This window comes from Ruegeria sp. AL3 (genome assembly GCF_056536065.1).
Genome location: NZ_JBQFJG010000001.1, coordinates 3077252 through 3132972, shown reverse-complemented (window position 1 = coordinate 3132972; position 55721 = coordinate 3077252). Strand labels below are relative to the sequence as shown.

Here is a 55721-nt window from a genome sequence, read left to right as displayed (position 1 = left end):
TTGCCAATGGCGGGCGTCTGCACCAGATCACGCGTCATATGTTGGGCCTTTTCGCAGGTCGTCCCGGAGCCCGCGCATGGCGGCGCGCCTTGTCGGAAGGGGCTGTGCAGGATGGGGCCGGACCCGAGGTGATGCTGCGGGCGCTGGATCATGTGGCGCCCATGGCAGAAGTTTAAGCGGCAGGGGGAACTATGCCCGAGACGATGTTGCTGGCCCAGATGCTGGGCCTTTTGCTTGCGATCGGAGCGCTGGCCGGCGTGCTTGCCGGATTGCTGGGGGTCGGCGGTGGAATCGTCTTGGTGCCTGCCTTTTTCTATGCGTTTCAAACTCTTGGCTATGGCGGCCCGCAGTTGATGCAGCTGTGTCTGGCCACGTCGCTGGCCACGATCATCGTGACATCGGTCCGATCCGTTCTGGCGCACAATAAAAAGGGTGCGGTGGATTGGGGTATTCTGCGCGGTTGGGGGCCGGGGATCGTCGTCGGTGCGATCATCGGAGTTCTGGTTGCCTCGGCCCTGCGGACCGAAGCCTTGCAGGCGCTGTTCGGCATATTGGGAATGGTGATCGGGGCCTATCTGGGGCTGGGTCGTTCGGAATGGCGGCTGGGTGATGTCATGCCCGGTGGAATAAAGCGGGCCATCCTGTCTCCTGCGGTCGGGTTTCTTTCGGTTCTGATGGGAATCGGCGGCGGCAGTTTTGGTGTGCCGCTGATGAGCCTCTACAACACGCCGATCCATCGTGCCGTCGCAACCGCCGCAGGGTTTGGTGTGATTATCGCCGTGCCCTCGGTCATCGGGTTTTTGTTTCTGGATATCGCACCGGAACACCGGCCTCCGCTGACCATTGGGGCGGTCAATCTGGTGGCCTTCGGTATCGTCGTGGCAATGACGATGATCACCGCGCCCTGGGGGGTGAAGCTGGCCCATGCGATGGATCCGAAACCCTTGAAGCGCGTATTCGCAGTGTTCCTTACGCTGGTGGCGCTCAATATGCTGCGCAAGGCGGTGGGTTTGTGAAGGATTTTGGCGCCAGGGGGTGGGTGAAATTCCCGTATGATCCAGTGCTTGCGGCCTGGGTTGGACATGCGCTGCCTGCCGCACGGGCCGCGGTATCGGACCCGGCCCATGCTGACTGGCTGGATTGTGACGGGACGTGGTTCATCGGTGTTGACGCGTTGCCCAATGACGCGCAGGGCAGGGTTGGCCAATCGGGGCCTTTGGCCGGAACCGCCATGTCATTCATTGCAGGGCGTTACGGGCAGTTGCCACTTCACAAAGGCCAAGTCTCGGTCACGCATCCTGGGTATCCACGCCCGCGTCGGGGGGAAAACGAAGCCGCCGCACGGTATCGCAGAAATCGGGACGCGGCCCATGTGGACGGTTTGCGCCCGATGGGGCCGGATCGTCGCCGCCGGGTGGATGAACCGCATGCGTGGGTTTTGGGCATACCGCTGACCGAGGCCAGCCCGGATGCGTCGCCCATGGTGTTGTGGGAAGGCAGCCATCATATCCTGGGTGCGGCTTTCAGGCGCGCCCTTGCGGGGACGCCACAAGAGCGCCTGCATGAAGTCGATGTTACGGATATCTACCAATCCGTCCGTCGCGAGGTTTTCGAAACCTGCCCGCGAATCGAATTGCCTGCAAAACCGGGCGAGGCTTACGTGCTGCACCGCCACTGCCTGCACGGGGTTGCCCCCTGGGCGGAAACGGCAAGCGCAGGGCCGGATGGACGGATGATCGCCTATTTCCGCCCGGAATGCGTCGGGGGTGTGGCGGAATGGATCGAATCCACTTAACCTCCTGTCATTGTTTGGCTTTGGAGGTTTTGACCGATGATTACGGTCCATACGAATTCTGATGGTGCGTTGATAGAAGTGGAGTTGTCGGGGCAAGTCACCAGCGCCGACTATGCCGATGTCCTGGTTCCTGCAATCGAAGCAGCGCTGACCGAACATGATTCCGTTCGGCTTTTGGCCATCGTGCAGCCCGAGTTCAAGGGGTATGATTTGGGCGCGGCCTGGTCCGACACCAAGCTGGGGCTCAGCCACTGGCGGGGGTTTGACCGGATCGCGGTTGTTGCCGATCAGGGCTGGGTGCAAACCAGCATCCGATTGGCCGCCCCGATCCTGCCATGCCCCGTTCAGGTCTTTGAACTGGCCGAGCTTGAGGCCGCCCGGCGCTGGATGCGCGAGTCGCTGGGATCCATTCACGTGACCGATCTTGAGGGCCCATGTGTGCAGATCAGCCTTTTGGGAAAACTGGACCCCGAGGAGTACAAGCAAGCCGAACGCGACCTGGACGCTTTGTTGAATGATCGATCCGGATTTCGGTTGCTGATCGACCTGCGGGAATTCGACGGCTGGCAGGGGTTGTCCGCTCTTGCAGCACATTTCCGTCTGGCCAGCCGCCACATTGGACAACTGGATCGCGCGGCCATCGTCGGGGACAAAAGCTGGCAGCACATGGCACAACGTGTCGCCAGTCATGTATTGGGCACACGGACTCAGTTCTTTCCGTCCGAGGAAATCGAAAACGCCAAAATCTGGCTGGCTGCCGGGTAAGGATCTGCTCTGCGTGCCAACCTGCATCTTGTGATCTTGCTGCCAACAGGCGGCTTGCGTGCTTTGTTCTCTGGTCAGAACAAAGCACCCTTGAGCGCGAATTGACCAAATCTGATTGGCTTATTTCGCGGAACGACACGCATCACATGTCTTGAAACCGGTCTTGATACCGTGCCGGTCAAGAATTGTGACGCAAGGGAACTGGTGGGTTTTTCCGTGGAATTTCTGACCTTAAGGTCAACACGGACCAAAAACCGTGTGTTTTCCCCCTAAATTTGACCGGAAATACCCTTACCTACGCCGTGTCGCTGCGGGCCTCCACTCACGTTGAACAGATGCGTTCATGAGCTGGCCCCTTTTAGGAGCTCGAACTCGGCCCGCGGCGGCACAGTTATTGGAAGCGGGAAGTTTGCGATGACACTTAGGTTATTGATGGAAAGATTTGCGGCACGCAAGACGCCAGTATTCAAGGCGGACAAGACCGGCACGAAGCGTGTCCGACGTGCAGCGAAAAAATACGGGACTGCAAAAACAAGCAGATCCGAAATCGCAGCTCTGTTCGAGTCAGAGCTGCGCGGGCAAGACACAAACAGGTCGGCCCGCGACGAATCCAATGACCACAGGGATACGTCCCCAAAGCAGGCTGGCTGACTTCAGGAACCGTTTATGCGCGCTGCACGCCCGCCTCGGCGTTTGCTGAGGCGCGGCTTTCTGGTTGGTAGATCTTCCATGATTTCGGCGCGTTCGCTGCTGTCCATCTTGGACCAACGGGTGATTTCGTCAATCGTGCGATAGCAGCCGGTACAGATGCGTTCAGTCGGGTGAACGACACAGATCTGGACACAAGGGCTTTCGACCTCATTCCTTTTCCAAACCATATTCGTCATCACTGGTCTCCGACCCGTTACAAAAAGCGGAGCCTGTCCAGCGCCCCTTGCAAAATATAGCTGGCCGCAACGTGATCAATAACCTGTCCGCGACGTTTTCGTGTCGTATCCGCCTCAAGTAGTGCTTTTTCTGCCGCAACGGTACTGAGCCGTTCGTCCCAAAACCCGATGGGCAGATCGGTCAGGCGGGACAAATTGCGCGCAAATGCCCGCGTTGACTGGCATCTTGGCCCTTCGCTGCCATCCATGTTCTTGGGCAGGCCCAGCAAGATGCCCCCGATCTCGCGATCGGTGACAATTTCGATCAGGCGCGCGGAATCGAGCGTGAATTTCTTGCGCCGTACCGTTTCCAGCGGGCTGGCGACACCGCGCATCCGGTCGGACACGGCGACGCCGATTGTCTTTTCCCCAAGGTCCAGCCCCATCAGGGCACTCATCGGTTGCAAGGCTGCTGCAAATTCTTCGATAGCGTCATGGATCATTGAGCGATCCCGGCTTGAAGGGCCGCCGCATCGATGATCTGCAACGCCTCTGAATCGCCGGCAAAGACTTCCATGGCCTCATCGCGAATATCGATGGCGCGCTGACCCTGGCCAAGAACGCCCAAGGCCGCGATCAGGCGGGCCCATTCCTCGGGGGATCCGCCCTCTGCCGCCAGCCGATCAGACAGCTGGTCCACCATGCCCTGAATCATCTGCTGCCGCTCTTCGGGGCTCAGCTCTGCGGCGGCGGCCATGTCTTCCTGGCTGGGGCCGGGTGCGGTGCTCAAATCCGGTGCATTGAAAACGCCGGCCCTAAAGGCCAGTTCATCGATCTGAGCCCGAATTGCTTCGGCCCAGGGCGCACCTGCGGGGGAATCCTGCAACGTTTCGACCCACATGCGATAGGCAAGGTCCGGCCGCCCGATCTGGGCAAGCATCTGCCCCCAATAATAGCGCGCCGGGCCGTGACGGGGGTCACGGTTCAGCGCTTCGATCAGCGCCTGTTCCGCTTCGGGTGAGACATACCCACCTGCGGCCAGAATCATCATTTCAGCCAGGTCCGCATAAGTATCAGCCGTGGCGCTGTCTTCGGACAGCTCGATCACCTTTTGCTGCGCGGTGTACCCATCCTTGAAGTTGCCCGCATTCGTCTCGTGTTGCGCCAGCAACATCTGACCCTGCAAATCGTCCGGCCGGCTCGCAACGGTTTCCCGCAACTGCTTCAGCAGGTTGGCATAGCTTTCTTCCAGCTGCGCAGGTCGAGGTGGGGTCGCCAGTTCTTCCGCGGCGCTTTGGGATGGCCGGTTGGCGCGCACTTCCTTGGCCAGTTCAAGCCGTGCGGTCAGCGGCATGTCAGGCAAACCCACGGCCCCGGTGCGATGATACATCGCCAACGCTCCACCGATCAGAAGCAACGAGATTGCCAGGATCGACAACACCGAAACCGCACGAGATGGCCCGGCGCCGGCACCCTCTTTCTTCATTTGATCATCTGCGGCCAGAATGCGACGGGAAATTTCCGTGCGCACCCGTTCGGCGTCGGCCTCGCCAATGACCCCGCGCGCCAGATCCCGGTCCACACCGGCCAACTGTTCGCGATAAACCCGCAGATCGTATGCCGCCGCGGGTTCATCCCCACGGCGTTTGCGCAGCAGGGTAAAGCTGAGAAAAGCTGCGATCAGCAGCGCGACAAGAAAAATCAGAACCCAGAACGTCATGGTCCCTCCGAGGATGCTGCCCTGACTTAGACCTGTGAGGCGTCCGACAAAAGGGACAAATGGCCGCGAATGAGCGACATGTCGCAATAGTGCGATATTGCGGCGTTGCACGGCAGGGTTAAAATGCCGTCACACGGCATATCTGCGCCCAATCACCGAACCGGATGGATTCGCACATGAAACACTATTCAGCCTTTGCTGTGGCGCGGGAAGCTCTGCGCTATCACACCGGATGGGAGCGCGCCTGGCGCTCACCCGAACCCAAGAAGCGCTATGACGTCATCATCGTTGGTGCTGGCGGTCATGGTCTGGCGACCGCGTATTACCTTGGCAAGAACTATGGCATCCAGAATGTCGCGGTTATCGAAAAAGGCTGGCTGGGCGGCGGCAATACCGGTCGCAACACGACGATCATCCGTTCGAACTATCTGCAAGACCCGTCGGCGGCGATCTACGAGAAAGCGCGCAGCCTCTACGAGGACCTGAGCCAAGAACTGAACTACAACATCATGTTCAGCCCGCGCGGTGTCATCATGCTGGCGCAGACCCAGCACGAGATCCGCGGCTATCAGCGTACGGCCCATGCCAACGCTTTGCAGGGCGTGAAAACCGAATGGATTACGCCTGAGCGTGTCAAGCAACTGGTGCCAATCATCAATCTGGATGGCCCCCGGTATCCGGTTCTGGGCGGCCTTTGGCAGGAACGCGGGGGCACTGCGCGCCATGATGCGGTGGCGTGGGGCTATGCGCGTGCCTGTTCGGCGATGGGGATGGATATCATCCAGCAATGCGAAGTCACCGGTGTGCGCTCGGACAACGGGCGCGTTGTCGGGGTCGATACCACCAAGGGTGCCATTGATTGTGACAAGCTGGGCATCGTCGTAGCGGGCCATTCGGGTCAGTTGGCCGAGATGGCGGGCTTCCGCCTGCCGCTGGAAGCCGTCGCGTTGCAGGCGCTGGTGTCCGAGCCCATCAAACCCTGCATGGATGTGGTCGTGATGGCGAACACAGTCCACGGCTACATGTCGCAATCCGACAAGGGCGAAATGGTGATCGGCGGGGGAACCGACGGGTTCAACAACTTCACGCAGCGCGGGTCTTTCCATCATATCGAGGAAACGGTGCGGGCGCTGGTCGAAACCTTCCCGATGATTTCGCGCCTGAAAATGCTGCGCCAGTGGGGCGGGATCGTGGACATGACCGGTGACCGCTCGCCCATCCTGTCGAAAACACCGTTGCAGGGCTGCTTTATCAATGGCGGCTGGGGCACCGGTGGTTTCAAGGCGATTCCGGGCTCGGGCTGGGGGATGGCGCAGTTGATGGCGACGGGCCATTCACCGCTGACCGAAGCCTTCTCGATGGACCGCTTCAAAGAAGGCCGCTTCATAGACGAAAGCGTGGCCGCCGGGGTGGCGCACTAGGGAGATTCCCGAAGGTGCCAGAAAACAGAATTCGGGTCGGCCCCCGCGCTGACCGACCGCCAAAAGGATGACAACATGCTAATCCTGAACTGCCCCTATTGCGGCGTAGACGCCGAAGAATCCGAACTGGCCGCCGGTGGCGAAGCGCATCTGAAGCGTTTCGGCCCGGGCTCGTCCGATGACGAATTCCACGACTATCTGTTCATGCGTGAAAACCCGAAAGGTGTTCATTTCGAGCGCTGGCGGCACGCCAATGGTTGCGGCAAGTGGTTCCACGCCGCGCGCTGCACGCAGACACTCGAAGTGTTCGGAACCTACACGGCTCAGACCTCCGAACCGCCGCAAGACATCAAGGATGCCATCACTGCCAAACGGCCCGGCTGGACGTGGAGAGAGTTCTCCTGATGCTTCATCTTTTCAATAATACTCCCGCCGGAGGCTTTGACGCCTCCACATGCGAAAGGTCCGCACAATGAGCACCCGTCTCGCAAAACAAGGCCGGCTGATTGACCGGTCGAAAAAGGTCACATTCACCTTCAACGGAACCTCGATGCAGGGCTATGAGGGGGATACGCTTGCCTCGGCCCTGTTGGCCAATGACCAGATGATGGTTGGCCGGTCGTTCAAATACCACCGTCCCCGCGGCGTTGTCGCCAGCGGTGCGGAAGAGCCGAACGCGCTTGTCGGCCTGGGGCAGGGCAACCGGTTCGAGCCGAACCAGCGCGCCACGACGACCGAGGTGTTCAACGGCTTGACCGCGATTTCACAGAACCATTGGCCAAGCCTTGAATATGATATCGGTGCGGTGAACACGGCCTTTGCCCGGTTTCTGCCGGCCGGCTTCTACTACAAGACGTTCATCCACCCCAAACCCTTCTGGAAACACGTCTACGAACCGTTCATCCGGCAGTCGGCGGGATTGGGCAAGGCGCCCGACAAAGACAACCGGGATGCCGACACTTATGAACATTTCTACGCCTTTACCGATGTTCTGGTGATCGGCGGCGGTGTGGCTGGTTTGCAGGCAGCCAAGGCGGCGGCACAATCCGGTGCCAGGGTTCTGCTGATCGAGCAGACCGCGCATTGGGGAGGTCGCGCGCCGGTTGACGGCGGCACCGTGGATGGTGAGCCTGTGGATAAGTTCGTGGAACAATTGGTTTCCGAACTCGAAACAATGGACAACGTCATCATGCGCACGCGCTGCATGGGAGCGGGTGTTTATGACCATGGTTATGTGCTGGGATACGAACGTCTGACGGACCACACGCCGGGCGTGCAGGGCCCGCGCCATCGTTTGTGGCGCATTCGCGCCAAGCAAATTGTAACGGCAACGGGTGCAATTGAAAGACCATTGTCCTTTGCTGGCAACGATGTTCCGGGTGTGATGCTGGCATCGGCCATGCGCGACTATGTCGTGAACTGGGGGGTTACCCCGGGCGAACGTGTCATCGTCGCCACCAACAATGACGACGCCTATCGTACCGCGATTATCCTGAAACAGGCAGGTGTGGATGTTTTGCGCATTGTTGACGCCCGGGCAACGGCCGGACCTTTGGCGGAAGAAGCCCGCCAGTTGGGTATCCGCGTCGATCCGGGCAAAGCCATTGCCAAGGTCAAAGGCGGCAAGCGCGTCAAAAAGGTAGCCATCTGCAATCAAGAGGGCGTCGGCGGCGCGCGTGAAGAGGTTGAGGCGGATGCAGTCGCCATGTCCGGCGGCTGGTCTCCGGTCGTGCACATGTGGTCCCATTGCGGGGGCAAGCTGATCTGGGATGAGGCGAACGCGCATTTCCGGCCGGATCCCGAGCGTCCGCCGCTGGGGGTGGACGGCAAAGGGTTCGTTGTTGCTGCTGGCGCGTCCAACGGCCCTCTGGCGTTGCAGGATGTTCTGACAGACGCCCATGCGGCCGGTAAGGCGGCCGCCAAGGCGGCTGGCTTCAAGCCCAAGAACACCAAGGCGCCCGCAGGGGACACAACCGCCGAAGCGCCGATGGAAGCGGTCTGGCTGATGCCGGCAAATGCAGAAGTCCAATTGCGTATGAAATCCTGGCTGGATTTCCAGAACGACGTCAAGGTTTCAGACGTCCAACTGGCCGCGCGCGAAGGGTATGAAAGCGTCGAACACACCAAGCGCTATACCACGTTGGGCATGGCGACCGATCAGGGTAAGTTGAGCAACATCAACGGATTGGCGATCCTTGCTGATGCTCTGGAATCCGAAATTCCCAAGGTTGGGACAACCACTTTCCGCCCGCCCTATACGCCCATCTCGATGGGTGCGATCGGTGGTGAGGCACGGGGTGAGGTCTTTCAGCCGATCCGTCGGACACCGATGCACAACTGGCACGACAGGAACGGCGCCGATTGGGAGCCGGTCGGCCACTGGCGCCGGACCTATGCCTATGTCCGCCCCGGCGAATCCGTGCATGACGCGGTGAATCGCGAGGTGAAAAACACCCGCGAGAACCTCGGCCTGCTGGATGCATCGACGCTGGGCAAGTTGATCGTCAAAGGCCCGGATGCCGGCAAGTTTCTGGACATGTTGTACACCAACATGATGTCCACGCTGAAGGTCGGCAAATGCCGCTATGGCCTGATGTGTTCGGAAAACGGCTTTCTGATCGACGACGGCGTTGTCGCCCGCATCGATGAAGACACCTGGCTGTGCCACACCACCACCGGCGGGGCCGAGCGTATCCATGGTCACATGGAAGAATGGCTTCAGACCGAATGGTGGGACTGGAAAGTCTATGTCGCCAACGTGACCGAGCAATACGCGCAGGTCGCCGTGGTCGGCCCCAATGCCCGCAAGGTGCTTGAAAAGCTGGGCGGCATGGATGTCAGCAAAGAGGCGCTGCCCTTCATGGAATGGCGCGATGGCAAGATCGGAGGCTTCGATTGCCGGGCCTACCGCATTTCGTTCTCAGGCGAGCTGTCTTATGAAATCGCCGTTCCGGCCAGCCAGGGGCAGGCGTTCTGGGATGCCTTGATGGAAGCAGGCAAAGAGTTCGGCGTGATGCCTTACGGAACCGAATGTCTGCACATCCTGCGGGCCGAGAAGGGCTTTATCATGATCGGGGACGAGACCGACGGCACCGTGATCCCGCAGGATCTGGGGCTGCACTGGGCACTGTCCAAGAAGAAAGAGGATTATCTGGGCAAACGCGCCCATTCGCGGACCCACATGGCGGATCCCGAGCGCTGGAAACTGGTCGGTCTCGAGACTGTGGACGGATCGGTTCTGCCGGATGGTGCTTACGCGGTGGGCGATGGCGTCAATGCCAACGGTCAGCGCAACATGATCGGCCGTGTGACGTCGACATATTACTCGGCCAATCTGGGCAAAGGGATCGCCATGGGGCTGATCAAACACGGCCCCGACCGCATGGGCGAGATCGTCGAGTTCCCGGGCACGGACGGCAAAACCTACAAAGCCAAGATCGTGGACCCGATCTTTTATGACAAGGACGGGGAGAAGCAGAATGTCTGAACCCATCAGCGCATTGAACCACGCCAGCTATGACGGCATCGCCAAGGTCCAGGAATGCGGCCTGCAAGGCATGATAACCCTGCGCGGCGACCTGTCCGACAAGGTGCTGGCCAAGGCTGTCAATGATGCAACCGGTCAGAACGTGCCGGGTCAGCGCGAGGTGCTTGTGACCGGCGATACCGGCGTGGCTTGGATGTCGACCGACGAGTTGCTGGTTCTGGTGCCTTATGCCGAGGTCGAAGCCAAACTGGCCGACATGGTCGGTGCCCTGAGCGGCACCCATGCTTTGGCGGTCAATGTCTCGGATGCCCGCGCCGTCTTCAGCGTCTCTGGTGCCAGCGCAAGAGAGGTGCTGGGCAAGGTCGCGCCCGTCGATCTGTCGGCGGATGCATTCCAGCCCGGCCAGATTCGCCGCACGCGTCTGGCGCAGGTGGCTGGTGCTTTTTGGATGGATGATGAACAGACCTTCCGCGTGGTCTGCTTCCGTTCCGCTGCGGATTACGTGTTCAAACTGCTCAAGGTGGCAGCACAGCCCGGCAGTGAGGTCGGGGTCTACTGAACAAAAAAAGCCCCGGTTCCACCGGGGCTTTTTCTTACTTGACTGTCGAACAGGTCCCGACCCCAAAAGGCTTGTTCGCGAAGTTTCCCTGAACAAATGCCATGCGGACAGCGACTGTGTTGTCGGATGGTTTCAGGTTCGCTTGATATCGAACACGGACATTGCCGCCGGCAGCCATTTTTTGATCGAGGTTCCAGATAATACGATACCCCTTGGCGCCGCGGTTTTTGAATTTTGCCTTGGCCCAATCCTGGTACGACGTGGCGGCCATCGCCGAAGTTGCGGCGGGGTCAATCTGGAAAGCATACTCTGGCGCGATCCAGCCATGGGCGTCCTGTTTGGTCATTTTGCAATGATAGGTAACTGTTTCGGCGGCAGCGGTTTGTGCAAGCACCGCGGCGGCGACAATCAGGAAAAGTCTTTTCATTTTATCCGGTTGGCTGTGATTTCTTATGTAGGCACTCAAAGCGATACATCTCACAGATGCAAGCAGGACTTCGCGTAAGCGAAGAAAAAACCGGCTGACGTTCTACCCTTGCAAGAGAACGGTGTGAAAACGGCTCAGACCGTCTTTGGTCAGCAAGTCCGAAACCTTCAGGGGGTGCGCTTTGTCGTCCGACAGTCCCGAATAAAACCCCAGCTCATCCATCAAAGCGCTGACACGTTCGTGCCTCTCGTTTTCCGGCAGCAGAGGTGCGTGAAGAGACAGAAGTAGGGCGGGGCGGTGTTCCCTCAGCCACGCGGACAAAGTGGGTGCGACAATGAATTCCGCCCCTTCGATGTCCATCTTGACCAGCGACACCTTCGACAAATCGTTCGCCGCTTCGAACTGGTCCCAGGCGATCGTCAACGCATCAGACCCATGCGCCCCGTCGTGCAGAAGGGAACTGGTGGAATCCCCGGGTTCACCGCGTACAGAGGCCATGCGAGCCAAGCCAAACCGATCTGACAGGGCGACCCCGAAGGCCGAGACGTTCTGAATGCCGTTCAGATCAAGGTTCCATGCCAGGTGCCGGAACGCGGTCGGGTCAGGCTCAAAACACCAGACATGGCGGGCCCGTCGAGCACCGTAAAGCACTGTCGGGCCAATCCACGCCCCGATGTCCAGATAGTCGCCTTGCGGGGACAGGAACCGGTCAAGAACTGCAAATGTTTCAGGTTCCCACGCGCCCGCAGTGGCCTTGCGCCAGAACTTCGAATGATACGGGTCCAGACGAAAGCGCTCGCCGTTCAGATTGCCCGCATAATATCCGCGGGCGCGATAGAACATCTTGCGCACCTGTGTCAGCATCGCCTGCCTCCGGGTTTTCTTGTCTCGGCCCTTGACCTGCGGCGGTTGCCAAAGCATTTAACCTTGGGAACCGCAACTTACATTTAAACAGGGGGCCGACATGGCTTTTGAACTTCCTGATCTTCCTTATGCACATGACGCGCTGGCAGCCAAGGGTATGTCCGCGGAAACGTTGGAATATCACCACGACCTGCACCACAAGGCCTATGTCGACAACGGCAACAAGCTGATCGCCGGCACCGAGTGGGACGGCAAGTCGCTGGAAGAGATCATCGTTGGCACTTACGACGCAAACGCCGTGGCACAAAACGGCATCTTCAACAACATCAGCCAGTTGTGGAACCACAACCAGTTCTGGGAGATGATGGGGCCGGGCGAGTCCAAGATGCCGGGCGAGCTGGAAAAGGCTCTGACAGAAAGCTTTGGTTCGGTTGACGAATTCAAATCGCAGTTCAGCGCTGCCGGTGCCGGTCAGTTCGGTTCGGGCTGGGCGTGGCTGGTCAAGAATGCCGATGGCTCGCTGGCCGTCACCAAAACCGAGAACGGTGTTAACCCGCTCTGTTTTGGTCAGACCGCGCTGCTGGGTTGCGATGTTTGGGAGCACTCCTACTACATCGATTTCCGCAACAAGCGCCCGGCTTACCTGTCGAACTTCCTCGACAATCTGGTGAACTGGGAAAACGTCGCATCACGGATGTAACGTATTGAACCGACGTCGGTTCATAAAGGGCCTGCTGGCGGTGACGCTGGCAGGCCTTGTTTCGGCCGCCTACGGGTTCGTCATTGAACCCGCAGTGCGGTTGCGCGTGCGCAAATGGCGCATTCAGCGGGACGACTGGACAGCGCCGCCGCTCAGAATCGCCGTACTGTCCGATTTGCATGTGGGCGAGCCCTATGTCGGCCTGAACCGCGTAAAGCAGGTGGTCCGCCGAACCAATGCGCTGGCTCCGGACGTGATCCTGCTGTTGGGTGATTTCTTTGCAAGCCACAAAGGTGTGTCTGACACGGTCAAGATGCAGGACCTGGCACCCGTGCTTGCCGGGCTTGAGGCGAAGAATGGTGTCTTTGCCGTGCTGGGCAATCACGACTGGTGGGATGACAGGACGGCACAGCGGCGCGGATCCGGGCCCAATCGCTATGCCAAGATCCTGGAACAGAATGGCATTTCGGTGTTGTCCAATGCTGCCATCAAACTCGAGGCCCCGGGCATCTGGCTGGCCGGGCTTGAGGATCAGCTGGCGATCTGGCGCAAAGGCAAACCACAGGGATTGGACGATCTGGCGGGTACTCTGGCGCAGATCACCGATGACGCTCCGGTTGTGATGATGGCGCATGAGCCCGATGTGTTTCCCACTGTGCCCGGGCGGGTGGCCTTGACCCTTTCAGGGCACACACATGGTGGCCAAGTGCGCCTGTTCGGCTGGTCGCCCGTGGTGCCATCGAAATTCGGCAATCGCTATGCCTATGGCCATGTACGCGAAAATGGGCGCGATCTGGTCGTTTCGGGCGGTATCGGCTGTTCGATCCTGCCGGTTCGTCTGGGCGTGACGCCCGAAATCACCGTTGTCGAGATGTCCGCCTAAAGGGTTGATGACCAGCCGGTGAAAACCCGCCGATACGTGTCCTTTCTGCGTGACGGTATCTTGTTTGCTGTTTTCCAGTACACATCTCTGTAGGGTAGAGGGAGAAACTGCATATCAATTCAAACAATGATCGGGCTGCGCACTGTTCGTGCGTCAACGAACCCGCATGTCCAGCAGGTCGAGGGATACCCAGAACACAACCTAATCAGGAGATCGCAATGGTCGCACTTACACAGGGAACTTGGGTTATTGTTGCAGATGGAGAGAAAGCGCTGGTGATGGAGAATATCACCGATGCCGACGATCCCAATTTTGTCGTCGTCGCTGTCGAAGAACAAGACGGCCCGACCGGAAAACCGACGGACCGCGCAGGTCGTCGCAACGACGGCGGACCAAAACAGAAATCGGCAATTGAAGAACCCACGTGGAAGGCGCACGCAAAATCTCTGTTCGTGCAGGATCTGGCGAACCTGTTGAATCGCAAGGGGCTGAAAGGCGCCTATGATCGGCTGGTTCTGGTGGCCAGCCCCCATGTTCTGGGTCTGTTGCGGCGTCGGTTACATAGCGAGGTGCTGGGAAAGGTCGTGGCCGAGGTCAACAAGACCCTGACCAATCATCCTTTGCACAAGGTCGAGCAGGTGGTGCGCCTCAGTCTGCAACCCAAAGCCAGACTTGCCTGATGAATACGGCGGGCGGTTCAACCGCCCGCACGGTTTCCCATCCTCAGGTCAGCTTGTCCCGCAGGGCGATCATGGCTGTATCGGCGTCTTCGACCCAGGTGATGAAATCCGCCAAAGACGTGTCGGCAAAGCCTTGCCCGATCACCTGATCCAACAATGTGTGCAACGCGTCCCAATAGCCGTTCACATTGACCACGACGATCGGCTTGTCATGCAGGCCAAGCTGGCGCCATGTCAGCGCTTCGAACAGCTCGTCCAGCGACCCCGGACCGCCCGGCAGGACAACGACGGCGTCGGCGTTCATGATCATGACTTTCTTGCGCTCGTGCATTGTCTCGGTGATCACGAATTGGGTCAGATCCGTCTTTCCGACCTCGCGCTTGACCAGATGCACCGGAATGACGCCGAAGGTTTCACCTCCGGCATTTTGCGCGGCGCGGGCCACTTCACCCATCAAACCGACATCTCCGGCTCCGTAAACCAGCCGCCAGCCTTCCTGCGCCAGCAGGCTACCAAACTGCCGTGCGGTTTCAGAATAAGCCTTCTCGGCTCCATTGCGTGACCCGCAGTACACACAGACTGATTTCTGAGACATCAAAGGGGGGCTCCGGGGTTGTGTCAGGGGTTTTGACCCGTGATAGCGGGATTGATAGATTGGCTCAACTGTCCGTCGGAAAGCTTTTCAACGCATAGCTTTTGCCCGGCGGAGTGAAAGGAAAATAATGGACGCCAAATCGGGAAACGGAAGCTCGGGCAATTTCATCTGGGGGGTGATTGCGGGTCTTGTTGCGATATTGGGCGCGGGTGGATTGTATCTGTCCGGCGTCTTCACCAAAACGCCCGAGCCGAGCGCCCCGCAGGAAACCGCCTCTGCCGTAGCCCCGGAACCTGTAGGGCAGGATGCGCAGGTTTCGGAACCGGAAGTGGCTGAACAGGCGGCTCCCGCGGATGAAGGGCCCACGACCGAGCCTGCCGAGGACACTAGTGAAACGGCTGACGCCTCTGACGCGGACACCGCCGTTGCCAAGACGGAAGATATCGCGCCCCAGCCAGCGGCCCCTCCGGCCCTGGATCAGATTTTTGTTGAGCCAGATGGCACGGCGCTGTTGTCCGGCGATGCCGAGCCCGGCAGCCGGATCGAGGTGCTGCTGAACGGCGAAACCCTGCACAGCTTTACCGTGGACGGCAGCGGCCAGTTTGCCGAATTTGTTTCGATCCCGTTCAGCGACGCGGCTCAGGGGTTGGTCCTGCAAAGCAAGGATGGCGAACGGATCACACAGTCCGACGACTATCTGATTGCGGCATTGCCAAAGCCGGTCGAAGAAGCGCCTGTAACTGAAGAATCGCCAGCATCCGATCCGGACACGACGGCCGACGCCGAAGACGGCACGATCGCGACAGCCGATGCAGACGTTGAGCCCGAAACGGCGACCGAAGTTCCAGCGCCAGAAACTGATGTGACCGGAACCGAAACCACCGTGCCGGAGGCCGAGGAAACGCAAACCGCCGACTCGCCGCCGCAGACACCCGAACCGGATCAGCAGATTGCAGTGCTGCGGTCCGGCGAAGAAGGGGTTGAACTGGTGCAGCCGCCTGTGGTGCGGGACACGCCCCCGGATCAGATTGCACTGGATACCATCGGTTACTCTGATACCGGCAATGTCCAGCTGACGGGGCGTGCGCAGGACGGTGCAGCTGTTCGACTGTACCTGAACAATCGCCTGATCGCCGATCTCGACCCGAACGAGGATGGATCCTGGCGCAGCGATCTGGAGGGGATTGATCCGGGTGTCTACACGCTGCGCGTGGACGCGGTGAATACGGACGGGACGGTGCTCAGCCGGGTCGAAACCCCGTTCAAGCGAGAGCCGGTTGAAGTACTGGATGCCGCAGTCGCGGCCAGTCAGGCCAACGCGCAGGGCGAAGCAGCTGCCATCCGTTCGGTTACGGTTCAACGGGGCGACACGCTGTGGGCCATCTCGCGCGACCGGTTTGGCGACGGGGTCCTGTATGTACGGCTGTTCGAGGCCAATCGCGACCTGATCCGCGATCCGGATCTGATCTATCCGGGGCAGGTCTTCACCATACCTGAATAAGCATCGCCTTTGGCCCAAGCGGGCCGGGGTCAATCTCTGACCGCAGTTAAGGTACGTGATGAGACGAACACCTACTACGACCCCGGACGATACGGTGCCGCGTGACGAGCGAAGCTCGGGCTGGCGCACGATCCGCAAAGTGGCACCCTATCTTTGGCCACAGGATGAACCATGGGTAAAGCGCCGCGTGGTGATTGCCATGGTCATGCTGGTTCTGGCCAAGCTGATCGCGGTCTATACGCCAATCCTTTACAAAGGTGCCGTTGACGCGCTGGCAGGTGAGGGCGTGCCGCCGGTGGCGCTGGGCGCGGTCGGGCTGACGGTCGCCTATGGCGTGGCGCGGATGCTGACCGTGGGATTCCAACAACTGAGGGATGCGGCCTTTGCGCCCGTAGGCCAAAGGGCTCTGCGGGCGTTGGCGCTTGAGACCTTTCGGCACATTCACAACCTCTCGATGCGTTACCACGTGTCCCGCCGTACCGGAGGGCTGAGCCGCATCATCGAACGGGGTGTCAAGGGCGTCGAGTTCCTGTTGCGCTTTCTGCTGTTCTCGATCGGGCCGCTGATCCTGGAACTGCTGCTGGTGGCGATCATCCTGATGTGGCTGTTCGATGTCTGGTATCTGGTGGTCGTCGCCGTCACAATCGGTCTGTATATCTGGTTCACATTTGCCGTGACCGAATGGCGGGTGAAGCTTCGGCGCGAGATGAACGATCAGGACACCGAAGCCAATCAGCGCGCCATCGACAGCCTGCTGAATTTTGAAACTGTCAAGTATTTCAATGCCGAAGCGCGCGAAGCTGAGCGATATGATGTGTCGATGAAAGCCTATGCCGGGGCGGCGCTGAAAACGGCATATTCGCTGGCATTTCTGAATTTTGGCCAGTCATTCCTGATCACTTGTGGTTTGATCGGTGTGATGGTTCTGGCTGCCATCGGGGTTCAGAGCGGAAACCTTACAGTGGGCGATTTCGTCATGGTCAACGCTTACATGATCCAGATCACCGTACCGCTGAACTTTCTGGGGACGGTCTACCGGGAAATCCGGCAATCGTTGGTCGATATGGGCCAGATGTTCGATCTGCTTGAACAGCCCGCCGAAGTCACCGACAAACCCTGTGCGCCCAACCTCAAGGTGAATGGCGGCGAAGTCGCGCTGGACGACGTGCATTTCGGCTATGACCCTGAAAGGGAGATCCTCAAGGGTGTTTCGTTGACCGTTCCTGCCGGGCAGACCGTGGCCATCGTGGGGGCAACCGGGTCTGGCAAATCAACCATCGGGCGGCTGCTGTTCCGGTTCTACGATGTGACCAAAGGATCCTTGAAGATCGATGGACAGGATGTGCGGGATGTGACGCAGTCCAGCCTGCACGCGGCCATCGGCGTTGTGCCGCAGGACACGGTATTGTTCAACGACAGCATCCGGTACAACATTGCCTATGGCCGTGACGACGCCACCCCGGAGGAGGTCGAGGCCGCGGCCCGAGCTGCGCAAATTCACGATTTCATCACCTCGCTGCCCGAAGGTTATGACACTATGGTCGGTGAACGGGGGCTCAAACTGTCAGGTGGTGAAAAACAAAGAGTCGGCATCGCGCGGACTTTGCTCAAGAACCCGCCGATCCTGTTGCTGGACGAGGCGACCTCGGCCCTGGACACAGATATCGAGCAGGACATCAAGGATGCGCTGGCGCGCGCAGGAGAGGGTCGTACGGTTATCACCATTGCCCATCGCCTCAGCACCATTGCCGAAGCGGACCGGATCGTGGTTCTGGAAGCGGGCGAGGTCATTGAACAGGGCACGCATGACGAGTTGCTGGCGCGGTCGGGGCGGTATGCCCAATTGTGGAACCGGCAGCAATCGGACGGGGAAGCGGCCTGAAGATCCAAACATTGAGCGAAACAGGGTAGAATACAAAAAACCAGAAGGGTGCCTGTCATGATGAAGCGATTGAAGTCACGACTATCGTCTATTGCGATCGCGATTAGTCTGCCGGTCATTGTGGCGGCCGATCCCATCGTGGGTGTCTGGAAGACTGAACCTGATCGCAAGAACCTGATTTCGCACATCAAAATCACGGCGTGTGGGGATAAGTTCTGCGGTCGGATCCTTTCGGCCTATGACTCTTCAGGCAAGGAAGTCCAAACACCGAGTATCGGTAAGAAACTGTTCTGGGACGTGGCCGGTGAAGGCGGAGGAAAATACGGCGGCGGCGAATTCTGGGTCCCGTTGATCAACGTGGATGCGGTGCCACAGATGACGTTGCAGGGGGACAAGCTGCTGGTCAAAGGATGCGAACATGCGATTTGCGCGCATCAGACGTGGTCCCGGTTGTGATGATGGCCAAATGAATAAGGACCGGGAGTTCCGGTCCTTTTCGTTTATTCAGCAGCTTTCAGCGGCGGGCCAGAGGGGCGACCAGACTGATCTGATCGACTGTCCTGTTCTGATCCTTCAAAACGCGAGTCGTCCTCCCACACAATTTCTGTGGCCTGCATCTGCCGGGCAGAGCGCCCTATCGCCATGTCCTGCGCGATCTGGCTGGACCGGCCTGCCGTTACACGGGCCAGAACTCGGCTGAGCCAGATCGCATAGGTTGTCACCCAGACCCGCAAGGCCAGAAGCGATGGGGTGACGATCAGCGTCAGAACAGTTGCAATGCCCAGGCCAAAGACCACCGCTGTGGCCAGCTGTTTCCACCACAGTGCGGTGGGGCTGTCGATGGAATAGCCGCCATTGATGAAGTCCAGCGACAGGCCGAACATCATCGGCGTCAGACCGGCCATCGTTGTCAGCGTGGTCAGCAGAACCGGGCGGATACGGGATTCCGCGGTGCGGATGATCGCCTCGATTCTCGGCATATAGCTGCTGTATTCCTGATAGGTGTCGATCAGAACGATATTGTTGTTCACCACGATACCGGCCAGGGCCACGATGCCGGTCCCGGTCATGATGATCGAGAAGGGCTGTTCCATCACGATCATGCCGATCAGAACCCCGGTGGTGGACAGAACAACCGCCAGCAGCACGAGAACTGAATTGTAGAACGAGTTGAACTGCGCCAGCAGGATCACGAACATAAGCCCCAGGGCGCCCATGAACGCGTTCACCAGGAAGGCGCCGGATTCTTCCTGCTCTTCCTGATCACCAGTCCATTCCCAGCTGATCGCGTTGGCGAACGGGCCGGTTTCCAGCCATTCCGTCAGCACCGCAATACGCTCGTTCGGGTTGATCAGCGCAAACTGAGCATCCCCGTCTTCGATTGCGCTGCGCAGCTGGTCGACACTTTCTGCGCCGGTCAGTTGAACCAGTTCATATGACTTTCCACCCGTACCATTCAGAACGGTGCCGGTCGGTGTGTAGCCTTCCGTCACTTCACGCATGACGGCCAGCCGCACCTGTTTTCCATCGGGGCCTTCGGTCACAACCTTGCTCAGCCCCGGTTCGACATCCGCTTTGACGTCGTAGTATCGCTGCTGGTCGACGCGGTTGATCTCGGCCAGCTTGGCCACGGGTTTGCGCGTTACGAAGTTCGACAAGGGCACCAAACCGTCCGGGGTACGGACCTTGAGTGTATCCAGTGTCGACAAAACGCGGTCTTCTTCGGGCAGGCGAACGCGAATTTCGATCTCTTCGTCATTGCTGTCCGGGCGCATCTCGCCCAGCAATATGCCGCGCGTGACCAACTGGACCATGGCGCCGACGGTTGCCACGTCGGCTCCGAACCGACCGGCCTTGGCGACATCCACGTCAATCTGCCAGTCGATGCCGGGCAGAGGCAGGGTATCTTCGGTCTTGATCAGGCCCGGCGTGGTGTCGAAAACCTCGCGGGCGGTGATCGCTGCCGAGGTCAGGTCTTCCCACCCGTCACCCTTGATGCGCAGATGCACAGGCTTGGCCGAAGCAGGGCCTTGCTCCAACGGCAAAATCTCGACGATGATGCCGGGGATCGTTGCAAGTTGGGTATTCAGCTCATCAATCACGAAGTCGCCATCATATTCGGGCGCCACGAAGTGCCGTTCGAACAGGCCCCACAGGGCCGATTCCGAAACGTTGGGGCGGTCTTCCCAAGGGATGATTTCGAACTGAACCCGGCCCACTGTATCGGCCGGCGCCTGAGCGCCACCGTTATTCTGGTTCAGGCCACCTTCGCCCGCAAAGGCAAAGACGTTGATGACCGCAGGGTGAGTTCCGATGATCTCTTCGGCGGCAAGAACCATCGCGTCTTTTTCCGCCAGGGAAAGGTTCCCGCGGGCACGCACATATGCGGTGGCCTGTTCAGGTTCGCTTTCCACGAAGAATTCAACCCCGCGGGATTCCTGAGGAAACCAGACGAAGGCCACGAAATACACCGCCGTGAAAACCGTCAGCAGGGAAACGATCGGCATGATCGGATTGCCGACAAGGAACCGAACGACGTGGCCAAAAAACGTGTGTTCGTCCGCTGTATGAACGTGGTCCTCTTCGGCGCGTTCCATTTTGGCCGCGCTCAGGGTTACGGACCCGGCAAACGCCCCGAACAGGAACAGCAGCGCCCCGGCGATCGAGCCACCGGGCAGCAGGTAGTTGGGGTTCAGAACCTGCATCGCACCCAGAAAGATCATGTACAGCGACGGCGGCACCATCAGCACCCGGACCCACCATGGCGTGCGCGCCCGCAACCAGGTCGAAGACCGATCGAAGAGGCGGCTCAGGCGGCCGGACACACCGCCCATGACCGGCAGATAGATCAGCGCCACGATCAGCGACGCCGACAGAACGAAGATCAGCGTGACCGGCAGCATTCCCATGAACTCACCGGGAATACCGGGCCAGAACAACATGGGCAGGAACGCACACAGCGTCGTCGCGGTCGAGGACACGATGGGCCAGAACATGCGCTGGGCGGCCTCGACATAGGCGTGCATCGGGCCCACGCCTTCCTTGATGCGTTTGTCTGCGTATTCCACCACGACGATGGCGCCATCCACCAGCATCCCCACCGCCAGGATGAGGCCGAACATCACGATGTTCGAGATGCTGACACCCATGACCGCCAGAAACGCAAAACACAGCAGGAACGAGGTCGGGATCGCAAAACCGACCAGCAGGGCGGCCCGCGTACCCAACGAGGCAAGAACCACGATCATCACCAGCGCAATCGCGGTCAATACCGAGCCTTCAAGCTGGCTGACCATCGAGCCGACGATGCGGCTCTGGTCGTTCGATGTACCCAGATCAACCGCCGCCTGAAGCTCGGGCGGCCACTTGGTCTTTGCATGCGCAATGGTTTCCTTCACCTGCGCGACGGTGTCGATCAGGTTATAGCCCTTGCGCTTGACCACCTGCAACGCGACGGTCGGTTCACCGTTGAAACGGGCCGTCCCTTCGCGGTCTTCGAAAGTGTAGTTGATCTGTGCCAGTTCCCCCAAGGTGACGACCCGATCACCGTTGACCTTGATGGGCAGGCCGTAAACATCCTGTGCGGTTTTGAACGACGACGGTATCTTGACCGAGAAGGTGCCCTGCGCGGTTTCAACTTCACCGGCTGCAATCAACTGGTTGTTGTTCCGTACCACGTTGATCAGCTCGTCCGCCGTCACGTTGTAGGCTTCAAGCCGCAGCGGGTCGATCACGACCTCCAGCATCTCGTCGCGATTGCCTGCGATACCGGCTTCGAGAACGGAATCCAGAGCCTCAAGATCGTCCTGTAGATCCTTGGCGACACGGGCCATCGTGCGTTCGGGAACGGGACCGGTCAGGTTCACGATGACGATCGGGAATTCGGAAAAGTTGATCTCGGTCAGGGAATATTGTTCTGCGCCTTCGGGAAAGTCCGCCTGAGCTGTGTTCATCGCGTCACGCACATCGGCCATGATCGCGGTCTTGTCCCAACCGAAGTCAAATTCCAGCGCGACCCCCGCATAGTTTTCGGCAGCGGTCGATGTCATTTCCTTGAGCCCGTCGAGATCCGCCAGTTCGGTCTCCATCGGCTTGATCAGCAGGTTTTCGGAATCCTCTGCGGAAATCCCGGGAAACTGCACGGATACAAACAGGGCAGGGATTTCGATATCCGGCTCGCCTTCTTTCGGAAGCGAGACATAGGCAAATCCGCCGATAACCAGCGAAATCGCGATAAATGCCAACACCATGCGGGCTCGATCAGCGGCCCATGCGACAACACCGGTCATTGTGACGCTTCCCGATAAGTCGGCGCTACGGTCACACCGCGTGTCACGAACTCTTGTCCGACAATGATTATGTCGGCTGTTTCGGGGAGACCGTCGACCCAGACACCCTCGGCCGTGTCACGCAGAATGCGGACAGGCAGGAAATCCACCACATTGCCGGTGCCGACAGTACGCACCCCCAATTGACCCTCGTTGCTTAGGGTCAGGGCGGATTGCGGCAGCAGATGTGCCTTTGTGCCTTCGGCTGCGATGCTGATGGTCGCGGTCTGACCGTCGCGAATGGTCAGATCCGGGTTCGGAACCGTGATTTCAACTTCGAACGTGCGCGTTGTTTCATCAGCCGACCGGCTGAGGAACGTGACGCGGCCGCCAAGCTGCCGACCGGTGACCAGCGTTGCCGATGCCTCGGACCCCACCTGAACACGGTTGACTTCGGTTTCCGGCACGAACCCGACCAGTTTGATCGGATCAAGCTGAATCACGGTTGCGCACAGCGATCCGGGCTGCATCAGGCTGCCCAATTCTGCGGTGTCGCTTTCCAGCAGGCCCTTGAACGGGGCTTTGATGGTCAGGCGTCCGACCTCTCGCTGCGCGGCTTCAACTGCGGCTGCGGCTGCTTCGATTCCGGCCCGGGTCGCCTCCAGCTCGGCTTCGGCGGATTTTACACCTGCTTTGGCAGCGCTCATCGCAGCCTCGCTGGAAATTCGGCGGGTTTCCGAAGCAAACCCGGTTTCCGCCAGTTTGCGCGAAGCCGTCAGATTGATTTCGGCCTCGGCCACACGGGCATGCGCCTCTTGCAAGCGGGCTTCAGCCTCGGGAATGCGGCTTTCGGCTTCGAGTTTTCCGGCCAGCGCCTCGGCCAGTTGCGCCGGGCGCGTGCCGGGGTCGAGTTCACACAGAACATCCCCGGCCTCGACAAAGGCACCTTTGCGCTTGGGTTCCGAGATGACCGTGGATGTAGTTTCAGACAAAACCTCGACCTGCCGGTTCGCCTTGGTTTGTCCTCGCAGCAGAACCGCACTGTCAATTTCGCGCGCCTGCGAACGCAGGGCGACCACGCCAACGGCATCAATATCGGTCTCGTCGGATTCGACGGCTTCGGTCTGTACCGCTTCTTCCGCTTCGCCACGTCCGGCGAAAGCAAACAAAGAGTCGCGCTCAAAAACAAGAAAATACAACGCAACAATAACCAGAAGGGCGTTGATGAAAGAAATCAAACGCATTCAGTGTTTCTCCTAGAATTCGGTGCCAACAAAAGCGGGGCCGTCTTGGTATGAAATGGGGCGTCGGCTGTGTAATTTCTACACTAAACTGAATAGTTCGGTTTAGTTTTTTTCGCAAGTGAGAAGCCAAGCGGTGAAAATGCGCAAAATCGGACCCTTGGCTTGGCGTTGGTGCCGGGGTATGACATGGCGCACTTATGCAAGACACACAGCCCAGGGGGCAGGAATGAGCGACACCGACAGTTTCATTGATGAGGTCACGGAAGAGGTACGCCGTGATCGGATGTATCTGCTGCTGCGCCGCTGGGGTTGGGTTGGTGTGGCGGCGGTCGCGCTGATTGTCGGCGGGGCGGCGTTCAATGAATACCGCAAATCCCGCGATACGGCGCAGGCGCAGGATCTGGGTGACTCGATTCTGGCGGCTCTGTCGGAAAACGATTCTGATGCACGGGCGGCCGGTTTGCGGGAAACCGAGGCGCAGTCGCCGGGCGGGAATGCTGTTCTGAACATGCTGCTGTCTGCGTCTCAGCTTGAAGCGGGATCGCGCGAAGAGGCGGTCAACAGTCTGAACGCGGTTGCCGTGCAGGGGGATTTGCCCGAGATCTATCGCGCGATCGCAAGCTTCAAGGCGCTGTTGTTGCAAAGCGACACCTTGCCCGCCGCTGACCGTCGACAGCAGTTCGAAGCGCTGGCGGCGCCGGGTGCGCCCCTTCGACTGCTGGCCGAGGAGCAACTGGCCCTGATCGACGTGTCCGAGGGCAATGTCGATGCGGCACTGGACCGCTTGCAGGCGCTGCGTCAGGACGCCGAGGTCGGTATTGATCTGCAACAACGTGCGGCCCAACTGATAGTTGCATTGGGCGGCGAACCCGAGCCATTGGTGGCACAGCAGGGCTGACCAGGCGGGACAAAAGACTTAATGACAGGCGAGTTCGGAACATCATGGTAACAAGACTAATTTCCCGCGCGGGATTGCCGGTTGCGGCACTGGCTTTGACCGCATTGACCGCCTGTGAACCCCCTGAAGCGATCTTGCCCGGAGAACGTGAAGACATCCGTCCGGCGTCTGATCTGGAAACAGTGGAAAAGAGCGGCTCTCAGCCCATCAGCCTGCCAGCTCAAAAAGCGAATGCCAGCTGGCCGCAAAGCCCGGGGACGGCTGCTTACCGAACCACGAACGCAGCACTGCGTGGCACGCCACAGCGGGTCTGGTCTGTGTCGATCGGGCAGGGCGACTCGCGCAAGCAACGTATCACCGCCGAACCGGTGGTTGCGGGCGGGTTGATCTATACACTGGATGCGGGGGCGACGGTGTCAGCGGTCACGCCGCAGGGTCAGTTGGCCTGGGATACCGATCTGGTTCCGCCAAGCGACGGTGATGCAGACGCCACCGGTGGCGGCCTGGCCTATTCGAACGGCGTTCTCTACGTGTCGTCCGGGTTCGGGCGACTGACCGCATTGGATGCAAAAACGGGCGCCGTGCGGTGGCAGAAGCGATTGGACGCAACCGGAAGCGGCTCTCCGATGGTAAATGACGGGTTGTTGTACCTTGTCGCGGGGGACGAAACCGGGTGGACCATCAACACCAAGGACGGGCGTATCGCCTGGCAAATCGAAGGCACGCCCAGCGTCGGTAACGTTCTGGGCGCACCGGCACCGGTGATTGCCTCGGACCTGGCAGTGTTTGCATTCGGGTCCGGCGATGTTGCGGCCACCTTCCGCCGTGGGGGCATCCGTCGCTGGAATGCGTCGGTCGCAGGCGGGCGGCGGGGACGGGCCGCCGCGCAGATCGTTGACGTGACCGGCAGTCCGATGGTTGTCGGAAACACAATCTATATCGGCAACCATTCTGGCCGGACCGTTGCCTTTGACGCCGCCACCGGTGAACGCCGCTGGACCGCCGATGAAGGTGCGGTTGATACGGTCTGGCCCGCAGGCAACAGCATCTTCCTGATCAGTGACCGCAGTCAGCTGGTGCGCTTGAATGCGGCCGATGGCTCGGTCATCTGGGCGCAGGATCTGCCAAGCTTTGTCAAGGACAAGCGAGGCCGCCGTGGTCCGATCTTTGCACATTACGGTCCGATCCTGGCCGGAGGCCGTATTGTGATTGCGTCCAATGACGGGTATCTGCGCTTCTTCAATCCGGTTAACGGGGCACTGGTTCACCAGGTCGAAGTTCCCGGAGGTGCAACTACGGCTCCGGTTGTTGCCGGGCAAACGCTGTATGTCGTTTCCTCCAAGGGAGATCTACACGCTTTCCGTTGACGGCAAGATGCGCTAAAGGGCGCTTCTTGAGTCTTGAAAGTTGAGTATCATGTCGCTGACCCTCGCCATCGTGGGGCGCCCGAATGTGGGCAAATCCACCCTGTTCAACCGCCTTGTGGGCAAACGTCTGGCCCTGGTCGACGACCAGCCCGGCGTGACGCGCGACCTGCGCGAAGGCGAAGGGCGTCTGGGCGATCTGCGCTTTACCGTGATTGATACGGCGGGTCTTGAGGACGCGACGGATGACAGCCTTCAGGGGCGGATGCGCCGTCTGACGGAACGTGCCGTGGACATGGCTGATGTCTGCCTGTTCATGATCGACGCGCGCGTGGGTGTGACACCAACGGATGAAATGTTCGCGGAGATCCTGCGCAAACGGTCCAAGCACGTGATCCTTGCGGCCAACAAGGCCGAAGGCAATGCTGCGGATGCGGGTGTTCTGGAAGCTTACAACCTTGGTCTGGGTGAACCGGTCCGCTTGTCGGGCGAACATGGTGAAGGGATGACGGACCTCTATGCGCAGCTGATGCCTCTGGCAGACGCGGCAGAGGAAAAACAAGTCGAGGAAGCCCCGCAAACGGACATTGAACTGGACGAAGACGGTGAGGGCGAGACGCCGCTGATCACCGCAGCCAAGCCCTTGCAGGTTGCGGTGGTGGGGCGTCCGAATGCGGGCAAATCCACCTTGATCAACAAGATCATCGGCGAAGACCGTCTGTTGACCGGGCCAGAGGCCGGGATCACGCGTGACGCAATCAGCTTGCGAATCGACTGGGCTGACCCAGACGGCCAAAGCACGCCGATGCGGATCTTTGACACCGCAGGGATGCGCAAGAAAGCAAAAGTACAGGAAAAGCTGGAAAAGCTTTCCGTGTCCGACGGCCTGCGCGCGGTAAAATTTGCCGAGGTCGTCGTTGTGTTGCTGGACGCCGCGATCCCGTTTGAACAGCAAGATCTGCGGATTGCCGATTTGGCCGAGCGTGAAGGCCGGGCCGTTGTCGTCGCCGTCAACAAATGGGACATCGAAGACAACAAGCAGGAAAAGCTGCGCGAGTTGAAAGAGTCGTTTGACCGGCTGCTGCCGCAACTTCGCGGCGCGCCGCTGATCACGGTTTCCGCCAAGACGGGCCGGGGACTGGAGCGTTTGCGCGACGCGATCCTGCGCGCCCATGACGTCTGGAACCGCCGGGTGCCGACTGCCGCTCTGAACCGCTGGCTGACGGCTATGCTGGAACAACACCCGCCGCCAGCCCCACAGGGACGCCGGATCAAACTGCGCTACATGACGCAGGCCAAGACCCGACCTCCGGGGTTTGTGGTGATGTGTTCGCATCCCGACAAAATGCCTGAAAGCTATACCCGTTACTTGGTGAACGGTTTACGGCAGGATTTCGACATGCCCGGAACACCGATCCGCCTGACGCTGCGCGGGCAGGGGGACAAGAACCCCTACAAGGGTCGGCGCAAGAAAAACGCGGGCGCATTGGCCAAGCATCTGAAGGGGCGCGGGTAAACTACGCACCAGAATCAGGGCTTTGATGACACAGGCGGACTGACTCAATCGTGCCCAAGTACGAATGCGCGGTTCGCTTCTGCGGCATTGGCGATACCCTCTGACGTCCCATTGCCCTGTTCAATGGCCGTCGCCAGTTCGGTCGCGGCTGAACCTGTCGTAAAGATCGATGCAATTCGCGTCCGACCTCCGAAAAGACCTTTGGAAGCGTCGGCATTGTCATAGGTCAGGTCAAATGTCGAAACCAAACTGACCGCCTCATCATTGGGTCGTTTGTTTTGATCGCGCGATATGGGCGGAACCAGCGTTGTCACGCGGCGCTGTACACCTGCATTGACCTCGACGGGCAGCGCCTTGGCGGGATCAGAGCGCAAGGCGATGTTCACGCCGCTGCGTTCCCCATAGACCAAACTGCGATCCTGAATCGAGGTGCAGCCGACAAGGCCAAAGCCCCCGATTGCCAGGAGGATGATCCAAGAAAGTCTTGGGTTGTCAGCCATTGCCATTTCCTCCGGTCGATTGGTTGTCATTGCCCTGTTCATTGCCGGTGTCCTTGTCTTTTCCCTCTTTGTCTTCACCGCAGGTGACCAGTCTCGCGGCACCATCGGTTCGGTTTTTTGTTCCAAGCGTCTTTGCAAGTTTGTTTGCGGCGTCTCCGGTGGAAATGACGTCTGAGTATCGGGTCAAGAAAATGCTCTTGGTTTCCATCCGTGTGCAGCCGAATACGGCCATAGCCTCGCGATCTGTGCGCGATGTGCCGTCGGGACCGACCTTGCCTGGTTCAATCACGGGAACCACGGCAGCGAAATCTCTGTCATAACCGATCACAACCTGGCCTTGCTGCCGATTGGCGCTGACGGCGGCATTGATACCGACAACTGTATCATGCGCGACATAAAGCGTATCGCCACATCCCCAAACACTGCTTAACCCAAACAAAATAAATAATTTTTTCACGTCCCCGTCTCCTTCGTGCACAGAGTGTCATCCTGTTGATCAACGCTGGTTGCCGACAGGTCAGTCAGATCCAGATGCAGGCTGCGGGAGATTTCGGCGCCCTGTGGCACATCCACCAGAACAGCGGCCTGATGGCGGCCAAGGGTCAGGCCGCTCCATCTGCGGCCAAGGGCGATCTCCAGCCCTGTCGTGTCTGTCACGGATGCTGCAAGAGTTTGGTTTTTGATCAGTGCCTGACGGTCTGTCAGCCTTGCCGGGCCATCTTCGCAATTTCCGGCAAACACCAGAACCTCGTGATAGATGCCCAAGCTGAAGATTGCCGTGCCGCGCATCGTAGCAACATGCAGCCCGCGACCGCGCAGCTAGTGCACAATTGCATTGCCAGTCACGATGGCGGCTGAAGATGAGGTGCCGAAACCGTTATAAGAGCACCCAGCAAGCGAGGCGCAGAACAATGGCGCCAATGGCAATATATTTCTCGAATAAGTCAATCAACATGCCTTAAAATACTGCTTCTTACTCTGACTGGAAGTTTCCCAAGCGTCAACTCAAAGGGAGGTTTTCGAATACTGCTGAAGCGTTCCGCGACATTGCGGGGCTGTTTTCCCGGGCGCTTCCCACTTGCCAGGGCGCGTTATTCGGCGCTGGTGATCGTCACGCAAGCGCGTAACTGCGCCAATTTTCAGCGTTTTCGCTCTGAGGGCGTGACAGCCCCTGTTCTGCGCGCTAGCATTCACGTGTGTGCATCTGTCAGCACATGCATTGCCTGCACGCGGTCAAGCCGCGCCTGGATTTTTAACAGATTAAAACAGGGCCATCGTGGGGAGCGGACTGGATGGATCTGAGGGAATACACAAGACACTACGCAGTTCAGGACAACAGATTGGCTGCACTGAGCTATTTTGGCACGTTCGCGGTGTATTTCGCATCGCTGTCTCTGGCGATCGTGTTCGTGGACCGCTGGTACATCATGATCCCGGCCGGGATCGTCTTCGCCTTTTCGGCGGTACGCCTTTATGTGCTGCAACATGATTGCGGGCACCATTCGCTGTTTGAAACGCGAATGCAGAACGAATGGGCAGGGCATGGTCTTTCGCCATTCACCTTTGCACCGTTCGAGGTGATGAAACAGAACCACAATCTGCACCACGCTGGGATCGGAAACCTCGAGCATCGTGAGACCGGTGAAATTCACACGATGACATTGCGGGAATGGCAGGACGCGGACTGGAAAACCCGTTTGTTTTACAGGTTGTATCGAAACCCTTTCATCCTGGTGCCGGTCGGTGCGCTGTTCACATATTTCATTCGCTATCGCTGGCCCAAGAACACTGTTCGTTTCGGTGTCGCAGGCGTCTTGCTGCACAATGCATCGATCATCGTATTTTTGGGCCTGTTGTACCTGGTGGCGGGCATGACCGGTATTCTGGTCTGGCTGGTGTTTTCGTTTCTGGGCGGAATGCTGGGTGTGTTTCTCGTGTATCTGCAACACAATTTTGAAGATACCTATTGGGATCGCCGTCCTGACCTGAACCCGCAGACCGCAGCGTTGCATGGATCTTCCGCACTGGATTTCGGATGGTGGTTCGATACCGCCGTCGCCTGTATCACGTTACATGACATCCACCATTACAACGCGCGTATCCCATCGTATCGGTTGCGGGCCTGCCACTATAATCTGCCGCCTGAATTCACGCCTCGTCGGATCAAGTTCCCCGAGGCTGTAGCGGCATTGAACCTCAAGCTTTGGGATGAGGATGCGAAACGCCTCGTGCCATTCCCGAAAAATGACCGAACCGCTGGGTTGGCGCATAGCTGATCCATTTGTTCCGAGAAGGCAAGTGCTGAACTTGCGGATATGCATATCCAGTGTATATGCGATGAGGCAGGGCGATGGAGAAAGGACCTTTGGATGACTGTAGTGACCGACGTAAAAGGTGTGGGAGAGGCGCTGAAAAAAGCCCTTGCAGCCAATGGCTTTAAGACCGCAGAAGCGATAGCGAAGGCGTCACCCGCAGATCTGGTCAAGGTTCCTCGGGTCGGTGAGAGCCGCGCCGCCCTATTGATCGAAGCCGCAAAAGCGGCAATAGCCGCAACGCTTGCCGCCGGTAAGTCTGGCGCGCGCAAGGCGCCGGCACGAAAGCCAGCGGCACGGAAACCAGCAACCGCAAAACCAGCCGCCCGAAAGCCGGCGACACGAAAAGCCGCCCCGCGCAAGACCGTGGCCGCTGTAGCGGCAGAAAAACGGGCGGAAGAAGCTGCACGCAAAGCGGCAGAAGAACAAGCGGCGGCCGAAAAAGCCGAAGCCGCAGCCAAGAAAAAGGCCAAGGCCAAGGCGAAAGCTGAAAAAGCCGCCAAGAAACGCAAAGAAATGGAAGCCGCGTTTTCCAAGGCCAAGGATAAGGTGAAAGCAAAGTCCAAGAAGGACAAAAAATCGAAAAAGGACGAAAAGAAAAAAGACGCCAAGAAGGGCAAAAAAGACGCCGAGAAAGGCAAGAAAAAAAGTGACAAGAAGAAAGATAGCAAGAAGGACAAGAAAAAGGCGAAGAAGTAAATTCCTTCGCCCCGTCTTGCATTGTGAACCGGCGCCTCATGGTGCCGGTTTCGTTTTTCAGGCTAGTGTGCCGTCCAGTTGCAGGGTCAGTTTGCCGCCCAGATAGGGGCTCAGGACTTCGGGCAGGGTCACGGTGCCGTCCGCGTTCTGGCCATTTTCCAGCACGGCAATCAGGCAACGCCCAACAGCCAAACCCGAACCGTTCAGCGTATGGACGTATTCCGGCTTGCCGCCACCTTCGGGGCGGAACCTAGAGTTCATGCGGCGGGCCTGGAAATCACCGCATGTCGAAACCGAGCTGATCTCGCGATAGGTGTCCTGACCGGGTAACCAGGCCTCGATATCATAGGTGCGGCGGGCGCCAAAGCCCATGTCACCGGTACACAGGATGACAGTGCGGTAAGGAATGCCCAGCTTTTCCAGAATGCCCTCGGCGCAGCGCAGCATGCGCTTTTGTTCTTCATCCGATTTGTCCGGATGCGTGATCGAAACCATCTCGACCTTTTCGAACTGGTGCTGCCGCAACATCCCGCGGGTGTCTTTGCCCGCGGATCCGGCCTCGGACCGGAAGCACAGGGAATGCGCGGTGTAGCGTCGGGGCAGATAGCTTTCCTCGATCAAACTGTCGTTGACGATATTGGTCAGCGACACTTCGGAGGTCGGGATAAGCCACCAGCCTTCGCGGGTCTGATAGCTGTCTTCGCCAAATTTCGGCAATTGGCCGGTGCCCTGCATCATCTCGGACAGAACCAGAACCGGGCCATTCACCTCGGTCAGCCCGTTTTCGGTGATATGCGTATCCAGCATGAACTGCGCCAAAGCGCGATGAATACGGGCGACGCCACCGGACAGCAGCACAAATCGCGAACCCGAGAGTTTGGCTGCGGTTTCGAAATCCATGCCTTGCTGAACGGCTTCGATCTCGAAGTGTTCCTTGGGCGCAAAATCCAGCTCAAGCGGTGTGCCCCAGCGGCTGATCTCGACATTGTCGTTTTCATCCACGCCATCCGGCACATCCTCGGCGGGCAGATTTGCGATCCGGATCAACTGATCCGTCAGCAGGGCATCCAGATCCTTGGCCTCGGTCTGCATCCGCGCGATTTCGGCTTTTTTCTCGGCAACCAGCGCGCGCAGGCGTTCGAATTCGGCTTCGTCGCCTCGAGCTTTGGCAGCCCCGACTTCCTTGGACGCCTTGTTCTGTTCGGCTTGCGCTGTTTCGGCCGCCAGAATCTTGGCGCGGCGGCTTTCGTCCAGCCTGAGCACATCTGACGACACCGGCGCGTCCCCACGGCGCGCTAAAGCGGCGTCGAAAGCGGCAGGGTTTTCGCGAATGGCGCGGATGTCGTGCATGTCTCAGATCCTTGAATGCGTGAATCACTGAAACCGCTTATGCACCATCTGTGGGGCAGGGTGTAGCGCCGGTTACGACTTATCCGCTTCCTCGTGCGATTCATGTGCCAGATGTCCATCCCATTCATCCGCCGGGATTTTTGGTTCTGGCGGATCAGCCATGTAAGATGGCGTCATGATCTGCACTTTGTTCTCGTTGAAAACGGCGACAATGTTGCGATGCAGGTCCGAGCGGATTTTGGGAATGATGCTGCCGCGGGTGGTGTAACCGTTGATCTGATAATTGATGGCGTAGTCGGCCAGCGCCGTCCACAGTACGAAAGGTTCAGGTTTGGCCTTGATGCCCTTGGTGCGGTTGGCCGCCTCGATCAGCATTGCTTCGACCTTTTCGGGCGGTTCTTCATATCCGATGCCAACCGTCGTGTGCAGCAGCAACCCACTGCCATCGGTTTTCTTCGAGAAATTCACAACGTCCGAATTCATCAATTGAGCGTTCGGGATCGAAATCAGCTCGTTCTTGATGGATTTCAGATGCGTCTCCATCAGTTTGATCTGAACCACGTCGCCGATATGGTCCCCGATCTGAATGCGGTCGCCAATTGACGTGGAGCGGCGATAGATCACGAAAAGCCCCGCCAGCATGTTGGACACGACCGAGTTGGCACCCAGCGACAGCATGGCGCCGACCAGAATGGTCAGACCCTGGAAGGCGGCCGAATCCGAACCGGGAATGTAGGGAACGGCAAAGACGAGCGCGATCAGAATCACGATAACCCGAGCGATGTTGAACGTCGGATTGACCCAGTGTTTTTCAAAATCGCCCATTTCGAACGAACCGGCTTCGACCGCGTCGAAGAACACGCGCATGCCCTTGATTATGTACAACGTGACCCATGCGATCAGGCTGAGCATAATCAGGTTTGGGATATAGCTGAGTATTCCCTTGAATATCAGCAGTACCGGTTCTGTCAGATAGGTCAGCAGCAGTTGCGCGAAATAGCGTGTTTCCGCAAAGGCCAGTAGAACGAAGGACAGGTAGTAGTAGAAGCCGAGAAAGAAGATGACCAACAGGGCAAAATTCAGCCCGTATCGGATCAGGGCGGCGATTGCTTCGGCCTGAACGCTTTTGGCCGTCGCCGTTTCGACATCCTTCAAATAACGCTTTACTAGTTTCAGAGTGCGCCGCCTGATCCGCCGGTGAAGCCAAAGGATAACCAGCACGAAGACGACAAAGCCTAAGGTCCATCCAGCGGCCTCAATCGCTCCGGATACCCGGGCTTGATCTGTACGGTTGGAGCGGTAGGCAAGGATGGCCTCTTCGATGGCCTGACCATGCAGTAAGCCGAGGACGTCCAGCTCCATCTGATCCAGTTCGGCGTCTGCAAGCGTCACGATCGATACGATTTCACCGTCGGCGCGAATGCGTATGCCTAGGTCGGTTTCTTCAAAGGTGATGTCGACGGTGGGGCTTTCAGAGGCTTCGGCCACCTCAATAATCTTGTTCTGCACGCTTTCGGCACGTTCCGGCGCGGGCAGAGCGCTGGAGCCGCGCAGGAAGAACAACATGTCGCCGTCCACGATGACGGGCGCCTTGAAACTTTCGGTTTCTTCCGCCTCGGGTTCGGAGGCTTCGGCAGGCAATTCCTGGGCCTTCACCGGCGCGGCCAGACACAGGATCAAGCTCAGCAAGGACAGCAAAAGCGTCAACGATTGGAATGGTTTGTATCTAGCTCTCATTGCCCCCCCTGATGTTCGACTATAGCCAATTTGAAATACCTGCATAGGACATATCTGCAACGATTTACCGGTTCGTGTGGCACCTTTCTCAGGTTGCGGCCGATCACATGACCACCTTTGCTTGCAAACACGCATTTCAAAGCATAGGTTCCGGCAAAATTTGCGGAACGGTGCCGCAAGATCTGAACAAAGGAATATCCCATGGAAGGTGGCGCAATCGCCCAGTTTCTCCCGCTTATCCTGATCTTTGCGATCATGTATTTCCTGCTGATCCGTCCGCAGCAGAAGAAAATGAAGGAACATCAGGCCATGGTGGATGCCGTGCGCCGGGGGGATCAGGTTGTCACCCAGGGCGGGCTGATCGGCAAAGTGTCGAAGGTCAAGGAAGGCGATAACGAGATCGAAGTCGAGATCGCCGAAGGTGTCAAAGTGCGTGTGGTCAAATCGACCATCGCCCAGGTTCTGAACAAAACCGAACCCGCGAAATAACACCACCTTACAAATCCTTGAAAAGGCAGGGTAATGCTGCACATTGATACCTGGAAGCGGGTTCTGATCTGGCTGGTCTGCGTGACTGGCCTGATCATGGCCCTGCCAAATGCGTTTTACACACGGGTCGAGCAATCAAACGACGCCAAAGCCGCGATCGAGCTGGGCGTGGATACGCCCGAGTTGCAGGTCGAGGCGGGGCAATGGCCGAACTGGCTGCCCTCGTCGCTGGTCAATCTGGGCCTTGACCTGCGCGGCGGTGCACATCTGTTGGCCGAAGTTCAGGTGCAGGACGTCTACGAATCCCGGATGGAGGCGATGTGGCCAGATATCCGTGACGCCCTGCGCGATGAGCGCTCGACCGTCGGGACGGTCCGCCGTCAGGAATCGGCCCCAGATGAGATTCGCGTGCGCATCAGCCAGCCTGAGGGCATGGCGCGGGCACTGGAGGTCGTGCGCGGTCTTGCCCGTCAAGTGCAGACCCTGACCGGTGTCGGGGCAACGGATATCGAGGCACGTGCCGAAGGCGACACGATTGTCGTTCAGTTGTCCGAGGCAGAAAAACTGGCCTCAGACGACCGCACAGTGCGTCAATCGTTGGAAATCATCCGCCGCCGGATCGACGAAGTGGGCACCCGAGAGCCGACCATTCAGCGTCAGGGTGCCGATCGTATCCTGATTCAGGTGCCTGGCATCGGCAGCGCGGGTGAGTTGAAAGAGATCATCGGCACGACGGCGCAACTGACCTTTAACCCGGTCGCCGGACGCGGCACCAATCCGGATGCCGTTGCAGGCATCGGCGAAGAAATTGTGCCGTCGATTGACGAAAGCGGTGTTTACTACACCATTGAATCCGCTCCGGTCGTTACCGGAGAGGAACTGGTCGATGCGCAGCCCGCATTCGACCAAAACGGTCGCCCTGCGGTCAATTTCCGGTTCAACACGTCTGGTGCGCGCAAATTCGGGGATTATACCCGCGACAATATCGGAGCCCCCTTTGCCATCGTTCTGGACGACGAGGTAATTTCGGCCCCCGTGATCCAAAGTCATATTCCGGGCGGTTCAGGCATCATCACCGGCAACTTTACGGTTGAGGAAAGCACCAATCTGGCCGTCCTGCTGCGAGCGGGCGCACTGCCTGCCGGCCTGGAATTCCTCGAAGAACGTACCATCGGACCCGAGTTGGGGCAGGACAGTATCGACGCGGGCAAAGTCGCCACAATCGTGGCCTTTGTGGCAGTACTGGTTTTCATGGCGCTCAGCTATGGTCTGTTCGGGATCTTCGCCAACATCGCGCTGATCATCAATGTGGGCCTGTTGTTCGGTCTGCTGTCCATGATCGGAGCAACCCTGACCCTGCCGGGTATCGCGGGGATCGTATTGACAGTCGGTATGGCGGTGGACGCCAACGTGCTGATTTTTGAACGTATCCGCGAGGAACTGAAATCCGCCAAAGGTCCGGCGCGCGCAATCGAACTGGGCTATGAAAAGGCGCTGTCTGCCATTCTGGATGCGAACGTGACCACATTCATCACCGCCGTGATCCTGTTTGCCATGGGCAGTGGCCCGGTGCGCGGCTTTGCAATCACTCTGGGCCTCGGCATTCTGACCTCGGTCTTCACCGCGATCTTCGTGACGCGCCTGATGGTCGTGATGTGGTTCGAACGCCGCCGTCCGAAAACGATCGAGGTTTGACATGAGACTGAAACTCGTACCCCAGAACACCTCGTTCGATTTCTTCAACCGCTGGAAGGTCTGGTTGGGCATTTCCGGCCTGATGATGGTGATTGCCTTCACCTCGTTCATGCTGCAAGGGCTGAATTTCGGTATTGATTTCCGGGGTGGCACGACGATCCGGACGCAAAGCGCGGTCGAGATCGATGTGGGCACATACCGAGATGCCATCGCCCCGCTGGAACTGGGCGATGTGACCATCACCGAGATTTTCGATCCAACCTTTGCGGATGACGAAAACGTTGCGATGATCCGCATCCAGGCGCAGGAAGATGCCGAGGCTGTCGAAGCAGCGACCATCACCGCCGTCGAGGACGCGTTGCAGCAGGTAATACCTGATATTCAGTTCGTCTCCGTAGAATCCGTCGGCCCCAAGGTCTCGGGCGAGTTGATCCAGACCGCCGTCATCGCGGTGGCTTTGGCGATTGGCGCGGTGCTTGTCTATATCTGGCTACGGTTCGAATGGCAGTTTGCGCTGGGTGCCGTGGCGGCACTGGTTCACGATGTGATCCTGACCATCGGCATCTTCTCGGAACTGCAAATCCGGTTTGATCTGGCCATTATCGCGGCCCTTCTGACCATCGTCGGTTATTCGCTGAACGATACCGTGGTCGTTTTCGACCGGGTGCGAGAGAATCTGCGGAAGTACAAAAAGAAAGACCTCAAAGAGGTGCTGAACATTTCGATCAACGAGACGCTCAGCCGGACGGTGATGACCTCGGTCACGACGTTGCTGGCGTTGATCTCACTTTATGTTCTGGGCGGCGATGTGATCCGCGGCTTCGTGTTCGCGATGATCTGGGGCGTGATCGTGGGCACTTATTCATCGGTCTTCGTCGCTTCGACCATCCTGTTGTGGCTGGGGGTCAAGCGCGACTGGTCCAAGCCGTCGAACACGGCGGGCAACCAGTTTGCCAATATTGATGCCTGAGGCGTTGCAACAGGCCTTGTCCCTGCCGGGGCTGGGTTGGTTGGTTCTTACCATCGGAGCCGCGGGACTTGTCCGCGGCTTCACTGGTTTTGGCACCGCGATGATCTTTGTTCCGGTGGCCACTCAATTTCTGCCGATTGCCGATGTCGTCTTTCTGATGGCAGCCACCGGGATCGTATCGACCTTTGCGCTGGCGCCGCAGGCATGGCGTGAATGCGACAAGACCGAAATCAGCACTTTGGGCGTTGCAGCGGCATTGACCGTGCCGCTTGGCCTTTGGGTCATGGCACAGGCCGACACGGTCGTTCTGCGCTGGATTGCCTGCGGTATCACCGGCGTGACCCTGTTGGCGATCGTCACTGGCTGGCGCTGGCAGGGGCGGCTGGGTGTACCCGGACGGCTGGCCATCGGAGGCAGCGCAGGCGTGATCGGCGGCATGACCGGACTGACCGGCCCGGTCGTTATCGTATTCTATCTGGCCAGCTCTTCAGACGTACGCAAGATTCGTGCCAACACGATCATCTTTCTGGCTTTGCTGGACGTGGCCATCGTCTTCAGCATCCTGATCGGAGGCGCTGCGGATCTGTCGATCCTTTGGATTGTCCTGCTGCTGGGCTTGCCCTATCTGACCACGACACTGATCGGCAAGGCTCTGTTCGATCCAAAGCTCGAACGGATCTATCGCGCTGCGGCTTATTCGGTCATTCTGATAGCAGTCGTGTCCGGCTTGCCGATCCTGGATTGAAGGAGGGAAGAAATGCGCCTGAACCAAGTTACGTTTTCAGATGCCAAACCGGTTGATGGCTATGGCCCCGGTTTTTTTCGCATTGGCGGTGATGTGTTCGAAGGCGCCGTTCTGACGGGCCCCGCAGGACCTGCCACCTGGGGCGGTTACGAAGATGCGCAGCCACTTCTGGAGCTGGCCGATGGAATTGACGTTCTGCTTGTCGGTACGGGCAAAGACATGGCCCACATTCCCCAGTCTTTGCGCACCCAGCTGGAGAGTGCCGGTGTCGGCGTCGAAATCATGAATTCTCCGGCTGCGTGCCGCACCTACAATGTCTTGCTCTCTGAAGGTCGCCGAATAGCGCTTGCTCTGATCCCGGTCTGACGGGATCCCTTCATCTGGCTGAAAATATCCCGGGGTGTGTGAGAGGCTGGCCCCTCACTCGGACCTCTCTGCTCAAAGCTCCCACAACCGAACTGCGGCAAATCCCACCTTTTGCCTTTGATGACATTCCGATAAGCGGGTCTCATGACTCTGATTGTAACCGACCTGTCGATCACCCGTGGTGGCATTCCCGTCCTGGAGCATCTCAGCTTTCAGCTGCCTCCTGGCAAAGCGCTGATTCTGCGTGGGCCGAACGGGATCGGTAAAACGACCCTTCTTCGCACATTGGCCGGGTTGCAGCCGCCGCTGAAGGGTCAGATCCAGGGCGCGGAAGACCAGATTGCATATGCGTCCCATTCGGACGGGCTGAAACCGACGCTGACTGTATCCGAGAACCTGACGTTCTGGGCTTCTGTCTTTGGCACCAACGGCATCCAGACGGCGCTGGACGCGTTCCAGTTGAACGAGCTGGCGGATCGCCATGCAGGGAACCTGTCGGCAGGTCAGAAACGGCGGCTGGGGCTGGCACGCATGCTGGTCACCGGGCGGCCGATCTGGATGCTGGACGAGCCGACCGTTTCTCTGGACAGAAATGCGGTGCAGATGTTCGCCGATGCAGTCCGCGCGCATCTGGGGCAGGGTGGGTCAGCCCTGATCGCGACCCATATCGACCTTGGCCTCGATGGTGAGGTTCTGGACGTCGGCCCGAACAAGGCCAAACCCAAACCCATTGACGATTTCGACGGAGGTTTCCTGTGATCGCCCTTCTGCTGCGCGACCTGAAACTGGCCTTCCGAGCGGGTGGCGGGTTTGGTTTGGGATTGGCCTTTTTCCTGATCGTGACCGTGATGGTGCCGTTTGCAGTGGGGCCACAATCGTCACTGCTGACCACCATCGCGCCGGGTGTGCTCTGGCTGGGGGCGTTGCTGGCCTGCCTGCTGTCTCTTGACCGTCTTCTGGCGCTGGACTGGGAGGACGGATCGCTGGACCTGCTGGCCACGGCGCCGCTGCCGCTGGAATCAGTCGTGACCATTAAGGCGCTGGCCCACTGGCTGACCACAGGCCTGCCTTTGGTTCTGGCCGCACCTTTTCTGGGGGTCCTGCTGAACCTGCCTGCGCAGGGGTTCTTCTGGCTTGTCATCTCGCTGCTGATCGGCACCCCGGCCATGAGCGTGATCGGAACATTCGGTGCTGCCCTGACCGTCGGTCTCAAGCGCGGCGGGTTGCTGTTGTCGCTCTTGGTGCTGCCGCTTTACGTCCCCACCCTGATTTTCGGGGCCGAGGTCGCCCGGCGTGGGGCAACGGGGATGGACGTGCAGACGTCTTTGTTGATGCTGGCGGGGATCACGGCGGCCACCATCGCGTTGTTGCCCTTTGCCAGCGCGGCTGTGTTACGTATCAATCTGCGGTGAACCGCCCCAACTTTGACTGATGTCAATTGAGAATACCCCCAACTCGGACTAGATAGGGCCCATGTCGATAGCAGCCAAAGCCAATGCCCTCTGGGAATACGCCAACCCGCGCAAGTTTCTTGCGACCAGTGAACGTGTCCTGCCGTTTTTCTGGATCGTCTCGATCTTCTGCATCGTCGTCGGGCTGGTCTGGGGGTTCTTCTTCACGCCGGACGACTATAAACAAGGGTCGACGGTCAAGATCATCTATCTGCACGTCCCGGCGGCACTGATGGCGATCAATTGCTGGCTGATGATGTTGGCAACTTCTCTGGTCTGGCTGGTTCGACGTCATCATGTCAGCGCGCTGGCGGCACGGGCGGCTGCGCCGATCGGGATCGTGATGACCTTGATTGCGTTGCTGACCGGGGCGATCTGGGGACAGCCCATGTGGGGCACCTGGTGGGCGTGGGATCCGCGTCTGACGTCGTTTCTGATCCTGTTCCTGTTCTATCTTGGCTATGTCGCATTGTGGGAAGCCATCGAGGATCCGGACACTGCGGCGGACCTGACCTCGGTTCTGTGTCTGGTCGGATCCGTGTTCGCGCTGCTCAGCCGATATGCGGTCAACTTCTGGAACCAGGGCTTGCATCAGGGCGCATCGGTCATGCGCGCGGCAGCCGTGACCGGGGCCGATACGGAAGAGAAAGTCAGCAATATCTACTTCTATCCGCTGTTGCTGTGCATCATCGGATTTGTACTGCTGTTCATCGCTTTGGTGCTGTACCGCACCGGAACTGAAATCCGCGCGCGGCGCATCAAGGCGTTGCAGGCGCGGGAAAGGGTGGGCGGATGATCCCCGATCTTGGAAAATATGCTGACGCGGTTTTGTCGTCTTATGCCGTGTCCATCATACTGCTGGTGGCATTGATCGTGTTCAGCGTAATGCGAGGGCGAAAGGTACGCACTGAAATGGAAAAGATCGAACAAAGGATTTCGCGAAATGGCTAAGATATCGCCCCTGATGATCGCGCCGCCTTTGATTTTTGGCGCTTTCGCCGTGTTGGCCGGGATCGGTATGTTCCGTGAAGACCCCAACGCGTTGCCCTCTGCCCGCGAAGGCCAACCGGCTCCGCCCGTGGTTCTGAGCGAGTTCCCGGAAAAGAAGCTGTTTGATGATGCCACGCTGCGGGATGGAGAGGTCAAGCTGGTAAACTACTGGGCCAGCTGGTGCGCGCCATGCCGTGCCGAGCATCCCAATCTGGAGGCTCTGGCCGCCGAAGGCATCCCGGTCTATGGCGTCAACTACAAAGACCAGTTGGACAACGCCCAAGCCTTTTTGACCGAGCTTGGCGATCCCTACGCCGCGATTGGACGTGATGAGAAAGGTCGCATGGCATTGGATTGGGGCCTTTACGGCGTTCCCGAAACCTATGTGGTTGATGGCGACGGCACGATCATTTTGCGCTTTGCCGGCCCGATTACGCAGCGGGTGATTGAAAACACTCTGCGTCCGGCGTTGGAAAAGGCTGCGGGCGGTTGAGCAATTTGGAAAACGAGGTTTAAGCCGCCTTACAAGCGATAGCCTCCGGTCACGCCCAGGACCTCTCCGGTTACGAATCCCGCCGCGTCCGAGGTCAGAAACCGAACGACCCTGGCGATGTCTTCCGGAGTTCCGATCCGGCCCAGCGCCGTTTCCCTGACGAATAGCGATGTCAGATCGTCAGGGCGGGGGGCTTCGGGGATGTTGATGGCACCCGGTGCAACCGCGTTGACGCGGATTCCGTCCGGGCCAAGCTCTTTTGCCATGGCGCGCGTCCAGAGGTTCAGCGCGGCTTTGCTTGCCCCGTAGGTCGCGGCGTCCCGCGGTGGCAATGTTGCGTTCATCGATGAGATGCTGACGATCGAAGCGCCGCGTTTCAGATGCGGCAATGCCGCAGCAAGCAACGCGGCGGGGGCCAGCACGTTGAGGTCAAGAATGGCGCGATGGTCCGCGGCCTGAAACTGTTGTTTCGGAGTGGAGCGAACAAGACCGGCATTGTTTACGATCACGTCCAGTCGCCCGAAGTGATCAATGACCTTTTCGACCACCCGGGTGGGTTGGTTGTCTTTTGTAAGGTCAGACTGAATCGTCAGAACGTCGCCTTTCAGCAATTCTGAATCGGGGTGGCTGGCCAACCAAGTGAAGGCGACACGGTGATCACCGCGCAGGTCTTCGACTATTGCCCGCCCAATTCCACGGGCACCACCGGTTATCAGTGCTACTTTTTCCATGAACTCAGATGACCGGCAAAGCGCCCGGGATTCAACGTTGATTTTTGCGCTGCCGGAATGCGGTCACTTGCGCAGCAATATCCAGAGCATTGCCGCGATGAACGCGAAGGTGACAAGGTTCATCAATGTGTCTGTGAGATCACCGATCAGCATTGCGTTGGCCCTCCTCTCTGAGCCCGCGGAACAGGCACACCATCAGCAGGACCGAAATGAAGACAAAGGGCAATGCGCCAAGCGAGATGAGGATCTTCACCGAGTCCACGGATCCCGAAAGGATCATTGCAACGCTCAGCAGTCCCAGCAATCCCCCCCAGATCAGACGCACACGCGGCGGTGGGTTCTCGTCCCCGCCCGTCGAGAAGGTGCCCAGAACAAAGGCTGCGCTTACGACGCTGGTCACGATGAACAGAAAGGCGGCCAGTACCGTTGCAAGCGTGGTGATCACGGAAAGTGGAAGTCGGTCGAGCAGGGCGAAGGTCACGCGTTCGATGTTTGTCTGCGTATAGGCCAGCAGTTCGCCCGCACCATTAAGTGCCTCGAACAGGCCAATGCCACCAAAGGCACCGAACCAGAGGATTGAAAACAGCGTGGGGGCGAACAGGACGCCGATCACGAATTCCCGTATCGTGCGACCGCGAGAGATACGCGCGACAAAGACGCCAACGAACGGACCCCAGGCAATCCACCAGACCATGTAGGTAAGGGTCCAGTCGCTGAACCATCTGGTGACGTCATCGCCGAAGAACGTGAAGGTCTGAAATCCCCTGGGGATGACATTGGTGACATAGTCGCCGAACCCCTGAACGATGGTATTCAGAAGGTATTCGGTGGGGCCAAGGACCACCGTGTAGGCAACAAGGCCGATTGCGATCAGCATGGCGGCATTGGACAGGCGCGCCATGCCTTGGCCCAGATCGATCAAGAGTGCCGGGATATACGCAGCAACCATTGCCAGAAACACGACACCAATCAAAAGGGCGCCGACCGTTTCCCGACCGCCCAGCACTGCGATGCCGTCTGCCACCTGAAACACGCCCATGGCCATGGAGCCGCCGACACCAATGGATATGGCGATGATCGCCATGAAGTCCGAAAGCCACCCGACACGTTCAGCCCAGCGTTTGTCGGGAAACAGGTTTTTGATCGGCGCACTGACCATCATCCCCGTACCGCGCCGAAAGCTGAAATAGGCAATGGTCAGCGCGGTGGAGCCATAAATCGCCCAGGCATGCAGCCCCCAATGGAAATTTGTCGCCAGCATCGCCTGCTGCGCCGCGATGAAATCCGGCGCCATGCCGGAGATGAAGTTGAAATGGGTCAGCGGTTCCGCCACCGCCCAAAACAACAGGCCGACGCCCATACCGGCGGAGAACAGCATTGAAATCCATGTGGCGGTGGAAAACTCTGGCTCCTCGTCATCCCGGCCAAGGCGAATATTTCCATAGGGTGAAAACGCCAGAAACAGGCATCCGATCAACATACCCGAAGCGGCGAGCATCACGAACCAGCCGCGGCTGTGGAAGGTCTGCTGGACGATGCCGCTTGCCCAGGTCACCAGACTTTGAATGTCCACGACACCCCATATCCCGATCACGGCAATTACGCTGAGCGAACATACCAGCAGGGCGTTGGGTTTCTTCATGGCGAATGGTTTTCCGTTGACGACCTTGCCCAACAGTTTCAGGTTTTCGAATAAATGACCAGAAAACAAAAAACCCCCGGCGGGTGGCCGGGGGTTTGAATTGCACGCTGTGGTATCGGTTATGATGCCTTCGCAAGATTGCGCAGGACGTAATGCAACACGCCACCGTTTTCGATATATTCAATCTCGGGCGCGGTATCGATACGGCATTTCAGGGTGATGGTCTTTTCGGTTCCATCGCCATAAACGATGGTGCACGGGACTTCCTGTAGCGGCTCGATCGTATCCAGCCCGTGAATCGAAACGGTTTCATCCCCTTTCAGCCCCAGGGTTTTGCGGGTGTCGCCACCTGTAAACTCGAACGGAATGACCCCCATGCCAACAAGGTTCGAACGGTGGATACGCTCAAAGCTCTCGGCGATAACGGCCTTGACGCCCAGCAGCGCCGTGCCCTTGGCCGCCCAGTCGCGGCTTGAGCCCGCGCCATATTGCTCGCCACCGAATACCACCAGCGGGGTGCTGTTCGCCTGATAGGCCATCGAGGCGTCATAAATTGACGTCTGTTCACCGTCCGGGCCTTTGGTGTAACCGCCTTCGACGCCGTCCAGCATCTCGTTCTTGATGCGGATGTTGGCGAAAGTTCCGCGCATCATCACCTCGTGGTTGCCGCGGCGTGAACCATATGAATTGAATTCACGCGGCTGAACCTGACGTTCGATCAGGTACTGGCCTGCGGGCGAGGTCGTTGCGAATGACCCAGCAGGTGAGATGTGGTCGGTCGTGACCATGTCACCCAGAATGGCCAGAACCTTGGCGCCTTCGATGTTGGAAATCGTGCCCGGTTCGGGGCCCATGCCCTGGAAATAGGGCGGGTTCTGGATATATGTCGATGTCGGCGGCCAGTCATAGGTTTCCGCATCGGTGGTTTCGACCGACTGCCATTTCTCGTCCCCTTTGAAGACGTCGGCGTATTTCGACTGGAACGCTTCGCGCGTGACGGTCTGTTCGACCAGTTCCGCGACCTCCTGCTGCGTTGGCCAGAGGTCTTTCATATAGACGTCGTTGCCGTCCTTGTCCTGACCGATCGGTTCGGATGTCAGGTCAATGTCCATGGTGCCTGCCAGGGCGTACACGACGACCAGAGGCGGCGAAGCCAGATAGTTTGCGCGCACGTCGGGCGAGATGCGGCCTTCGAAGTTGCGGTTGCCGGACAAGACCGAAGTGGCGACCAGATCGCCTTCCGCAATGGCCTCCGAGATTTCTTTCTGAATCGGCCCCGAGTTGCCGATACATGTGGTGCAGCCGTATCCGACGAGGTTGAAGCCGATCTTGTCCAGATCCTCCTGAAGGCCCGCGGCCTCGAGGTAAGCGGACACAACCTGCGACCCCGGTGCCAGTGAGGTTTTGACCCAAGGCTTGCGATCCAGCCCCAGCGCGGCTGCCTTACGCGCCACGAGGCCCGCTCCGATCATCACGTAAGGGTTCGACGTGTTGGTGCAGGACGTGATCGAGGCGATCACGACCTTGCCCGATTCCATGCCATAGTTTTCGCCTTTGACCTCGACCTGTTTGCCCATCGGGCGATTGAAGGTCTCGGCCATTTCCTTGGCGAATGCGGCCTTGGCGTCAGTCAGCGCAACATAATCCTGCGGGCGTTTGGGCCCCGAGATTGCCGGAACAATCGTGCCCATATCCAGGGTCAGGGTGTCGGTGTAGATCGGCGCATAGTTTTCATCGCGCCAGAAACCGTTTTCCTTGGCGTAGGCTTCAACCAGCGCGATGCGATCCTCGTCGCGGCCGGTGTTGCGCATGTAGCGCAGCGTTTCGCCGTCAATCGGGAAAAAGCCGCATGTCGCGCCGTATTCCGGGGCCATGTTGGCGATGGTCGCACGGTCGGCCAGCGGCAGACGATCCAGGCCTTCGCCGTAGAATTCGACGAACTTGCCGACAACGCCTTTTTCGCGCAGCATTTCCACGACCTTCAGAACCAGGTCGGTGCCGGTGGTGCCTTCGACCAGATCACCGGTCAGCTCAAAGCCCACGACCTCGGGGATCAGCATCGAGATCGGTTGACCCAGCATCGCGGCCTCGGCCTCGATCCCGCCGACACCCCAGCCCAGCACGGCCATGCCGTTGACCATGGTGGTGTGACTGTCGGTGCCGACCAGCGTGTCGGGATAGGCGACTTCTTCACCGTTCTGGTCGGTGTCGGTCCAGACGGTCTGGGCCAAATATTCAAGGTTCACCTGGTGGCAGATGCCGGTGCCGGGGGGGACAACGCGGAAGTTGTTGAATGCACCCTGACCCCATTTCAGGAACTGGTACCGTTCCATGTTGCGTTCGTATTCACGGTCCACATTCATCTGGAACGCGCGCGGGTTGCCGAATTCGTCGATCATCACCGAATGGTCGATGACCAGATCGACAGGGTTCAGCGGGTTGATCTTTTGCGCGTCGCCGCCCAACGCCTTGATGCCGTCCCGCATCGCGGCCAGATCCACCACGGCGGGAACGCCGGTGAAATCCTGCATCAGTACCCGGGCAGGGCGATAGGCGATTTCACGAGGGTTTTTGCCACCGTTGGCGCCCCATTCGGCAAAAGCCTTGATGTCATCGACCGAGACCGAAAACCCGTCATCCTCGAACCGCAACATGTTTTCCAGAACCACCTTGAGTGCGGCAGGCAGTTTCGAGAAATCGCCCAGACCGGCCTCTTGCGCGGCAGGGATCGAATAATAGGAAATGGATTTACCATTCACGCTCAGACTGCGGCGCGTTTTGGCGTTATCCTGTCCGACTTTGATGGGCATCTGTGGCCTCCCTCTCAAATGACTTGGATATTGGGATTTGCTGAGTGTTATCTGCATCACCAAGCCCCCGTGTTCAAGGCTGAACACGCGCCGAGAGGGAAATTTGTATACTATTGTACACTTTTCGCGGAGGGAATGCGTCAAAGCCTCAAGAAACCTTGATTGGCTGTTGAGTGTCAAAGCAGCTATCCCTGAGATCCAACCGCTCAACCCGAGAGTTCTCATGTTCAGATCCATTGCCTTGACCACCGTGTTTTCCTGCCTTGTGGCGGTACAGGTCGCGGCCGAGGAAGACCCGGTTGTGGTTGAGCTGTTCACGTCTCAGGGGTGTTCATCCTGCCCGCCGGCAGATCGGATCATGCATGATCTGGCCAAGCGCGACGACGTCATAGGGCTGGCTTTGCATGTCGATTACTGGGACTATATCGGGTGGAAGGACGAATACGCAGACCCCGATCATACGCTCCGGCAGCGGGCTTATGCCCGCGAGGGGGGGCGCTCCATGATCTACACCCCGCAGATGGTGATCAACGGGCAGCACGACATCGTCGGAGCGCAATCCCGTGAACTTGATCGATTGATCGAAGCGCATCTGAAAGCAGCGCCCGAAGCGCTTGTGACGGCCATGCGCTCAGCCGATGAAGTGACAGTGGATGTGACGCCCGTCGAGTTGCCGAGAGGCGATACCTATGACGTGCATGTGGTTCAGTATTCGCCCATGCGGCACGCTTCGATCCGTCGTGGAGAGCTGGCCGGGCACGAACTGGACTATGCCAATGTTGTTGAGGCCTGGCAGATGGCAGGGCAGTGGGATGGAACTGCGCCGCAATCATTCACGGTTCAGCTTGGTTTGGACCTGCCGGCTGTCGTTCTGGTTCAAAGGGCCGGGGAAGGGCCGATTGTTGCCGCCACCCGGGTCAGGTGATCAGGGCATCTCTTCCGGCTTGATGCCCAACCCGTTCCAGTGTTTCCAGCGGCGGTGAATCCAGAACCATTGCCCCATATGCTGCCGCACCATCTTTTCCAGATCGTCATTGGTGAACTGGGTCATGGTTTTTGGGTCGGTGTGCGTAACCGGTTCGTGTAGAACGATCTCAAAATCAAGACCGTTGGGCTGACGTACCGCGTAACACGGAATCAGCTCGGCATTGTACTTGATGGCCAACTCGGCGTTCAGCACGGATGTCACTGCGGGTTTACCGAAAAACATCAATTCTTCACCGCCCATTGCGTGAAGATCTGAAACGATGGCAATGATCCCACCCTTTTTCAACGAGCGCACCATCTCGACCATACCGCGCCGCCCCTGTTCGAACATCGGGGCGCCCGTCTTGTAGAAAGCTTCGACATAAGCGTCGTTGAAATACGGGTTGGCCATCCGCCGATACAGGCAGCCGATGGGCTGACCGCTGTATGTCTGCAAGGCGATGCGCGCTGCAAGGTAGTGACCGAAATGCGCCGTAATCATCATGACCGGGCGCCCCTCGGCAACAGCCGCGTCAAATGCAGCGATACCTGGCCCAGAAATCTTGGCCTTGCTCTGCCGTTCGATAAAGTCTTCCGGAGAAAAATGTTCCATGATCGCACGACCGGCATTGTCCGGCACATCGCGGCAGATCTGCCTGACTTCGGCTTCAGGCAGGTCCGGGCAAGTCAGCTTCAGATTCCGACGGACACGTTTGCGAAACCCGACAACAGGTGCCAGAAACCGCACGATAGCCCCCATCGTTGCAATACGCCGCTCATAGGGAAGCATGCGCATAACGCGGATGACCCCCTGAAGAAACAGGTTGGCGACATAGTATTTCCCAAGCTCAAACCGGCTGAGCTCCGACTTTTCAACGGGCATGGAGGTGTCTCACCGCGTGTTGCGAATTGCTGAGAAAGACATACAGCCCGATGCCTGCAAGCTCAAGCGCTCAGACGGGCGGAAAACCTGAACCCGCAGCAGGTGGCCGGATCGCGCAATACCCGCGGGTTCGCGGGGTCAGGCTGCATCTTCCTCGTCATCGTTTTCGATCAGAACAATGGAACCGGCATCGACCAGAACGCGAATGGCGGCCACCACCTGTGTCATGGCATCTTCGGCTTCCGATTGTTTGACGCGCCCACGTTCGGCCATTTCCTCGCGCAGATTGTCGGCCATGCGGGACGAAATGTTTGACAGAATGAATTCAACGGATGCCTTGTCATCATCCGCGGCGGCACCTGCCAGTGCGGTGACAAGAACCGGCTGTTCCACTTCACGCAGGGTGGCGGGAACATCGCGGGCCGTGATACGGCTTGGGATATGGGCAAAGGTAAAGATCGACTGGCGTACCAGATCCGCAAATTCGGCGTCGTCCTCGTCCAATGCGTTCAACAAGTCATCGCGTGTCGCGGCCGCCGACTGGTTCAGGATCGCGCCCACGCGTGCGCCCGGACCATTGTCGAAAGCCTGAGCAGGCCGCTGATCCAGTTGCGCGGCCAGCGACCAGCCAATACGTTCAACCGCTTCGGGGGTGACATTTGTTGTTTTCGAGATGGCATAGGTAATGCGCCGCGCAACCGGGCCCGGCATATGGGCCAGCATCTGCGCCGCCTGTGCGGTATCCATCTTTGAAAGCATGACAGCCGCCACCTCGGTGCTTTCCGCCTGAGCCATTTTGGCAAGATCCTCAACGGGTACGTCACGCAGGCGTTGCCATGGGTCGCCGATCTGGCGCACCCCGGCTAGCTTGCGCAGGCGCGCGGCCGTCGATGGTGCGATCTTTCCGTTCACCGCATCCAATGCACCTGCAAGCCCATGTGGAAAAGCCAGCCCGACATTGTCCAGAGCGTCGCTGAATTCCCGGGCCACTGCGCCCAGGGTTACACGATCCACAAGGCCCATTTGCCCAAGTTGATGGGTCAATGTCTCTTGCAGGTCGTCAGGCAGTTCCTCAAGTGGAATATCGGCGCCCTCGTTCAACAGAAGGCGCACGACAACGGCCGCTTTTTGCTGACCGGTCAACGTGCGCGGAACAACTTGCGGCGCGTGTTCATCCCCCGCGGCAAGTGGGGCAGACCCCCCATTTGCCATTTGTATCAAAGCGTTTGTGTCCTGCATCTGCCCGTAGTGCCAAATTTTCCGAACCACGGGCAGATTAACGGGAGTCGGGTTAAATAACCCTGAAGCTCAGTAGCTGTAGGTAAACCCTGTCCGGATAGCCTCGCGCAGAGACGTCTCGGCCCAGGTCCCTTCGCCGCCGCGGGCTTTGATCTCACGCCATTGCTCGATTGCCAGATCGGTTTTTCCTTCGGTTACAAAGCCTTGCGCCATGTAGCTGCGCGCCAGAAGATTGTCGGGATTGGCATTGATGGCATTCTGGTAAAAGACGTTCGCCAGCTCCAGCTCGCCCATCTTGCGGTAGGTAAAGCCCCAATAGGTCAGCACACGGTCGTCGTCCTGATCCATGATCCGCAGGATATCCTGCGCGTGCCCGTATTGCCCGTCATAGGCCAGTTCGCGGACGGCGTCGTAAAGCTGATCTTCCGACAGGTTGGTTTTGTTGGGTTTGACACACCGGCCTCTGGCTTCGTCATAGACCCGACCGAACAAACATTTCTTGGTCGTATTCGTCGGTTTCGGCGGGCTGCTGCTGTCGCCGCCTGCGGCGTGGACCACCGGGGCAAAGGCGAAGGCCTGCAAAGCGAGGGCTGAAGCTAACAAAAGGCGCATATTCTTACTCCGTTCTCGGGGCTGCTCACAAAATCATAGTGCGATCTACAAAAAAGCTAACAGTGGAACGGTTGCTTTTATTCACAAGTCGGACAGAAATTCGTCAGCTGTTGACCGATTTCGTGCAGCTTTGCATTTCAGTGTCCCAGGTTGTGCCGGGTGCGCAGGATTGCGTCTGTTTGGAATGCCCGCTGCATGCAAGGCCGGCAGATGCCACACAAACAAGTGCAAGTGAGCAAAGAACGGTACGGATCATGGTGCCTCTCCCCAAAAATCATTCGCAGAATAACCGATTTCGGGCAGTCTGGCAAAAAACAAGGCCCGGCCTGCGCATTGCAGACCGGGCCGTGTGAAGGCGGCGTCGAGACGTACCTTATTCGCCAAATACCCGGGCGAAGATCGTATCAACGTGTTTGGTGTGATAGCCGAGGTCGAATTTCTCTTCGATTTCTTCGGGGCTGAGCGCGGCCGTTACATCGGCATCCGCCAGCAGTTCCTGTTTGAAATCGGTGCGGTGTTCCCAAACCTTCAGCGCGTTGCGCTGGACCATGGCATAGGCGTCCTCACGGCTGACCCCTGCCTGGGTCAAGGCCAGAAGAACACGCTGGCTCATGACAAGACCGGGGAATTTGTTCATGTTTTCCAGCATGTTTTCGGGGAAGATCAGCATCTTGTCGATCACACCGGTCAGACGGGCCAGCGCAAAATCCAGTGTAATCGTGGCATCCGGACCGATCATGCGCTCGACCGAGGAATGCGAGATGTCGCGTTCATGCCAGAGCGCGACATTCTCCATTGCCGGGATCACCGCCGCGCGTACCATGCGGGCCAGCCCGGTCAGGTTCTCGGTCAGTACCGGGTTTTTCTTGTGCGGCATGGCCGACGAGCCTTTCTGGCCCATCGAGAAGAATTCTGCGCCTTCCAAAACCTCGGTCCGCTGCATGTGACGGATTTCGATGGCGATGTTTTCGATGCTGCTGGCGATGACGCCAAGCGTCGCAAAGAAGGCCGCATGGCGATCACGCGGGATCACTTGGGTGCTGATCGGTTCGGGCACAAGGCCCAGTTTGTCACAGACATGTTCCTCGACGGCGGGATCGATATTGGCGAATGTGCCGACGGCGCCGCTGATGGCCCCGGTTGCGATTTCCGCACGGGCGTCGCGCATACGGGACAGGTTGCGGTCCATCTCGGCATAGAACCGGGCAAAGGTCAGGCCCATTGTCGTAGGCTCTGCGTGGATACCGTGGCTGCGGCCGATGCGAACGGTGTCCTTGTGTTCAAACGCACGGCGCTTGAGCGCTGCCAAAAGCCCTTCGAGATCGGCGATCAGAAGGTCCGCCGCGCGCGTCAGCTGGACGTTGAAGCAGGTGTCCAACACGTCTGAACTGGTCATGCCCTGGTGCACGAACCGGGCCTCTTCACTGCCGACATGTTCGGCGAGATGGGTCAGGAATGCGATGACGTCATGCTTGGTTACGGCTTCGATCTCGTCGATACGGGCGACGTCGAATTCCACGTCCTTGGCTTTCCAAACGGCTTCTGCATTCTCGCGCGGGATCACGCCCAGATCGGCCATGGCATCGCAGGCATGCGCCTCGATTTCGTACCAGATGCGAAACTTGGTTTCGGGCGACCAGATGGCAACCATGTCAGGGCGGGAATAACGGGGAATCATTGGCGGCAGCACCTTTATGTGATTGGGATGAGGCGTTGGCGCGGGGTTTAGCCGCCTGTGCGCAAGGGAACAAGATGTGAGAGCAGGTATGAGACGGTTTGCCCTGATTTTCGCTCTTTGGCCGGGTGTTTTGGTGGCCGGAGACTTCCAGAAACTGTCCGGAGAGGAAATCCTGTCAGCCTTGGCCGGCAAGAAGCTGGAATACGGCGCGGGTGTTTGGCAGGTTTTCGAAGCCAGCATGACCACGCAGTATTTCTCGGGCGGGCCCAGTGTCGGGCGCTGGGCGGTGAGAGGGGATCAATACTGCTCGACATGGCCACCTGCCGATTTGTGGGCCTGCTACGACGTCTGGCGAAATGGGGACGCGATCCGTTTCGTTGATGATGCGGGCGGCCAGACCGTCGGGGTCTATGCGCAATAGATTTCATGTATTTGTCTGAAAAATTGGGGCGTGATGCTTGCAAGAGGCAGATGACACGTGCGGGGAAGGGAAATACCGGAACGCGGTTTTTCTGGGTCTTTGCAACGCAGTGCTGGACAAGTCGCGCTTTCAGCGGTCAAGCTGAGGGTGAAGAAATCATCAGGTTATTGAAATATGCGTTTATTATCATCTCCAATTCTTGCCGCTTGCGCCGCTGTCTGGCTGGGTGGGGCAGGATCAGCACTGGCCGACACACCAGTGACATATACCGAGGATGGTCGCGCCCTGTTTCGGTTCGACGTGCCAGATTTCTGGGTGCTGCGCACTGGCGGCCCGCGTGAGATCGAAGACACCGGGTTGGATGATCCGCGTGCGGTGGCTCGGGTCATGGGGCTGCGTCCCGTAACCGACGACAACGTCTGGATGGGGTTTGTTTCACCTTCAGGGGTTGCGACCATTCAGGATGGGGTCCGCTACTTGCAGGATATCGACAAGTTTCTGGTCAAAGACCCGACCCTTACCAGCACCAGCGACATCCGCATCGGCGGGTTGCCCGCCCGTGTCTTTCGGGGGACAGGGCGCCGCGATGGCAAGGGGGTGAACTTCACGGCCACTGTCATTGACTTGCCGCGCAACCGTGTCGCCATAGCTGTTGCCATCCTGCGGGATGGGGCAGACCCGGATTTCGCCGAAGACTTGAACGCCGTTTTCGCGTCGTTCCGGTCGCTTCTGTGAGGGGGGCAAGATGCGCATTGGACTGATTAAACGGATTTCCCTCGCATTGGGGCTGGGGGCCGCGACTTTGACGTTGTCGGCCTGTGACGGCGTAACGGTCGGCGTCGGATACGGGTATGACCCGTTCTATGACTCGATGCTGTGGAACGACTACTATCGCGATGTCGATGTGAATGTTGATATCAACCGCCCGGACCGCCCAGATCGACCTGATCGGCCCGTGCGTCCCGAGCGCCCGAATCCACCGGTTGCCAAACCTCCTGCGCGGCCGCGACCCCCGGTGGCCCGGCCACCTGCCGCGCGGCCACCGATCCATCGTCCGGCACCACGCCGCAGATAATCAAAAGGCCGCCTGTCCGGCGGCCTTCTCTCAGGTAAGAAGTTCGGTCGTGATATGCGCCGAGCCTTCAAGTGTCCGGTGAACCGGGCATTTGTCTGCGATTTCCAGCAGGCGCTGTTTTTGTTCCTGATCAAGCGGGCCGCTCAGGCGGATTTTGCGGCGGAACTGATCCACTTTGCCTTCATTCGCCAAACCGGCATCCTGAGCATGAACTTTGTCATGGCAGACATCGACGCTGACACTGGTCAGCGGCCATTTTTTGCGGCGCGCATACATCCTTATCGTCATGGACGTGCAGGCGCCGAGGCCGGATGAGACAAATCCATAAGGCGACATGCCCTTATCCGTGCCGCCATAAGAGGCAGGCTCATCTGCAACGGCATGATGGTGCGGGCCTGCCTGAATATCCTGCATGAAGCCATTCGGATCCGCTTCTGTTACGCGAACGACACCTTCCGGCGCACCCGGGGGCGGCGCGGGTGGGCAAAGTTTCAGATAGCGCGAAACCCAAGCCGAGATGACATCCGCGGCATATTCAGCATCAGAGGCCCGTGTGATCAGGTGATCGGCATCGTCGAGGGTGACGAAGCTTTTTGGGTGCTTTGCAGCCAGAAAGATGGTGCTTGCGTTGTCGATACTGACCGTTTCGTCCCGAGGAGCGTGCAGGATCAGCAAAGCGGCCTTGAGATCAGCGATCGAGGCAGACAGGGCCGACCCCGCAATGTCGTCCACAAATGCTTTGCCAATTCGAAACGGGCGCCCGCCCAAGGTGACCTCGGCGCTGCCCTGCTGTTCGATCTGGGGCAGGGCATCCTCGAAATGATGGGACACGTGGCCGGGATCCGCCGGTGCGCCCAAGGTGACCACGGCCTTGACCGTCGGAATTCCCGCACGCGCCCGCAAAACCGCCGCGCCGCCAAGCGAGTGACCGATCAGCAGAGCAGGGGCCATGTTTCGTCCGGCCAGATATTGCGCGGCCGAGATAAGGTCCTCGACATTCGACGTGAAGGTCGTGTTGGCGAATTCTCCTTCGGAATGACCCAGGCCGGTAAAGTCGAACCGAAGCACTGCAATTCCCATGGCCGCCAGGCGGGCCGAAATGCGCCGGGCCGCAGGTATGTCCTTGGAACAGGTGAAGCAATGGGCAAACAGGGCCGTCGCAAGGACCGGACCATCCGGCAAATCCAGCCGCGCGGCCAATTGGCTGCCGTCATGTCCGGCAAAAGTGATGCGTTCCGTGGGCATGTCGGCTCCTTGAACGGTTCGGGGAAACATCCCCAATACTGTGGTCAAGCCCGCCGGGTCACAACCCTTATGTCAAACGCGTCACGGGAAGGTGAGAACCAAGCGAGCGCCTTGCAATCCGAAAGATGCCCCGGGCGGTGACAGGCGCGGCCGCTATTTTGGGGGTGGTCGGCGCTTCATCAATGTTTGTGATAATACATGAAACAAACATTCGTTTCACTTATGTTGCAATCAAGCCCATCTACGGCCTACAGCAATTGATAAAGGAGACGCAGATGGCACATGCAGACGTTGCCGCACATCTTCCAAAGATACTACCCAGTACAGTCATGGCGATTGTTCTGGCTGGCCTCGTGGGTTTTGCCGTCGGGCAATCCCGGCCCGCAGTTTTCAGCGGGCCGCAGGCTCAGGTAAGTCCAACTGTCGAAGACTGGCACGGCAACGTGCGCCGGTCTCATTGGTCAGAATGAGGCGCCGGCCTCACTCGAGCCCCATCAACCGGGCATCGAAGGGGTATTTCGTCAGGTTCTCATATCCGTCTTCGGTTATGAGAACCTGATCCTCCAGCTTGATGCTGAAATCGCCACCCACTTCGCCCACGCAGGCTTCGACACACAAGACCATTCCGGGTTCCAGCGGATAATCGTAGGCCCCTTCAACCGCCTTGTCCGGATAAGCAACCAACGGCCATTCATCGCAAAGGCCGACGCCGTGCATCAGGCAGCCATATTTCTGCGCCTGGAACTTCTTGTCCAGCCGGTGGGAATTTGCGGTCAGTTCAGGGATCATCACGCCGGGCTTGAGCATCTCCATATTGGTCATGATGTGTTCATGGGCGTGCTGCATGGCATAGATCATGTCCTCACGCGGCTTCTGATCGCCGATCCACCAACTGCGGGAAATATCGATGCAAATCCCGTAAGAACCAATCAGGTCAGTGTCGAACGAGATGATCTCGTTCTGCTGGGTGATCCGCGGGCCGCATTCCTGAAACCACGGGTTGGTCCGCTGGCCCGAAGCCAGCAGACGGGTTTCGATCCACTCACCGCCACGCCTGATGTTTTCGGCGTGAAGAACAGCCCAGATATCATCTTCCGAGGTCTTGCCGTCGCCGACATTGGCACGGGCAAACCGTTCCATTTCGGCAACCGCAGTTTCGCAGGCATGGCTGGCGCAGCGCATGGCCA

The 55721-nt window shown here is 58.8% G+C and carries 56 protein-coding genes (2 of these 56 running past the window's edge); 34 read left to right on the top strand and 22 right to left on the bottom strand.

Annotated elements, in window-relative coordinates; all coding sequences use genetic code 11:
* The 4 genes in view from dusA to ACR3E6_RS15840 are tightly spaced (at most 36 nt apart) and all read left to right on the top strand, a layout consistent with a single transcriptional unit that may run on beyond the window.
* Window positions 1–176, top strand: the 3' end of a protein-coding gene (gene dusA / locus ACR3E6_RS15855) for a tRNA dihydrouridine(20/20a) synthase DusA (RefSeq protein WP_371807723.1). 820 nt of this gene lie to the left of the window's left edge; only the last 176 of its 996 coding nucleotides appear in the window; the start codon falls outside the window, past its left edge; its stop codon occupies window positions 174–176.
* A gap of 15 nt (window positions 177–191) precedes the next feature.
* On the top strand, window positions 192–1016 hold the full coding sequence (locus tag ACR3E6_RS15850; protein ID WP_171723005.1) for a sulfite exporter TauE/SafE family protein: 825 nt from the start codon (window positions 192–194) through the stop codon (window positions 1014–1016).
* Window positions 1013–1795 carry a hypothetical protein gene (locus tag ACR3E6_RS15845; protein WP_480487975.1) on the top strand — a complete coding sequence of 261 codons (783 nt, stop codon included), beginning with the start codon at window positions 1013–1015 and terminating at the stop codon, window positions 1793–1795. Before ACR3E6_RS15850 ends, ACR3E6_RS15845 begins: the two co-directional genes overlap by 4 nt.
* A 36-nt stretch (window positions 1796–1831) precedes the next feature.
* Complete coding sequence (locus ACR3E6_RS15840) at window positions 1832–2560, top strand: SpoIIAA family protein (RefSeq protein WP_480487973.1); 729 nt, start codon at window positions 1832–1834, stop codon at window positions 2558–2560.
* A 653-nt stretch (window positions 2561–3213) separates the two neighbouring features.
* Here ACR3E6_RS15840 and ACR3E6_RS15835 read toward each other — a convergent pair.
* Genes ACR3E6_RS15835 through ccmI form a run of 3 tightly spaced genes read right to left on the bottom strand, consistent with a single transcriptional unit; the run spans window position 3214 to window position 5146 of the window.
* Window positions 3214–3447, bottom strand: a complete 234-nt coding sequence (locus ACR3E6_RS15835; protein ID WP_152458393.1) for a DUF1289 domain-containing protein — start codon at window positions 3445–3447, stop codon at window positions 3214–3216.
* 17 nt (window positions 3448–3464) lie between these two features.
* Window positions 3465–3929, bottom strand: a complete 465-nt coding sequence (gene ruvX / locus ACR3E6_RS15830) for a Holliday junction resolvase RuvX (RefSeq protein ID WP_171631328.1) — start codon at window positions 3927–3929, stop codon at window positions 3465–3467.
* On the bottom strand, window positions 3926–5146 hold the full coding sequence (ccmI, locus tag ACR3E6_RS15825) for a c-type cytochrome biogenesis protein CcmI (RefSeq protein WP_171631330.1): 1221 nt from the start codon (window positions 5144–5146) through the stop codon (window positions 3926–3928). The genes ruvX and ccmI overlap by 4 nt, the downstream gene beginning before the upstream one ends.
* A 176-nt stretch (window positions 5147–5322) precedes the next feature.
* Between ccmI and ACR3E6_RS15820 the strand changes: the two genes are divergently transcribed.
* The 4 genes from ACR3E6_RS15820 to ACR3E6_RS15805 all read left to right on the top strand — a co-directional run bounded on the left by ACR3E6_RS15820 (window position 5323) and on the right by ACR3E6_RS15805 (window position 10613).
* A complete protein-coding gene (locus ACR3E6_RS15820; protein WP_171723009.1) occupies window positions 5323–6567 on the top strand; it encodes a sarcosine oxidase subunit beta family protein in 1245 nt (414 codons plus the stop codon).
* A gap of 75 nt (window positions 6568–6642) precedes the next feature.
* A complete protein-coding gene (locus ACR3E6_RS15815; RefSeq protein ID WP_171631333.1) occupies window positions 6643–6972 on the top strand; it encodes a sarcosine oxidase subunit delta in 330 nt (109 codons plus the stop codon).
* A 67-nt stretch (window positions 6973–7039) separates the two neighbouring features.
* On the top strand, window positions 7040–10054 hold the full coding sequence (locus ACR3E6_RS15810; protein WP_210092541.1) for a sarcosine oxidase subunit alpha family protein: 3015 nt from the start codon (window positions 7040–7042) through the stop codon (window positions 10052–10054).
* On the top strand, window positions 10047–10613 hold the full coding sequence (locus ACR3E6_RS15805) for a sarcosine oxidase subunit gamma (protein WP_480487970.1): 567 nt from the start codon (window positions 10047–10049) through the stop codon (window positions 10611–10613). Before ACR3E6_RS15810 ends, ACR3E6_RS15805 begins: the two co-directional genes overlap by 8 nt.
* A gap of 34 nt (window positions 10614–10647) precedes the next feature.
* On the opposite strand, the gene ACR3E6_RS15800 is transcribed toward ACR3E6_RS15805, so the two are convergent.
* Window positions 10648–11079, bottom strand: a complete 432-nt coding sequence (locus ACR3E6_RS15800) for a hypothetical protein (RefSeq protein WP_170343867.1) — start codon at window positions 11077–11079, stop codon at window positions 10648–10650.
* 63 nt (window positions 11080–11142) lie between these two features.
* Window positions 11143–11904, bottom strand: a complete 762-nt coding sequence (locus ACR3E6_RS15795) for an FkbM family methyltransferase (protein ID WP_480487968.1) — start codon at window positions 11902–11904, stop codon at window positions 11143–11145.
* 100 nt (window positions 11905–12004) lie between these two features.
* Between ACR3E6_RS15795 and ACR3E6_RS15790 the strand changes: the two genes are divergently transcribed.
* The 3 genes from ACR3E6_RS15790 (at window position 12005) to ACR3E6_RS15780 (ending at window position 14167) form a co-directional block, all read left to right on the top strand.
* On the top strand, window positions 12005–12604 hold the full coding sequence (locus ACR3E6_RS15790; RefSeq protein ID WP_171228054.1) for a superoxide dismutase: 600 nt from the start codon (window positions 12005–12007) through the stop codon (window positions 12602–12604).
* 4 nt (window positions 12605–12608) lie between these two features.
* Complete coding sequence (locus ACR3E6_RS15785; RefSeq protein WP_480487966.1) at window positions 12609–13487, top strand: metallophosphoesterase; 879 nt, start codon at window positions 12609–12611, stop codon at window positions 13485–13487.
* 218 nt (window positions 13488–13705) lie between these two features.
* The gene (locus ACR3E6_RS15780; protein ID WP_171631353.1) at window positions 13706–14167 is read left to right on the top strand and encodes a baeRF12 domain-containing protein; all 462 of its coding nucleotides are present in this window, start codon (window positions 13706–13708) and stop codon (window positions 14165–14167) included.
* Window positions 14168–14210: 43 nt separating this feature from the next.
* Here the strand turns inward: ACR3E6_RS15780 and ACR3E6_RS15775 are convergent, their stop codons facing one another.
* A complete protein-coding gene (locus tag ACR3E6_RS15775; protein ID WP_480487964.1) occupies window positions 14211–14762 on the bottom strand; it encodes an LOG family protein in 552 nt (183 codons plus the stop codon).
* A gap of 127 nt (window positions 14763–14889) precedes the next feature.
* Between ACR3E6_RS15775 and ACR3E6_RS15770 the strand changes: the two genes are divergently transcribed.
* From ACR3E6_RS15770 to ACR3E6_RS15760, 3 genes are read left to right on the top strand one after another with little or no spacing between them, the layout of a single operon-like run.
* Window positions 14890–16263, top strand: coding sequence for a LysM peptidoglycan-binding domain-containing protein (locus ACR3E6_RS15770; RefSeq protein ID WP_480487962.1), 1374 nt, complete (start codon window positions 14890–14892; stop codon window positions 16261–16263).
* A 58-nt stretch (window positions 16264–16321) separates the two neighbouring features.
* Window positions 16322–18145: an ABCB family ABC transporter ATP-binding protein/permease gene (locus ACR3E6_RS15765; RefSeq protein ID WP_480487960.1), complete on the top strand. Its 1824-nt coding sequence runs from the start codon at window positions 16322–16324 to the stop codon at window positions 18143–18145.
* Between the two features lie 57 nt (window positions 18146–18202).
* Window positions 18203–18601, top strand: a complete 399-nt coding sequence (locus ACR3E6_RS15760) for a DUF2147 domain-containing protein (protein WP_480487958.1) — start codon at window positions 18203–18205, stop codon at window positions 18599–18601.
* A 44-nt stretch (window positions 18602–18645) separates the two neighbouring features.
* Here the strand turns inward: ACR3E6_RS15760 and ACR3E6_RS15755 are convergent, their stop codons facing one another.
* Together ACR3E6_RS15755 and ACR3E6_RS15750 are read right to left on the bottom strand one after the other, a co-directional pair.
* Window positions 18646–22434, bottom strand: a complete 3789-nt coding sequence (locus ACR3E6_RS15755) for an efflux RND transporter permease subunit (RefSeq protein WP_480487956.1) — start codon at window positions 22432–22434, stop codon at window positions 18646–18648.
* Window positions 22431–23657 carry an efflux RND transporter periplasmic adaptor subunit gene (locus tag ACR3E6_RS15750; protein WP_171723019.1) on the bottom strand — a complete coding sequence of 409 codons (1227 nt, stop codon included), beginning with the start codon at window positions 23655–23657 and terminating at the stop codon, window positions 22431–22433. Before ACR3E6_RS15750 ends, ACR3E6_RS15755 begins: the two co-directional genes overlap by 4 nt.
* A 226-nt stretch (window positions 23658–23883) precedes the next feature.
* On the opposite strand from ACR3E6_RS15750, the gene ACR3E6_RS15745 reads away from it, so the two are divergent.
* The 3 genes from ACR3E6_RS15745 to der are packed head-to-tail and all read left to right on the top strand — an operon-like array spanning window position 23884 to window position 27435.
* The gene (locus ACR3E6_RS15745; RefSeq protein ID WP_171631369.1) at window positions 23884–24555 is read left to right on the top strand and encodes a hypothetical protein; all 672 of its coding nucleotides are present in this window, start codon (window positions 23884–23886) and stop codon (window positions 24553–24555) included.
* 44 nt (window positions 24556–24599) lie between these two features.
* On the top strand, window positions 24600–25922 hold the full coding sequence (locus tag ACR3E6_RS15740) for a PQQ-like beta-propeller repeat protein (protein ID WP_209832702.1): 1323 nt from the start codon (window positions 24600–24602) through the stop codon (window positions 25920–25922).
* A gap of 49 nt (window positions 25923–25971) precedes the next feature.
* Window positions 25972–27435 carry a ribosome biogenesis GTPase Der gene (gene der / locus ACR3E6_RS15735; protein WP_171631375.1) on the top strand — a complete coding sequence of 488 codons (1464 nt, stop codon included), beginning with the start codon at window positions 25972–25974 and terminating at the stop codon, window positions 27433–27435.
* A 44-nt stretch (window positions 27436–27479) separates the two neighbouring features.
* On the opposite strand, the gene ACR3E6_RS15730 is transcribed toward der, so the two are convergent.
* From ACR3E6_RS15730 to ACR3E6_RS15720, 3 genes are read right to left on the bottom strand one after another with little or no spacing between them, the layout of a single operon-like run.
* Complete coding sequence (locus ACR3E6_RS15730; RefSeq protein ID WP_171631377.1) at window positions 27480–27935, bottom strand: hypothetical protein; 456 nt, start codon at window positions 27933–27935, stop codon at window positions 27480–27482.
* Window positions 27928–28413, bottom strand: coding sequence for a hypothetical protein (locus ACR3E6_RS15725; protein WP_480487953.1), 486 nt, complete (start codon window positions 28411–28413; stop codon window positions 27928–27930). Before ACR3E6_RS15725 ends, ACR3E6_RS15730 begins: the two co-directional genes overlap by 8 nt.
* Window positions 28389–28724, bottom strand: a complete 336-nt coding sequence (locus ACR3E6_RS15720; RefSeq protein WP_480487951.1) for a hypothetical protein — start codon at window positions 28722–28724, stop codon at window positions 28389–28391. Before ACR3E6_RS15720 ends, ACR3E6_RS15725 begins: the two co-directional genes overlap by 25 nt.
* Window positions 28725–29227: 503 nt before the next feature.
* Here ACR3E6_RS15720 and ACR3E6_RS15715 point away from each other — a divergent pair.
* Both ACR3E6_RS15715 and ACR3E6_RS15710 read left to right on the top strand, forming a co-directional pair.
* Entirely contained in the window at window positions 29228–30211 is a 984-nt protein-coding gene (locus ACR3E6_RS15715; RefSeq protein ID WP_209832709.1) for a fatty acid desaturase, read from the top strand.
* A 39-nt stretch (window positions 30212–30250) separates the two neighbouring features.
* Window positions 30251–30946, top strand: a complete 696-nt coding sequence (locus ACR3E6_RS15710; protein WP_480487949.1) for a helix-hairpin-helix domain-containing protein — start codon at window positions 30251–30253, stop codon at window positions 30944–30946.
* 57 nt (window positions 30947–31003) lie between these two features.
* On the opposite strand, the gene serS is transcribed toward ACR3E6_RS15710, so the two are convergent.
* Window positions 31004–32296, bottom strand: coding sequence for a serine--tRNA ligase (gene serS / locus ACR3E6_RS15705; RefSeq protein ID WP_480487947.1), 1293 nt, complete (start codon window positions 32294–32296; stop codon window positions 31004–31006).
* 72 nt (window positions 32297–32368) lie between these two features.
* A complete protein-coding gene (locus tag ACR3E6_RS15700) occupies window positions 32369–34033 on the bottom strand; it encodes a mechanosensitive ion channel family protein (RefSeq protein ID WP_480487945.1) in 1665 nt (554 codons plus the stop codon).
* Between the two features lie 201 nt (window positions 34034–34234).
* On the opposite strand from ACR3E6_RS15700, the gene yajC reads away from it, so the two are divergent.
* From yajC to ACR3E6_RS15650, 10 genes are all read left to right on the top strand, one after another.
* The gene (gene yajC / locus ACR3E6_RS15695; protein WP_117868574.1) at window positions 34235–34522 is read left to right on the top strand and encodes a preprotein translocase subunit YajC; all 288 of its coding nucleotides are present in this window, start codon (window positions 34235–34237) and stop codon (window positions 34520–34522) included.
* A gap of 33 nt (window positions 34523–34555) precedes the next feature.
* On the top strand, window positions 34556–36217 hold the full coding sequence (gene secD, locus ACR3E6_RS15690; protein WP_171631395.1) for a protein translocase subunit SecD: 1662 nt from the start codon (window positions 34556–34558) through the stop codon (window positions 36215–36217).
* 1 nt (window position 36218) lies between these two features.
* Window positions 36219–37187, top strand: a complete 969-nt coding sequence (gene secF, locus ACR3E6_RS15685; RefSeq protein ID WP_171115306.1) for a protein translocase subunit SecF — start codon at window positions 36219–36221, stop codon at window positions 37185–37187.
* Window positions 37180–37932: a sulfite exporter TauE/SafE family protein gene (locus ACR3E6_RS15680; RefSeq protein ID WP_171116500.1), complete on the top strand. Its 753-nt coding sequence runs from the start codon at window positions 37180–37182 to the stop codon at window positions 37930–37932. Before secF ends, ACR3E6_RS15680 begins: the two co-directional genes overlap by 8 nt.
* A 12-nt stretch (window positions 37933–37944) precedes the next feature.
* Window positions 37945–38298, top strand: a complete 354-nt coding sequence (locus ACR3E6_RS15675) for an Mth938-like domain-containing protein (protein ID WP_152458364.1) — start codon at window positions 37945–37947, stop codon at window positions 38296–38298.
* A 144-nt stretch (window positions 38299–38442) separates the two neighbouring features.
* Entirely contained in the window at window positions 38443–39057 is a 615-nt protein-coding gene (gene ccmA / locus ACR3E6_RS15670; protein ID WP_152458363.1) for a heme ABC exporter ATP-binding protein CcmA, read from the top strand.
* A complete protein-coding gene (gene ccmB, locus ACR3E6_RS15665; RefSeq protein ID WP_171631417.1) occupies window positions 39054–39710 on the top strand; it encodes a heme exporter protein CcmB in 657 nt (218 codons plus the stop codon). Before ccmA ends, ccmB begins: the two co-directional genes overlap by 4 nt.
* Before the next feature lie 61 nt (window positions 39711–39771).
* Window positions 39772–40545, top strand: a complete 774-nt coding sequence (locus ACR3E6_RS15660; protein WP_152458361.1) for a heme ABC transporter permease — start codon at window positions 39772–39774, stop codon at window positions 40543–40545.
* Complete coding sequence (gene ccmD, locus ACR3E6_RS15655; protein WP_209832714.1) at window positions 40542–40700, top strand: heme exporter protein CcmD; 159 nt, start codon at window positions 40542–40544, stop codon at window positions 40698–40700. The genes ACR3E6_RS15660 and ccmD overlap by 4 nt, the downstream gene beginning before the upstream one ends.
* A complete protein-coding gene (locus tag ACR3E6_RS15650) occupies window positions 40693–41232 on the top strand; it encodes a DsbE family thiol:disulfide interchange protein (protein WP_171631422.1) in 540 nt (179 codons plus the stop codon). Before ccmD ends, ACR3E6_RS15650 begins: the two co-directional genes overlap by 8 nt.
* Before the next feature lie 29 nt (window positions 41233–41261).
* Here the strand turns inward: ACR3E6_RS15650 and ACR3E6_RS15645 are convergent, their stop codons facing one another.
* From ACR3E6_RS15645 to acnA, 3 genes are all read right to left on the bottom strand, one after another.
* The gene (locus ACR3E6_RS15645) at window positions 41262–41963 is read right to left on the bottom strand and encodes an SDR family NAD(P)-dependent oxidoreductase (protein WP_171631424.1); all 702 of its coding nucleotides are present in this window, start codon (window positions 41961–41963) and stop codon (window positions 41262–41264) included.
* A 139-nt stretch (window positions 41964–42102) separates the two neighbouring features.
* Window positions 42103–43605 carry a BCCT family transporter gene (locus ACR3E6_RS15640; RefSeq protein WP_480487940.1) on the bottom strand — a complete coding sequence of 501 codons (1503 nt, stop codon included), beginning with the start codon at window positions 43603–43605 and terminating at the stop codon, window positions 42103–42105.
* Window positions 43606–43724: 119 nt separating this feature from the next.
* Window positions 43725–46415 carry an aconitate hydratase AcnA gene (gene acnA, locus ACR3E6_RS15635; protein ID WP_171723032.1) on the bottom strand — a complete coding sequence of 897 codons (2691 nt, stop codon included), beginning with the start codon at window positions 46413–46415 and terminating at the stop codon, window positions 43725–43727.
* Window positions 46416–46638: 223 nt separating this feature from the next.
* Between acnA and ACR3E6_RS15630 the strand changes: the two genes are divergently transcribed.
* A complete protein-coding gene (locus tag ACR3E6_RS15630) occupies window positions 46639–47340 on the top strand; it encodes a DUF1223 domain-containing protein (protein WP_480487938.1) in 702 nt (233 codons plus the stop codon).
* On the opposite strand, the gene ACR3E6_RS15625 is transcribed toward ACR3E6_RS15630, so the two are convergent.
* The 4 genes from ACR3E6_RS15625 to purB all read right to left on the bottom strand — a co-directional run bounded on the left by ACR3E6_RS15625 (window position 47341) and on the right by purB (window position 51793).
* Window positions 47341–48264, bottom strand: coding sequence for a lysophospholipid acyltransferase family protein (locus tag ACR3E6_RS15625; protein ID WP_480487936.1), 924 nt, complete (start codon window positions 48262–48264; stop codon window positions 47341–47343).
* 138 nt (window positions 48265–48402) lie between these two features.
* The gene (locus ACR3E6_RS15620; RefSeq protein WP_480488161.1) at window positions 48403–49476 is read right to left on the bottom strand and encodes a flagellar motor switch protein FliG; all 1074 of its coding nucleotides are present in this window, start codon (window positions 49474–49476) and stop codon (window positions 48403–48405) included.
* A 96-nt stretch (window positions 49477–49572) separates the two neighbouring features.
* Complete coding sequence (locus tag ACR3E6_RS15615) at window positions 49573–50115, bottom strand: tetratricopeptide repeat protein (RefSeq protein WP_171723035.1); 543 nt, start codon at window positions 50113–50115, stop codon at window positions 49573–49575.
* A 373-nt stretch (window positions 50116–50488) separates the two neighbouring features.
* Window positions 50489–51793 carry an adenylosuccinate lyase gene (gene purB / locus ACR3E6_RS15610; RefSeq protein WP_171228076.1) on the bottom strand — a complete coding sequence of 435 codons (1305 nt, stop codon included), beginning with the start codon at window positions 51791–51793 and terminating at the stop codon, window positions 50489–50491.
* Between the two features lie 88 nt (window positions 51794–51881).
* Between purB and ACR3E6_RS15605 the strand changes: the two genes are divergently transcribed.
* The 3 genes from ACR3E6_RS15605 to ACR3E6_RS15595 all read left to right on the top strand — a co-directional run bounded on the left by ACR3E6_RS15605 (window position 51882) and on the right by ACR3E6_RS15595 (window position 53289).
* Complete coding sequence (locus tag ACR3E6_RS15605; protein WP_480487934.1) at window positions 51882–52214, top strand: hypothetical protein; 333 nt, start codon at window positions 51882–51884, stop codon at window positions 52212–52214.
* Between the two features lie 174 nt (window positions 52215–52388).
* Window positions 52389–52949: a hypothetical protein gene (locus ACR3E6_RS15600; RefSeq protein ID WP_171204978.1), complete on the top strand. Its 561-nt coding sequence runs from the start codon at window positions 52389–52391 to the stop codon at window positions 52947–52949.
* Between the two features lie 10 nt (window positions 52950–52959).
* Complete coding sequence (locus ACR3E6_RS15595) at window positions 52960–53289, top strand: hypothetical protein (protein WP_209832731.1); 330 nt, start codon at window positions 52960–52962, stop codon at window positions 53287–53289.
* 30 nt (window positions 53290–53319) lie between these two features.
* Here the strand turns inward: ACR3E6_RS15595 and ACR3E6_RS15590 are convergent, their stop codons facing one another.
* Complete coding sequence (locus ACR3E6_RS15590) at window positions 53320–54534, bottom strand: bifunctional alpha/beta hydrolase/OsmC family protein (RefSeq protein WP_209832733.1); 1215 nt, start codon at window positions 54532–54534, stop codon at window positions 53320–53322.
* A 275-nt stretch (window positions 54535–54809) separates the two neighbouring features.
* On the opposite strand from ACR3E6_RS15590, the gene ACR3E6_RS15585 reads away from it, so the two are divergent.
* Window positions 54810–55004, top strand: a complete 195-nt coding sequence (locus tag ACR3E6_RS15585; RefSeq protein ID WP_171631450.1) for a hypothetical protein — start codon at window positions 54810–54812, stop codon at window positions 55002–55004.
* Between the two features lie 10 nt (window positions 55005–55014).
* Here the strand turns inward: ACR3E6_RS15585 and dddP are convergent, their stop codons facing one another.
* On the bottom strand, window positions 55015–55721 hold the 3' portion of the coding sequence (gene dddP, locus ACR3E6_RS15580; RefSeq protein WP_171723038.1) for a dimethylsulfonioproprionate lyase DddP. Its footprint extends 637 nt past the window's final position; 707 of the gene's 1344 nt are visible here — the last part of the coding sequence; its start codon lies beyond the right edge, outside the window; it ends in the stop codon at window positions 55015–55017.

What these genes read in the sequence shown, in the direction of transcription:
- ACR3E6_RS15850 (WP_171723005.1), top strand. Translation starts at nt 192, where the DNA reads ATGCCCGAGACGATGTTGCTGGCCCAGATGCTGGGCCTTTTGCTTGCG.
- ACR3E6_RS15840 (WP_480487973.1), top strand. Translation starts at nt 1,832, where the DNA reads ATGATTACGGTCCATACGAATTCTGATGGTGCGTTGATAGAAGTGGAG.
- ACR3E6_RS15835 (WP_152458393.1), bottom strand. Translation starts at nt 3,447, where the DNA reads ATGACGAATATGGTTTGGAAAAGGAATGAGGTCGAAAGCCCTTGTGTC.
- ruvX (WP_171631328.1), bottom strand. Translation starts at nt 3,929, where the DNA reads ATGATCCATGACGCTATCGAAGAATTTGCAGCAGCCTTGCAACCGATG.
- ccmI (WP_171631330.1), bottom strand. Translation starts at nt 5,146, where the DNA reads ATGACGTTCTGGGTTCTGATTTTTCTTGTCGCGCTGCTGATCGCAGCT.
- ACR3E6_RS15820 (WP_171723009.1), top strand. Translation starts at nt 5,323, where the DNA reads ATGAAACACTATTCAGCCTTTGCTGTGGCGCGGGAAGCTCTGCGCTAT.
- ACR3E6_RS15815 (WP_171631333.1), top strand. Translation starts at nt 6,643, where the DNA reads ATGCTAATCCTGAACTGCCCCTATTGCGGCGTAGACGCCGAAGAATCC.
- ACR3E6_RS15810 (WP_210092541.1), top strand. Translation starts at nt 7,040, where the DNA reads ATGAGCACCCGTCTCGCAAAACAAGGCCGGCTGATTGACCGGTCGAAA.
- ACR3E6_RS15805 (WP_480487970.1), top strand. Translation starts at nt 10,047, where the DNA reads ATGTCTGAACCCATCAGCGCATTGAACCACGCCAGCTATGACGGCATC.
- ACR3E6_RS15795 (WP_480487968.1), bottom strand. Translation starts at nt 11,904, where the DNA reads ATGCTGACACAGGTGCGCAAGATGTTCTATCGCGCCCGCGGATATTAT.
- ACR3E6_RS15790 (WP_171228054.1), top strand. Translation starts at nt 12,005, where the DNA reads ATGGCTTTTGAACTTCCTGATCTTCCTTATGCACATGACGCGCTGGCA.
- ACR3E6_RS15780 (WP_171631353.1), top strand. Translation starts at nt 13,706, where the DNA reads ATGGTCGCACTTACACAGGGAACTTGGGTTATTGTTGCAGATGGAGAG.
- ACR3E6_RS15775 (WP_480487964.1), bottom strand. Translation starts at nt 14,762, where the DNA reads ATGTCTCAGAAATCAGTCTGTGTGTACTGCGGGTCACGCAATGGAGCC.
- ACR3E6_RS15770 (WP_480487962.1), top strand. Translation starts at nt 14,890, where the DNA reads ATGGACGCCAAATCGGGAAACGGAAGCTCGGGCAATTTCATCTGGGGG.
- ACR3E6_RS15765 (WP_480487960.1), top strand. Translation starts at nt 16,322, where the DNA reads ATGAGACGAACACCTACTACGACCCCGGACGATACGGTGCCGCGTGAC.
- ACR3E6_RS15760 (WP_480487958.1), top strand. Translation starts at nt 18,203, where the DNA reads ATGATGAAGCGATTGAAGTCACGACTATCGTCTATTGCGATCGCGATT.
- ACR3E6_RS15755 (WP_480487956.1), bottom strand. Translation starts at nt 22,434, where the DNA reads ATGACCGGTGTTGTCGCATGGGCCGCTGATCGAGCCCGCATGGTGTTG.
- ACR3E6_RS15750 (WP_171723019.1), bottom strand. Translation starts at nt 23,657, where the DNA reads ATGCGTTTGATTTCTTTCATCAACGCCCTTCTGGTTATTGTTGCGTTG.
- ACR3E6_RS15745 (WP_171631369.1), top strand. Translation starts at nt 23,884, where the DNA reads ATGAGCGACACCGACAGTTTCATTGATGAGGTCACGGAAGAGGTACGC.
- ACR3E6_RS15740 (WP_209832702.1), top strand. Translation starts at nt 24,600, where the DNA reads ATGGTAACAAGACTAATTTCCCGCGCGGGATTGCCGGTTGCGGCACTG.
- der (WP_171631375.1), top strand. Translation starts at nt 25,972, where the DNA reads ATGTCGCTGACCCTCGCCATCGTGGGGCGCCCGAATGTGGGCAAATCC.
- ACR3E6_RS15730 (WP_171631377.1), bottom strand. Translation starts at nt 27,935, where the DNA reads ATGGCTGACAACCCAAGACTTTCTTGGATCATCCTCCTGGCAATCGGG.
- ACR3E6_RS15720 (WP_480487951.1), bottom strand. Translation starts at nt 28,724, where the DNA reads ATGCGCGGCACGGCAATCTTCAGCTTGGGCATCTATCACGAGGTTCTG.
- ACR3E6_RS15715 (WP_209832709.1), top strand. Translation starts at nt 29,228, where the DNA reads ATGGATCTGAGGGAATACACAAGACACTACGCAGTTCAGGACAACAGA.
- ACR3E6_RS15710 (WP_480487949.1), top strand. Translation starts at nt 30,251, where the DNA reads ATGCATATCCAGTGTATATGCGATGAGGCAGGGCGATGGAGAAAGGAC.
- serS (WP_480487947.1), bottom strand. Translation starts at nt 32,296, where the DNA reads ATGCACGACATCCGCGCCATTCGCGAAAACCCTGCCGCTTTCGACGCC.
- ACR3E6_RS15700 (WP_480487945.1), bottom strand. Translation starts at nt 34,033, where the DNA reads ATGAGAGCTAGATACAAACCATTCCAATCGTTGACGCTTTTGCTGTCC.
- yajC (WP_117868574.1), top strand. Translation starts at nt 34,235, where the DNA reads ATGGAAGGTGGCGCAATCGCCCAGTTTCTCCCGCTTATCCTGATCTTT.
- secD (WP_171631395.1), top strand. Translation starts at nt 34,556, where the DNA reads ATGCTGCACATTGATACCTGGAAGCGGGTTCTGATCTGGCTGGTCTGC.
- secF (WP_171115306.1), top strand. Translation starts at nt 36,219, where the DNA reads ATGAGACTGAAACTCGTACCCCAGAACACCTCGTTCGATTTCTTCAAC.
- ACR3E6_RS15680 (WP_171116500.1), top strand. Translation starts at nt 37,180, where the DNA reads ATGCCTGAGGCGTTGCAACAGGCCTTGTCCCTGCCGGGGCTGGGTTGG.
- ACR3E6_RS15675 (WP_152458364.1), top strand. Translation starts at nt 37,945, where the DNA reads ATGCGCCTGAACCAAGTTACGTTTTCAGATGCCAAACCGGTTGATGGC.
- ccmA (WP_152458363.1), top strand. Translation starts at nt 38,443, where the DNA reads ATGACTCTGATTGTAACCGACCTGTCGATCACCCGTGGTGGCATTCCC.
- ACR3E6_RS15660 (WP_152458361.1), top strand. Translation starts at nt 39,772, where the DNA reads ATGTCGATAGCAGCCAAAGCCAATGCCCTCTGGGAATACGCCAACCCG.
- ccmD (WP_209832714.1), top strand. Translation starts at nt 40,542, where the DNA reads ATGATCCCCGATCTTGGAAAATATGCTGACGCGGTTTTGTCGTCTTAT.
- ACR3E6_RS15650 (WP_171631422.1), top strand. Translation starts at nt 40,693, where the DNA reads ATGGCTAAGATATCGCCCCTGATGATCGCGCCGCCTTTGATTTTTGGC.
- ACR3E6_RS15645 (WP_171631424.1), bottom strand. Translation starts at nt 41,963, where the DNA reads ATGGAAAAAGTAGCACTGATAACCGGTGGTGCCCGTGGAATTGGGCGG.
- ACR3E6_RS15640 (WP_480487940.1), bottom strand. Translation starts at nt 43,605, where the DNA reads ATGAAGAAACCCAACGCCCTGCTGGTATGTTCGCTCAGCGTAATTGCC.
- acnA (WP_171723032.1), bottom strand. Translation starts at nt 46,415, where the DNA reads ATGCCCATCAAAGTCGGACAGGATAACGCCAAAACGCGCCGCAGTCTG.
- ACR3E6_RS15630 (WP_480487938.1), top strand. Translation starts at nt 46,639, where the DNA reads ATGTTCAGATCCATTGCCTTGACCACCGTGTTTTCCTGCCTTGTGGCG.
- ACR3E6_RS15625 (WP_480487936.1), bottom strand. Translation starts at nt 48,264, where the DNA reads ATGCCCGTTGAAAAGTCGGAGCTCAGCCGGTTTGAGCTTGGGAAATAC.
- ACR3E6_RS15620 (WP_480488161.1), bottom strand. Translation starts at nt 49,476, where the DNA reads ATGGCAAATGGGGGGTCTGCCCCACTTGCCGCGGGGGATGAACACGCG.
- ACR3E6_RS15615 (WP_171723035.1), bottom strand. Translation starts at nt 50,115, where the DNA reads ATGCGCCTTTTGTTAGCTTCAGCCCTCGCTTTGCAGGCCTTCGCCTTT.
- purB (WP_171228076.1), bottom strand. Translation starts at nt 51,793, where the DNA reads ATGATTCCCCGTTATTCCCGCCCTGACATGGTTGCCATCTGGTCGCCC.
- ACR3E6_RS15605 (WP_480487934.1), top strand. Translation starts at nt 51,882, where the DNA reads ATGAGACGGTTTGCCCTGATTTTCGCTCTTTGGCCGGGTGTTTTGGTG.
- ACR3E6_RS15600 (WP_171204978.1), top strand. Translation starts at nt 52,389, where the DNA reads ATGCGTTTATTATCATCTCCAATTCTTGCCGCTTGCGCCGCTGTCTGG.
- ACR3E6_RS15595 (WP_209832731.1), top strand. Translation starts at nt 52,960, where the DNA reads ATGCGCATTGGACTGATTAAACGGATTTCCCTCGCATTGGGGCTGGGG.
- ACR3E6_RS15590 (WP_209832733.1), bottom strand. Translation starts at nt 54,534, where the DNA reads ATGCCCACGGAACGCATCACTTTTGCCGGACATGACGGCAGCCAATTG.
- ACR3E6_RS15585 (WP_171631450.1), top strand. Translation starts at nt 54,810, where the DNA reads ATGGCACATGCAGACGTTGCCGCACATCTTCCAAAGATACTACCCAGT.